Below are 40,608 nucleotides of genomic sequence, written 5' to 3'. Positions count from 1 at the left end.
TTAATTACCGAGTGCCTATCCCTGTTGGGGAGACTAAGAGGGAGTTTCATTATCCATTAATTAACTGTTGACCTCTTATGTAATTAATAATTAATAATTAATAATTAATAATTAATTACCGAGTGCCTATCCCTGTTGGGGAGACTAAGAGGGAGTTTCATTATCCATTAATTAACTGTTGACCTCTTTCGTAAATTGCTCGGGCGTAGTCCGTCCACATTCCCTGTCCCCAATAGCGAAAACAACTCGTTTGTAATAGTAGGTTATATAATAACGCTTGCTGATAGTCTGGTTGGCGGGTTGTGGTCGGGTCTTGGTTAACTAGGGGGTCATATTTGCGGTGAAAATCAGCACTAAGTTGGTTCATGGGTTCCAATACGTTTTCATATCCTTTTACCCAGCTTAGATGATTAGTCCACGATGCACCATCTATATGAAATTGGGGGTCTGTTTCCTGTAAATGAGCGATCGCATTTTGCACAGCTTCCGGCGTAACAGAGTCTACCTTTTCCCAAATTCGATGCTGTTGTATCGCCTGACAAGTCGGGTAGTCTTCTGGCTTCACTCCCGCCGCTTCTAACAATTCTAAATATTCCGTACCATTTAAACCTACAACCCCAGGAGTTCCCCGACCATGATTTTTAATCTGAGACCAGAGAGGGATAAAATCCCTAGGGTATTCATTCATCATCACCCCGCCATTTTCCCCGTCAGCAATTTGAGTCACACAACTGGGAACCATGTATTCCCCTAATTTTTGTAATCCCCGACCCTTGGCTTCATGATAGGGTTGCATTTGCGCGACTAATTTAGTATCAGAACCCTGGGTTTTAATTAAGGCAATTATACTAACTGTTTCTCCCTGAGAATTGCGGGCGATTAAACGATTGGGAATATATTTATCATCATGATGCAGTGGGGAACCGTCTAGGCGTTCTACGGAATGTTCCTGCACCATTAACCATTGATAACCACATTCTTTGAGGGATTTAATATATTCATAGAGTGTATCAGGATGGTTGGGTAGGTGCATTTCTGGGGGTGAAAAACCTTTGACTCTGGCTAAAGCATCCTTGCCAAAAATAGCGGCAAAATGATGTTGCCAAGCCTGAATATGTAATTTGATATCACGAATTGGAGTGGAGGGAATGACTGCATGACTCCACATAGTACCCAACCATTCCACATTCACCCAGTATTGGGGGTTACAGGTAATATTTTTGAGGGTGTCTAGGATATCATTTCGCCCGATTTGTTGCAGTCCCCATAGCAAGTTACCGGAATAGTCTAACATAATCCGAGGATGACAGCCATTGGCTACTAATTCCGGGATAAATTCCCCCATACGTTTATAACACCAGGCGAAGGGTTCGGCGTTATGATTATCGCCTTGGTGGGGGTGTTCAAACATATATTGCAGGTTGCTAATTAATGCGCCATTTTCGCCCGCTGGAATGGTGGGTTGGTGCATATGGAGGGCGCAAGCAAATCCGGCGGTAATTTGGTCTAGGTTGAGGTGGCTAAGGGGTTGAAAAAGGCGATCGCTATGATTCACTACGGCGGTGATATCTGCTTCCCAACCGCAAATATTAGGTAATCCATATCGGATGGCTTCTAAAGTGGGGAAATGATTAGGCTGGGAGGGCGACTGGGGGGTAGTGGTCATATTGGGTCTATCCTAATTTCGCCAATTTACTGTTAAAATTATAACTCAGTTTAGGATTATTTTGCAAGTCATCATGAGCGAATCTTTGATTTATTCATTAGGGGAACTTTATGAAGGGGTGTTAATTAAGCGCTATAAACGACTTATAGCAGATATTAAGTTAAATTCTGGGGAGGTGATTGTCGCCCATTGTCCCAATACTGGCCCGATGACGGGGGTTTGTATTCCCGAAAATCCGGTGATGGTGTCGAAGAGTGATAACCCTAATCGCAAATTAGCCTACACTTGGGAATTAATCCAAGTGGGAGATCATCAACCTACTTGGGTGGGAATTAATACGAGTCTTCCTAATCGAATTGTGGCGATCGCTTTGCAAAAACGCTTATTTTCTCAGTTGGGGGGATATACAAAGGTGAGGCGAGAAGTTAAATATGGCGTGGGGGGGAAAAGTCGGGTTGATTTTCTGTTAGAAGGAGACGACCAACTGATTTATCTGGAGGTGAAAAATACTACCTGGTGTCAGGGGGATGTGGCTTTATTTCCTGATACGGTAACTGAGAGAGGACAAAAACATTTAAGGGAGTTAATTGATACTGTGAAGGGTGGCGATCGGGCGGTAATGTTGTATTTTATTAATCGTGGAGATTGTCCGAAATTCGCGCCCGGAGATGCAGGAGACCCGGTTTATGGGAGTTTATTTAAGGAGGCGATCGCGGCGGGAGTCGAAATTCTGCCCTGTCGTTTTGATGTGACTCCCCAAGGGTTTAAATATTTGGGATTAGCGGAGTTATTGACCGCTAATTAAAGGGGATAATTATCAGGGGTTTTGATGTATAATCACCCCTGATAAGGCTATTTAACGGGCGGTTAAGTTAACATCCCGGAGACGCTGGCTGAGAAATTTACAGATTTCCCAAAGGATTTGGGGGCGCTGGGTTACTAGACTGACAAAACGGGTTTTTTCTAAGGTGAGTAAAACACAATGTTCAGCAGCGATCGCATTAGCGGATCGCAAAAAGTCTTCAAACAAAGAAATCTCGCCAAAATGTTGACCTTCCTCTAATAGGGCTAACTGTTTTTCCTCCCCTTCAACTTCTCGGACAATGCGGACTTTTCCCTTGACGATAATATAAAAACGTTCCCCCATAGTCCCCTCAGAAAAGATAATTTCTCCGGGTAAATATTCGGCGGACTCCAAAGCATTATCAATCAGCAAAATTTCATCTAAGGACAAGGTTTGAAATAGGGAAACATTTTTGAGTAACAGTAAGCGGTCAATCATAAAATTCTCCGAAATTGATAACTGCTGGGGTTGGAAGACTAAAGATTGGGCAATTTTACGGATAATGGGGTCAGGGTCAGATTTAGCGATCGCCCCAGGAATACCCGCAAAAGCCATCAAAGCCCCCATTTTTAACCAATGATTTGGGGTGTCTAAAACCTCCAACAAAACCGAGTATTTTTTTATCTCAGAACTCCCATTATAAGCCTTAACATTTTCTCCGGTTGCCATAGTTTCTAACAGTGGCATTAAAGGACGAATAAACCGCCCTTGCCTCAAAGAACCCAAAGTTTCGACGGCATGAGAACGCGCCCTTTTATCGGAACTTGATAACAAGACTTTAGCGGCATTTACAGTGGATTCTTGCCCCAAACTAGAGAGGATATAAAAGACTCTTTCAATCATAGAATTTTGGTAGTCTATGATAGCGACTTGCAACATTTCAAAGAGGGGGTCATCAGCATCAAAATGTAGTTGCCATATCCGGGTACGACTAATCAATTTTAAGTCCGGCTGGATAAAATTATAAAGAATATTCTCAGCGGTTTTTGTCCGCACCCAACCAATAGCTACAATCGCCGATCGCACTACTTCAGGACGGGAGGAAAACAGGTAATCCTGCGATACTGCTAATCCTTGATCACCATAAAAACTGAGAGTTTTAGCCGCCTGTTGTCTGACGGCGATATCCTCATCTTCCAAGGCACGAGAAACTTGGATCAACCATTGTTGATCATGAATTTGTTGGATAACCTGTAAAGCTGCTATTCTGACGGTAGGGCGATCGTGATTAAGTTCAGAGGCGGCAATTTGTCCGCATTTAATAGGTTCATAATCGCACAATTCCACCAAAGCCAATAAACCCTTACGCTTAATATCTGGGGGTGCATTTTTCAGGACTTCTGTTAACAGAGGAATTAGTTGAGGGTTACGACTTTCCCCCGCCGCCCTTAATAATGCTCTCCGGGTGGTAATATCGGGTTGAGTCGGACAAACTTGGTGATAAAGTTCTTGAATTGAGCCATCAATTTCGGTCTGAGAAATAGCGACACAAGCTAAGGCGCGCACTTCGGGACTTTCATCATGTAATAAGGTTTGTAGGCGACTCGCAGACAGAGGGGAACCTGTGGCGATATACAATTCTAAAGCCATGCTGCGGACTTTAGGCTTAGGGGAAGATAGGAGGCTTTTAAATTCCAGGTTATTACCCATATTTTTAGTAGTAAATAACCGAATGACAGCCCGACGCACTTGGTCATCAGCATTGACCCAAATATTTTCAATATCAGATGAAAAATCCCTAGGGTTTTCGAGATAAGGGAGTAACTCCAATCCTAATACTTGATTTTGCGGGTTCTTATCCTGAAGAAGCTGGCGCACTTCTGGGCGATATTTACTGGAGAGATACAAGCCATCTCCCACCCTACTTAGGTTAACTGACCCTGACCGTAACATTCCCAAAAGTGATTGGACATAGCTTTTTCCGGTGAAGTAACCAATAACTACTAAGAAACCACTGAGAATTACTCCTACCCACACGACTTGATAGGGGTTAATCCATCCCAAAAATACCATTAAAATTATGCCAGCTATAGATTGCCCTAATGGGGAAAATAAACCCTCTCCCCACACGCGCAACCTACCGCCAAACCTAGCCGGAACAGCATTATAATTAAGGTTGGTTAGAGGTAGGAATATACTATAAAATAAGGCTCTATAGGTAAGCTGCATTCCCATGGCTGCGGTGAGATTATAGCTAAATAATAGTCCCATAAAACTGCCTAATAACATGACAGGATAGACTAAGTTAGTCCGAGGAACTCCTAATTTTTTAATCAGGGGAGTTGTCCCTACAGAAATAATCAGAAATTGAATGGCGGTTAGGGCGGCGGTAATATATCCGAGAAAGGTGGCGAGTTCCTGTTTATCGGGGAATTCTTGTCTATAAATAGTGGAATATTGAAACTCCCCAATCCCTCGGACTAGGGCGGTTCCAAATACGTTAGCAATGAGAAAGATAATAATAGGATAGTGGCGGGATAGTTTGGTTAAGGTCTGCCAGGTTTCTGATAAATTAGACTTCTGGGTTTTGGGTTTTTGATACTCGGTAGGTAGGGGAGTTTGATGGGCTTCTAAATAATAGATTTGCCCGATGGATATCCCATAACAAATAGGGAGCAATAATAGCTGATTCTCTAAGGTAACAAAATCAGATATGAGGGCTACCAAAATACTGCCCAATAAATATCCGGCGGTGGTTCCCAGGTAGATAATTGCTGTGTATTCTTTGAGTTCTAAGTTAGTGAAATAGTCTGATAAAAGTGTCCAAAACTCGATGCGGAATTGCAGGATATAGATTAACCAAATGACAATATAGAGGGTGAAATAAATGGGGATTAAATCGAGGTTTATAAATAGCCGAATACCGATGATTAAGACAGCAGCAACCGCTAAGACAATGCGAAACAGTCGCGGACGGTTGAAGCGGTCTATAATGGCGGTAAAACCACCGGAGACTACCATTAAAATTAATGGCATGATGATGAAAAATAAAGGCAGACTTTCCGCGCCTGCTTTGGCTAAAAATAGCGATCGCCCTAAAGTCATACCAATGGCTTGGGCGACCATTATGGTAAATCCTAACAGGACAAAATGGATTAGCAATTTGGTCTGAGATCCTGACTTTCTCAGCCTCAGCTTTTGTCTAATTAATCTAATTAGCCTCATATATGACCCGAAGTAGATGCCGATCGCATTTTAGCCTACCCGATTAGTTAATCTGGTTAAATTTAACACAAAATTAAGTCGGCTACCCAACCCTCTCCCAGACAGAGAGGGAGTCCGAGGGAGTTTGATTATCAATTATCAGTTGGTTTCGCCTTGTCTGGTTTCAGGAGAAAACTCGCTACTATGATTCCGATAACGGCTAATATTCCCATGGGATAAAAGGCATAAGTATAGCTACCAAACCAGTCCCGAATACTACCCGCAACCAAAGTTCCTAATAAAGCACCTACACCGTAGGCGGTGAAGACAATACCGTAATTTTGGGCGTAGTCATCAGGGTTAAATAATCGCAGGGTGGTAGTCGGCGCAAGGGCTAACCAACCTCCTAAGCAAAACCAAAATAGACAGAAAGCAATTAAATAGGTCGCTATCTGTCCTGACTCAGCATTAATCATTAAAATGCAGGCGATTAAAATCAGGGTATAAGAAGCGATCGCTACATACCGAGGAGGAAAGCGATCGCTTAACCAGCCAAACAGGGGACGACTCACCCCATTAAACAAGGCAAAAAGGGAAACACTACCAGCAGCAAATCTTGGGTCAATTTCAATAATTTCTTCTCCCACGGGGCTAGAAATGCCAATAGCACTTAACCCGACAAAAGTGCCAATAACATAGCATATCCATAGCCCATAAAAAGAAGGACTTTTTAGCATCTTAGGCGGGTAGACAACGGGGGTAGGAATAACTGATGTTGTGGAGATTTTTTGGGTAGGTTGCCAATCTTGGGGGGGCAATTTCATAATATTAGAAATCGCCACAATAATCACCATAAAAGTGATACCCAAAACCAGCAAGGTTGGTCGCACGGTATAACTATCAATCAAGGCTTTAGCGAGGGGGGCGGTGATTAAGGGAGACAAGCCAAAACCAATAATTGTTAACCCGACGGCTAATCCTTTTTTATCAGGAAACCAGCGGGCGGAAACGACCATGGGAACGCCGTAAGTAATACCTACACCAGTCCCCGCAATGACCCCATAGGCGATCGTCATGGTGATAATATTGTCAGCAAAACTAGACAGAATATAGCCCAAACCCACAATAAACCCACCAACTGCTGTAGTGGCGCGAGTCCCAAATTTAGGTATATAAAAACCTGTAATTGGCATCATCAGCGCATAAAAAACCAGCGCCACGGTATAGGGTAACAGGCTTTGGGTGGCGGTGAGATCTAAATCTTTTTCTAGAGGAGTCCTAAAAATACTCCAAGAGTAAACAGTCCCCAAACACAGTAAAACGGTTATACCCAAAGGAATGAGTAGCCATCTTCCTTGGTCTGGTGGTAGTCCTAAAACCCGCAATTCTGAATGATTTTGATGGTCAGCTTTCATAATTTTCTCCCCAGCCCAGCTAAATTTTCGCTAAAATTTGGCGATCGCAATCATAAACCCTATCTTGATCAGCATCAACTGACAAAACGATACGGGACATAAAACTATTGCCGCTTTTCAGGGATATGGTAATAATACGACCATCAATGAGTCGAGTTTGACTGGGGGGCTGTCCGGTCCCTGGATTGACAGGATAAGCGGGAAAACAAGCCCCACTTAAACTTAAACGAATTTGGTGGGATTGAGGAATGCAAATGCAGGTAGGCTGTAAATCAATTCGGATCGGGGTGGTTGGCTGATTAACTCTGATATAACCTTGAGTAAAATTCCAGACACTCCCATCCGATCGCACTTCTGACAAAATAGCACACAAGTCAAAACTAGGACTATCAGCCTCTCCGTAAACCTCAACAAATACATTTCCGGCTAAATGTAAATCCTCATCCAAAGCATCAGAAGTGTAAGTCAGGACATCAGCGCGACAGTCCAAAGCGCGACGGTCAAAAGATCCAGGAGTTAAAGTAGCATGACCCCCAAGGGCTGGGACGGGACGGAAAGGATCATGAACCAACACATCCACGGTATCGGGTAAAATGTGTTCGTCTGGGTCTTGGTCCTCCTCTTCGTCCTCGACGGCTATTATATCCTCTGGTAAAAGCAAACCAGAATCTGATCGAATTGCTGCCAGACCTGTACTGGTGAGAAAATAAGATTGACTAGATCCTTGCGGCCATTGGTCAAACTCTCGCCAGCAATTATCCCCCATAGAAAACAGAGTTACAGGTTTTTCTTCCAAAAGTCCGGTATCAATACCTTTAAGAAAATGGTCAAACCAGCGGATCTGTAATTCATCAATGGGACTAACAGCCTCTGGACCATAATCAATACCACCTACCTGTCGGCCCCAGGGCAAATGTCCCCACGGTCCAATAATCAAATACTGGGGAGATGAACTACGATTAGCCATATCCTGATAGAAATGAACTGTCCCCCGCAGATAGGTGTCAAACCATCCGCCAATGTGCAGCATGGGTAAATCGAGATTATCTCTGGAGGGGGAAAGATGTTGCCAATAGTCCCCCGGCTGATCATGCTGTAGCCAATCATGATAGAAAGAATCAGCAGCCAGGTTTTTAAAGGTTTCAGGAGAGGCAGGAATTTCGCCGTATAAGGGCAGATGCCGGGAAAGATTATATAAACCCCTATAGCTGAGTTCATCCCCCCGCAAGCGCGCGGTTTCGGTGGCTAATTGAATTCCCCAAGCTAGGTTAACCTGCCAGCAAAAAGCCCCCCCTTCGTAAGCCCAATCCTGATACAGGTCACAGGCGACCATGGCGGGACAGAGGGTTTTTAGCGCCTGTGGGTAGCCACTGGCAGCATAAATTTGAGTCATCCCCTGATAGGAAAACCCATACATCCCCACATAGCCATTGCTATGGGGTAAATTAGCAGCCCAGTTGACGGTATCAAGGCCATCTTCTAATTCATGGGCGAATAGTTGAAACACTCCCTCAGAGGTTCCCCTTCCGCGCACATCTTGAATCACTACGATATAACCCTGTTGGGCATACCATTGGGGATGGGCGTAAACTACGGTAGATGCGATCGCCCTTCCATAGGGTTGTCGCATTAATAATACCGGAAATTTCCCCGGCCCAGAAGGGCGATAAATATCAGCATCCAAGCGGACTCCATCTCTGGTGAGCATGGATGCTGTTTCTTGAACTATCATAGATCACAAGAACTCCATGGCAGAACCTGTGGGGTGAGGATGCCCAACACAATATGATTCACCACTTCACCAGGTGAGCAATCCTAAATCCCCACATTATCAAAATTTAATGAGTCCTTGTTGAATTTTCCACTACCTCGAATCAGAACCCGTCGCGATCGCATTCCGTCGAGTTAAAATAGTGGAAAAGGTTGCCAACTGTAGGCATTATAGAGGAGCCCACAGCGGTGGACTAATGTTGATTCCTAGCTAGGTTTTGATCGCCATCTATCTGGTAGGCGATCAACATAGGGCATCCTTGCAGAACCGAGGGCGGTAAACACTGATGCCAACCGCATTTTACTCTCGCCGCATCGTTGGGATTCAGCCACTCCAGAAACACCCAAGCGCCCATAGACAACCTGAGTAATGCTTCACTGGTGATCAAGACAGATGAGCCTGATATTTACTTATTCTTCGTCATCTTCATCAACCATACCCTTGGGTTCAACTTGAATCAGGTGAATATGTTTAGATCCCAGGCGAATCTCAAATTGATCACCAGGTTTCAAACCCATTTCCTGGGTATAGTTAGCACCAATCACCAATGAGCCATTTTTATGAACGCAAGCGCGGTAACTAGCTTCCCGACCTCGTCCATCTTTAGAACGACCCGGATCTAAGGCAATTCCTTTAGCCGCCAGCAGTGCATCATAAAACTCGGTCATGTTCGCACGAGTTTGGTTATCTTTTGTGCGGGTGTAATAGCCACACTGCTTGGCAGTCTCACGACGAGAGTAGTTGGGTCCGAGTGATTTGACTTTATGCAATAAAGTCTTTCCGGTCATCGGTTCTTCTGGAAGTTTTTCTGCTGTAGTTTTTGGCATTGATGTACTCCATTTCTAATTTAGTCAATCCTAACATATTTGTTGGATATTTTATAGATCATATAACTTAAATGTCGCGGCGGGGTAATTTTTTTTATGGCAACTCCTGACATCGACTTGGTCAAACAGTTCAAATCAGAACCAGTGGACTGAAAATCCCCTAAAAATGGACAAAGCAAATTCCCAAATCTTTCCTTTTCCCTGGGGAAGCCATCCATAACAGAATCTAGGTAGATTTGACTGCTAAGATCCCGCCACAAAATAAATATTGTCCCACAAATCAAGGCAGAATATATTACTTTGAAATAATACAGTTACCGTGGATATGATCAGAGTACGGAGAAGGCATCTGTGGTCTCTAGGAACTCCACTTGACAAGATTTGACATAAACTAGACCAAAACCCAGGATCAAAATGCCATATCCGGTGGTTGTGAGCATTCCCGACTCCCACAATTAAGCGATCGCCAATGGGGGTATGATGAACCAAACCTAATAGCGGAAAACAGCCATTTCAGGCGACAGGCTATCAGAGTATCATAGACAGCCTGACAGGAGCAATACCTTTGACTGTTTTCCGGTCGGGAAATGCTATAGCTTAAAAAGCGATCGCACCTGCCAGCAAATCACTCTGATCTAATCTGATTGAGTAATTGATAAAACGGTTCCCAATCATCAGCGGCCGCAATGGGTTCCCAAACCGCCTCAATAGCTGTTCTGAGCAAAACGGTAGTGGGGTTATATTGTTGGAGGGTCTGTTTCATCTGTTCCATTTCGGCCCCAGACAAAGACTGCAAATGGTGACAGTACAGATGTCGCCAGGGGACTAGGTGTTTGAGATCTCCTATATTCTTGAGAATCTCAGTTTCATCATCTCGCCAGAGGGGAGTAAAGCCTTCCCTGAGTTGGGAGAAGAAGTCATGATATCCCACTGTATTGTCTTTGAGCAAATCAATAGTCAACTTAATCAATTCTTCCGGTTCAGAGACCTGTCCTTCTGCAAAGCCCAATTTTTTTAAGATCAATTCCTGGTAAGCCTGACGATAGTAGTCAAAGAAATTGTCTAAAGCCTGTTTGAGGCTATCTGAGTCTGCCACCATAGATAGAGGTCTTTGCAGCAATTCCAGATTACCCCGACAAATCAAAGGCTGATTACCATAGCAGTAAAGCCTACCATAGTCAAAATAGGCAGCGGTGAAAGTCCGATCATAAGTCGGCATAAATGCGTAAGGACCATAATCAAAACTTTCCCCTGTAATCGACATATTATCGGTATTTAAGACACCATGACAAAACCCAGCAGCCATCCACTGAGCGGCTAAAGTGGCTACCCGTTGCACCAATTCCCGATAAAAGGCGACGAAGCGATCGCCAGAGTCTAATAAATGGGGGTAATAAATCTCAACCACATGATCTAAGAGTTTTTTGATCAGATCTGCGCGACCAAAATAGTGCAATCGCTCAAAAGTTCCGAACCGAATATGCGATCGACTCATTCGCACCATTACCGAAGACCGGGTAGGGGAAGGTTCATCCCCCCGCCATAACTTTTCTCCGGTTTCAATTAAACTTAAACATCGAGAAGTCCTCACCCCTTGTCTGTGGAGTGCTTCTGCTGCTAATACTTCCCGGACTCCCCCCTTTAAAGTCAGTCGGCCATCGGCATGGCGAGAGTAAGGAGTTGTACCAGATCCTTTAGTACCAAAATCATACAATTCCCCATCTATGCCGCGCATCTGTCCATACAGAAACCCACGACCATCTCCTAAACCAGGATTATATTCTCCAAACTGATAGCCGTGGTAACGCATCGCCAAAAACTGCGTCACACTTTCAAATTTACCAAAGGCCTCTATAAAATCCTGATCCTGAGTTGGTTGTGGGTCAATTCCCAATTTGAGCAGCAATTCATCATTACGGAAACGCAAAATATGCAGCGGGAAGGAGGCGGCCGCTACGACATCATAATAATCATCCCCCAAGCTCTCAAAAGCGGGTTCATATTCGAGAAACAGAAAAGGATTGGACATGAAGGCTAAAATTCCAATTCTCGATTATTTTATAGGTAAAAATTGGAATTGACAACCCCCTTAATCCGATCGCATAATCGCGATCGCCAATTTTCCAGCCTGATGGCTATTTGGGGATTAATCAGTGATTCTAGGGGGTAAGACCGGGTAAGGAATGCCTAACTCCCCAAAAGTCTTTTTAGCGCGGCGAATTAGGTCAGTTTTAAAAATAAACTCATCCCTAACATCCATGGGATAGCATCTCAGCTTGACCAAAGTTCCCCAAGGCTTCTCATTTACCACAACCAGAATGGGGAGGTTAAGTTGTGTATATTTGCTGGTCTGAGCCACTCTATATAGTATAAGGATAATGCGATCGATATCGGCATCATGGGCAAAATAAAAATCAACGGCGGTCTGTGCTTCTACTTCACCCTTATTAGCATTGATGATCGGCTCTGTCCACATTTTATTATGGGGAATGGTGACAATATCATCATCAGGGGTTTGCAGTTGGATCGCACGCAGTCCATAGCTGATGATTTCCCCATACTGACCATCAATAGTGACGCGATCGCCGACTTGATAAGGTCTTTCAAATAAAGCAATCATCCCAGAGATCACAGAACTGGCATAATCTTTAAAGGCAAAACCTACCGCCACAGCAGCAGTCCCAGTTATCGCCAACAGATTAGTGGAGGATAAGTCCAGAAACAAATTAATCAAGATCACCCCCGCTAACCCAAAAATAAAGGCTCGCCAGAAGGGTACAGACTGTTTAAACGCCAAACGAAACCGCAGCGGGACCTGTTCGGAAAGCCAGTAAAGAGACTTTTCGGTAAGTATAATACCGCCATAGGTCAGCAGAACAATCACGACCCCCCAGATAATTTTCCCAAAGGTGATATCGGCCAAAATTTGATTAGGGTTAGTGGCGGCTTCGCCGTTAGTTTCGGCCAATAACTGATATAGCCAAATGTCGATTAACATTTATACTCCCCACCCACCAGAAATTTATTGTTATCGAGATCTCGCTTGAGACGAGGGTAGTAAATACCATTGATCGCAAACCGTGGCGCAGCGCCACTGTTTCCCGGACGGCGGATAATTAAGCCATCACGGATGAGTTTCTGAACCTGAGTTTGAGTTGCACTCTCTCCCTCCCCTAAAGTCAGACACAAGTTAGGCAAAGAGATGGAACCATGTAATATTAAGGAAAACAGCAAAAAGCGATCGCTTTTAGTCAAACTGGGCAATTCTGGTATGCTAGGGCGATCGACCAACCAAGGTTGATCAGGATTTTCTCGCGTCTGGTTTTCCCCTTCTTCCTCCTCTTCCTCTTCTGGCGGCGGGGAAATACCCAAAGAATTTAGCCAAGCCTCAGCAGCGATCGCACGATTACCCTCAGACACATCTTCTAGCTGCTCAAAATATCGTTTTTCCTCACTACAACACCAGTTTTCCTGGGGTTCTTCTTCCTCACCCTCGGATTTTTCACGCCATTGTATATCTACCGTTTCCCATACGGGAGTTAACCATTCCTTGAGTTCGATCGCACTGAGAGGCGGAATTGATGTTTTCACACCGACCAAATTTCCCAGTTGACAAACTCGATCTAAATATAGCCAAGTCCAATGGTTACAACCAATCAGCCAAAACCTTGAGCGATCGCTAAAAATCGCATCTCCTAGCCTTTCAATTCCCTGCAAACCATCCACACAACGCAAAAAACACCAACTCAAATCAGGAATTACCACCAGCGATCGCTCACCCTGACTTGGCTGCAAAATACTCTCTTCTAGTTGTGATATAATAGTATAATTCTTAGCTCGCTCTGACCAAGGCAGCCATTGGCGAGTCAAACCCTCAATCGGTTCTGAGGAACTCAAAGTATCCCAAAACACGGTCGATATAGCTTCTACTGGACTCGCCAAAACCACCATAGCATTATCACATTCTGCCCCCTCCGACCAGGAATTAATCGCTTTTGACAATTGTGCGCGCAATAACTCCTGGTGAGGTAATGGTGTCTTCAACTCAGCCACAGCTTGTTTGAGGCGTAATAAATTGGTAGGTGGAATTGGGTCAAGTTCTATTCCCTTCAATTTGTCCCCCAACTCGTCAGCCTGCGCTTTAATTTTTTGATGTGCGCTGGGAAACCAAGCCCCAAACTGTTTAAAAATTTGAGCGATCGCCATTAGGAGTAGTTTAGTAAATCGGGAACAGACTAATAGACAAGGAAAAGACAATTGACAATCATCAATCATCAATTGTCCCTCCCGAATTTTCCATCAACTCCTAACGCATTTGCATAACGATCACCGATCGCGCTTCAGTTAGGATAGGTTGATTACCAGAGTAATAGGGTCCTTCTGGCAGCAATAAAGATTCTTTGGTATCAATAATAACTTGCCAATGTCGAGCCTGTAAACCTTCTGGTAACAAAAATTCGATTTCCTCATAGTGAGCATTAAATAATAGTATAAAGCTATCATCCATCACCCGTTCACCCTGGGGACCACGGGCGGGAATTTCCTCACCATTAAGAAAAACAGCGATCGCCTTAGCATATCCAGCATTCCATTGTTCCTCAGTCATTTCGCCGCCGTCTGGATTAAACCAGCCCAGATCATTAACCCCAGATCCGTGAATAGCTTGTCCTTGAAACCACTTACGGCGGCGGAAAATAGGATGTTGGCGACGGAAATAAATCAACTGGCGGGTAAAATCCAAAAGAGTCGCATTAGACTTAGGTAGATCCCAATCTAGCCAAGAAATCTCATTATCTTGACAGTAGGCATTATTATTCCCTTTTTGAGTGCGTCCCAACTCATCACCACTCACCATCATGGGCACTCCTTGGGATAACATTAATGTCACCAAGAAATTACGGCGTTGGCGGTTTCGCAACTCCAAAATATCAGGATCATCTGTTTCGCCTTCTTCCCCACAATTCCAAGATCGGTTATGGCTTTCCCCGTCGTTGTTATCCTCCCCATTCTCTTCGTTGTGTTTTTCGTTGTAACTCACCAAGTCATTGAGAGTAAATCCATCATGGGCGGTAACAAAATTAATACTAGCGTGGGGTTGTCGTCCATTATCCTCGTACAGGTCAGAACTCCCAGTTAACCGATAAGCAAATTCCGCCAAAGAACTATCCTCACCGCGCCAGAAGTCCCTGACTGTATCCCTATATTTGCCATTCCATTCAGACCATAACAGGGGGAATTTACCCACCTGATAGCCACCTTCTCCCACGTCCCAAGGTTCGGCGATCAACTTCACATTAGAAAGCACCGGATCTTGGTGGATAATATCAAAAAAGGCGGCGAGACTATTGACCTCATAGAGTTCTCGCGCCAAAGCGGAGGCCAAGTCAAAGCGGAAGCCATCAACGTGCATTTCCAAAACCCAATAGCGGAGGCTATCCATAATCAGTTTCAGAACTTGGGGGTGGCTAACATTGAGGGAATTACCGCAGCCAGTAAAGTCCATATAATAGCGGCGATCGTCTTCCACTAACCGATAATAACTAGCATTATCAATCCCCCGCAGGGATAGAGTAGGACCGCAATGGTTGCCTTCTCCGGTGTGGTTATAGACAACATCTAAGATGACCTCGATACCCCCAGCATGGAGGGCTTTTACCATTTCCTTAAATTCCCGGACTTGGTTGCCAGGGGTGGGGTCAGCACTATAGTTATACTGTGGCGCAAAATAGCCAATTGAGTCATAACCCCAATAATTTCTTAACCCCTTATCTACCAAGTGTCCCGGTTGAGATAGGAAATGATGAACAGGCATCAATTCGACTGCTGTAATTCCTAGGGATTGTAAATAGGCGATCGCCGCCGGATGTCCCAAACCCGCATAAGTTCCCCGTAACTCTTCCGGGATATCCGGGTGTAGTTTGGTAAATCCCCGCACGTGCATTTCATAAATAATTGTCTCATGTTGGGGAATATCCAGGGGCTGATCATCTTCCCAGTCGAAGGACTCATCTACAACCACTGCTTTCGGCACTAAATGAGCATCATCCAATTCCGAATAGCCTAAATCTAATTCGGGATCTTCCCATCGATAGCCAAAAATCTCCTCACCATAACCAATTTCACCATCCAAGGCTTTGGCATAGGGATCAATCAGCAGTTTATGAGGATTAAAACGATGCCCTTCATTCGGTGCAAAAGGACCATGCACCCGGAAACCATATCGTTGACCGGGGGCTATTCCCGGTACATAACCATGCCAGACAAAGTTTTCTACTTCGGTTAGGGGAATGCGAGTCTCTTGGTCTTTACTATCAAATAAGCACAGTTCAACTGCTGTGGCATTTTCACTGAATAATGCAAAGTTAGTCCCTTTACCGTCCCAGGTAGCACCATTAGTCTTAGCATTACCCGGCCAAATAGGTATATACATCGTGAAAAATTCCTGTTGTGAATGATTAATTAGCTTCATCACCCACTTGGGGCGGAAATTTTAACCAGATCCATTCTCCCTCAACTTGAGCGATCGCACCACCAGGAAAAGGATCACTTTGCGATCGGTTTGGGGCAGAAATTAAGCGGGTCAGCTTTTCAATTTGTTCAAAGTTAGTCCCTTTTCTCAGTACCTCCTCTAAAAGCCTTCTCATCACCCGACGTTGCAGGGCTAAGGGGGCTGATTTTAATTGGTGGCGATTTACTCTATAGCCATTATTACACGGTGCAGATGCTATAGCCACCCTATATAATTCATCCGCTTGTTGTTCCAAATATTCTACATCAGCCCGCAATAATTCCGCCGTTTGGGCTAGGGCTTGTTCAACCTTGGGGTTAAACTTATTTTCCAACTCTGGTATCAGTTGATGTCGAATACGGTTTCTAGCATAACTTACATCTGTATTAGTGCTATCTTCCCAAATTGGCAAATCTCGCTGTTGACAAAATTCTCCCGTTTCCTTACGAGTTATCTCTAGTAAAGGACGCACTAATATTGGCTTTGTTTCTGTCTCCCTCCCGAATATAGGACGACTCCACACCAAAGAACTTAATCCATCGGCACCACTACCACGAATTAGATTATATAATAACGTCTCCGCCCGATCGCTTTTCGTATGACCTGTTACTACATAACCATAATTATCAGTTTGGGCAATTTCCCCCAACACTTGATAACGCCACTCCCGCGCCGCCGCTTCTGTTTTTGGGATCTGTGGGGCTGTTAATCGGTAACAGGGGACTTGCCAAATTTTCCCCAACTGTTCTATATAATCAGCATTAGCTACCGAGTCGCGCCGCCACTGATGATCACAATGAGCGATCGCAATTCGCCAATTCCATTTCTCTTGCAAGTCTAATAATAGTCTGATTAAACACATCGAATCTTGACCCCCAGACACAGCCACCAACAGGCCCTCTCCAGACGGTAAAAGATTTCTGCTTCTCAGAGATATATGTACCTTAGCATGAACATCAGTCCAGGGTGTTTGACTAGCCATCAACCGAACCACGAACCCGCACCAATTGGTTTACTCCCCTGTCAACTATACCCCGAATGTTGTAGGATTTCTAGGAATTGCTAAACGCTCATATATACCCAATGGATATTTTACCAGGAAAATCTGGCAGCGTCAGGGTTGATGATAGGTCAGACCAGCACACCAGCTTCACCGTTTCCGTAGTCGTACCTGTTTATAACGAATTGGAAAGTTTACCGACTATCATCAGTTCTATTCACCAGAGTTTCACCGATGCGGCGATCGCCTATGAATTAATTTGCATCGATGATGGTTCTACAGACGGTTCCGCCGAATTACTCAAACAACAGGTTTTAACCAATCCTCACCTACGGGTAATTATCCTCCGTCGCAACTACGGTCAAACTCCCGCTATGTCTGCCGGTTTTAACCACGCCAAAGGTCAAGTCATTGTCACCCTAGACGGAGACCTACAAAATGATCCCGCTGATATCCCCCATTTATTAACAGAATTATCTAAGGGTTACGACGTAGTAAGTGGCTGGCGCAAACATCGTCAAGATGACTTCTTAACTCGCCTACTTCCCTCCAAAATTGCCAACTGGTTAATCGGTAAAATTACCGGAGTCCAACTTCATGATTATGGCTGTTCTCTCAAAGCCTATCGTTCCGAAGTCGTCCATGATCTGAAACTCTATGGAGAATTACACCGCTTTTTACCCGTTTTGGCTTTTATCGAAGGCGCGCGAGTCACTGAATTACCTGTGCGACATCATCCTCGCCGCTATGGTCGCAGTAAGTACGGTTTAGGTCGCACCTTTCGCGTATTAATGGATTTATTTACCATTGCTTTCATCAAAACCTTTCTCACCCGACCTATGCACGTTTTTGGGCTGCTGGGTTTTGTGCTTTTACTATTTGGTATCACCGCCGGAGGGTATCTCAGTTTCCTTCGCTTAGTATTGGGCGCTAGTATCGGACACAGACCTCTATTAATGTTGGCTGTTTTGCTCACATTAACTGGTATTCAATTATTGTGTTTTGGACTATTGGCTGAGTTACTTATGCGGACCTATCATGAGTCTCAGGATCGCCCTATTTATCGAGTACGAGAGTTAATTGAGTCCCCTGATAGTCCTACTTTGGGTCGGCCTGACCTATAACACCATCATAGCCCCTATCCTTGCCAAAACCTCTATACACAAAAAGTGGATTTTGTCAATACCAGGCTGCGGGGCTAGGGTTAATTTACCCCAAAACCCGTGCATCGGCTAACTCCAATTTACCCCAAAAACTTACCCAAAATCACGAGATAATCATGGTTCTAGCCGATATTTTGCGAATTTTGCATAATAACCCCTGGATTATTATTCCCCTAAAACTACCAGAACCCCCATTCTCTCGTCAAGTATTGAGAATAATTTGTCATAAATTTTGCAACAATTATTAACAATTTTTTGAATATCAAAATTATTCGGGGAAAAATATTTGTATCACTTATCTAAATCGGGGAATTTTCGAGAATTTTTCAGCAGCCAGTTGACAGATTTAACCAAAACCTGATAAGCTGATGCTATGATGGTTCCTTTTCTTAATGCCAAAATTGATGATTTGGCTATAGCCGGAGGGCGGGTTGATTAATACTCTCACCCCCAGACCTAGTTAATACTGAAACCCTGGGTTAAGGGCGGGTTGATTAATACTCTCACCCCCAGATGCAGTTAACGGTGGAACCCGCCCCTACATGACCTCCCTATTAACTATTAATAAAGACGGGGAAAATTTTACACATCATGTATTGTGGGTGAGTGTGGGGAGAGCGATCGCAGTTAACTTCTGTGGTAGGTTGATCGCTAATATCTTGTGGGGGATGAATGCAAATAGCAACTTGTCCGACACCTCCCATGAGGTCAGCCACACGGTCGATAATAGTATCAATTTGATGGAGAAGTCGATCGCCAATTAACACAGAGGGAGCAATAATAAAAAAGGTTTTGACTCCCGTTGGACTCGGAGCCATACCTAAGCGACATTCGGTTAAAATATCCTGAATTGACTGGTGTAGAGAGTTAGGGAAGCGTTGAATCAGAGTTTGATAAAAGGACTGACTGAGAGAGCGATCGTCAAATATGGGTTGAGATAACATATTAGATTCTTCGATATCAACTTCAATAAATGAACTTTGACTAGCTTAACATTTACTTACGGACTGCCGAAATGTATTTCAGACAAAAAGGGAGGCTGGGGATTTGTCCCCAGCCCTCTCCCATGGAAACTAGCCCTTTAAACACTAACAACAGATTGGCGATCGCCCACCTGATTAGCGTTGGGTTCTAGGGAAGATTGTAGGCGGTTGAGAGCATTAATGTAGGCCTGAGCAGAAGCTACGATAATATCCGTATTAGCAGCATGACCAGAAAAGACTCGTCCTTGATAGCGTAAGCGAATAGTAACCTCTCCGATCGCATCAATTCCCGCAGTTACTGACTGTACAGAAAACTCAATCAACTCATTAGGAACATTAACCACGCGGTTAATAGCTTTATAAACCGCATCCACCGGACCAGTTCCCGTAGCCGCGTCAGTCAACTCTTGGCCTTGAGGAGTTCTGAGGGTAACAGTCGCAGTCGGACGAGCATTATTTCCACAGGATACCTGTACTAACTCCAGGCGGAACAATTCCGGGGTTTGTTGAATTTCATCATTAACGATCGCTTCAATATCCCAGTTAGTGACTTCTTTTTTCTTGTCAGCCACATCTTTAAATCGGACAAAAGCCTTATTAATCTCATCATCAGACAGGTCAAAACCCAACTCCTGTAGACGATTTTGGAAGGCATGGCGGCCGGAATGTTTACCTAAGACAATCAGGTTATCATTCAATCCAATGGATTGAGCATCCATGATTTCATAGGTTAGCTTATTTTTGAGAACCCCATCTTGGTGAATTCCCGACTCGTGAGCGAAGGCATTAGCACCGACAATGGCCTTATTAGGTTGTACTAACATCCCCGTTAGGTTAGATACCAAACGGGAAGTTTTGTAAATCTCACGGGTATTAATATTGGTGATGGGAGCTTCTGAGTCAGCCGGACGACCAAAGAAGGGGTTAAAGAATTGTCGGCGCACATGGAGGGCCATAACTAGCTCTTCTAGGGCTGCATTTCCGGCGCGTTCTCCGATACCATTAATGGTGCATTCGAGTTGTCGTGCGCCATTTTTAACGGCTTCTAGGAAGTTGGCCACCGCCAACCCTAGGTCGTTGTGACCGTGGACGGAAATGATGGCTTGATCAATATTGGGGACGTTTTCCTTAATTCCGCGAATTAAACCTCCAAATTCTGAGGGGGTGGTGTAGCCAACGGTATCGGGAATATTAACTGTTGTCGCACCAGCCGCGATCGCTCTTTCTAAAACTTGATAGAGAAATTCGGGGTCAGACCGTCCAGCGTCCTCTGGAGAAAATTCGATATCCTGACATAACGATTTAGCATAGGCTACCATCTCGCTGGTGATGTCTAGGACTTCCTGGCGAGTTTTTTTGAGTTTGTATTTCAGGTGAATATCAGAGGTAGCAATAAAAGTATGAATGCGGGGATGAGCCGCCGGTTTCAGAGCCTTAGCCGCCGCTTCAATATCAGCTTTGACAGACCGAGCGAGACTACATATAATCGGACCGTTTTCGGTTCCTACGGTTTCCGCAATGCGTTGTACAGCTTCAAAGTCTCCGCTACTGGCGATCGCAAACCCGGCTTCAATAACATCTACCCCTAAACGCGCTAGTTGTCGAGCGATTACTAGCTTTTCATCAACGTTTAAGGTGGCTCCTGGGCATTGTTCTCCGTCCCGTAGGGTAGTATCAAAAATAATTACCCGATCTGGGTGAGGTTGAATGGTCATTGGTGTAAATCCTCCCATAGTCAACAGTTTAACTTAATAGTCGATTTTCTCAATCTGGTCTCGGATGTCGTTAAGATCTATATAGCGATCGGTAGCGTTGCGTAGTTCCCTCGCAATCATTCCTTCTGTGGAAACTACGGTGATATGAGTATTTTTAGAACGTAGCAACTCAATAGCTCGCTCAAAATCACCATCTCCGCTAAACAACACTACGCGATCGTATTGATCTACCGTATTAAACATATCGACCACAATTTCAATGTCCAGATTTGCCTTTTGAGAATACCTACCTGAACTATCATCATAGTATTCTTTTAAGATTTTGGTGCGGACTGTATATCCTAGGCTAATCAAGGCATCCCGAAACCCCCTTTGGTCTTGAGGGTCTTTGAGTCCCGTGTACCAGAAAGCATTAATAAAAATCAGATCGGCTTGTTCATGTTTAAAATAGTCCAAAACCCTTCGGGGATCAAAAAACCAGCCGTTTTTTTGTTGAGCGTAGAACATATTGTTACCGTCCACAAAAATAGATAGACGGTTTCTCAAGTTAGGCATACAAACTAAAGACCTAATATTTGTAGTAAAGAATTTAAACTAGATACTTTATCTTAGCACGTGAATACTCACTAAGTTTAACCCGAATTTATGACAAAATTGATATGTCATATCAGAGCCTATAATCCAACCTATGCCTAGGTTTTACTATCCTCCAATAGGCTAACAAAACCCTAATTTTCGAGTTGTCAGAACCATATAAAAATATCATATTGGCTGTTCAATATCCTAATTTCACGATAGTTTCACCTGAGTTTCACCTTTGATTATATTAGCTGCAATTGAAATCACTACTAGCCGATCTTACCCTCCTTTCAATGGCGGTTATGATCTTCAGGAGTTTAGTTAAAGCCAGACCAACAGCGAGCCACAGTAGTATCTTACTGCTAAAGTTAGTCAGCGAGCCATCAAGGTCTAAGATATAGCCAGTGCGACCGAGTGATTTCTGTGGTAGGTAATAATGCCATACTGGACTGATGACTGGACACCACAAACGCCACTAACTGACGAAATACCTAACTGGTACATTCGTAGCATGGGCGGCGCTTTGGCTGAAACTGACTAATAGTAGTGTTTTCTGGTCTCAATTTAAAATATAGAAGTCCGATTATGACCCTCATAATAGTATACAGTGTTGTGTGCTTTCCTGGCGCGGGCGATCGCCCTACTAAGCAGAAAACCCCTAAATTTCTTGACTCTCCAAAGCCCAGCGAGCTAGTTGGGTGCGGTTATGAAGTCCAGTTTTACCTAACATATTACTGATATGGCTTTCAATAGTCCGCTGGCTGACTTCCATAATTTTGGAGATTTCCCGGTTTCCCTTCCCCTTGGCTACCAACTCAACCACCTTTAACTCAGTTGGGGTCAACTCCACCCCCTCGCGAACTCTAATTTTTTGCGAGGCTTCGATTACGGATTTACGATATCGGGTCAGGCGTTCAGTTTGTCGCAGAGATGACTCTACCTGAGCCATTAGTTCTTCTGGATCAAAAGGCTTGACCATATACACATCAGCCCCGGTATTGAGGCCTTTAACCCGGTCTTCGCTTTGTCCTTTCGCAGATAGGAAAATTACCGAAATCCAACCAAATTGGGCATTTTCCCGGATTAGCTTGACTAGGGTATAGCCATCCATCTCCGGCATCATAATGTCACAAATTATTAATTCTGGCACTTCCTCTTCCAGTTTTTCGAGGGCTTTTTGACCATTTTCGGCAATGGTGACTTGATATCCTCGCAATTCCAGATAATCGCTGATCAAAATCACGAGGTTAGGATCATCGTCTACTAGCATAAGTCGCCTTGGTTCCGGTGCGACAGTATTTTCGTTCATCTGACTGTTCCGTTGGAGATCTGATCTGATTGGGGTACTGTTAACAATTTCGTAAAAGTTACTAGGTGCAGCAGTTGATAGGTGTTTTTGTCTATCATATCCGAAAATTAAACGACTATAGTTAGAATGGGACTCCTGACCCGATAATCATGATCAAGTTGATGCTCAACTTTGATTTTCTAATTCCGATAAACTTAATGGGTGGGTGAGAAAGGCGTACTCCTCTACAACAGTAGACCCGATTAGGTGTTCTTGAATAATTCGTTCAATCACTTCGGGAGTGGCGGATCTGTACCAAACACCATCTGGATATACTACTAAAATTGGCCCTTGACAACACACCCGCAAACAATTGGCTTTGGTTCTAAATATACAACCGGGATGGTCCGCTGTGGGACGGTCTAGGTTTAGTTCTTTGAGCCGATTTTTGAGATAATTCCAAGATTCGATACTGGCTGGCTTCGAGCAGCATTTCGGGTTGGTTTGGTCAGCGCATAGGAATATGTGACGTTGAATTTGCGATAAACCTAGGTTCTTAACCGTGACTGCTAGAGACCCTCCCTCGCAATACTCGGGGTTGTTAGTTTCCGGTTCTGGGTTTTGGGGATGTTCAATCATAAAGTTACGGATAATATGCTTGGATAATGATACCTGAGACCCAATCATCCATTATACCGAAGACACGGGAAACATTGGCAAGTTCACACTCACCCATAAGTTTTTGGCTATTTTCACTTTTCACTACCGGATCGGTTCGGAAACCCGTACAGTTGATGCTGTTGCGATCGCCTTACTCGATTAGGTAAATTAGCACTCAGAGGTTGAGAGTGCTAAAAACATCAGATGGACATCCGACCGAGATGGGCAAACTTGAGACAGTTTCCCTAAGTGGGGTCTAAATGCTGTTAACTCTCAGCACAGTGTTTGAAAATAGGAGGTAATTGAATGGCTGCTGTCTCTCTTAGTGTTTCTACGGTTAAACCCCTTGGCGAGCGTGTGTTCGTTAAGGTCAGTGCTTCAGAAGAAAAAACTGCAGGCGGAATTCTGCTGCCGGACACCGCTAAAGAAAAACCCCAGGTTGGCGAAATCGTAGCCGCTGGACCGGGACGACGCAATGATGATGGCTCCCGCTGCGAAATGGAAGTCAAAGTCGGCGACAAAGTTCTGTATTCCAAATACGCCGGAACTGATATCAAACTCGGCGGCGATGAATACGTCCTGTTGGCTGAAAAAGACATCCTGGCGATCGTCAACTAAACCGATAACTAATCATTATCCCACATTTTGACTCTTCTGTGGGTCGCTAGCGTGTCAAAACTGATTGACAGTCCTTTGTAGTATCCGAATAGCAACTGAAATAGGAACCTATGGCAAAACGTATTATATACAACGAAAATGCTCGTCGCGCCCTCGAACGTGGTATGGACATCTTGGCTGAGTCCGTAGCCGTTACTCTCGGACCCAAAGGCCGTAACGTAGTCCTAGAAAAGAAATTTGGCGCACCCCAAATCGTTAACGACGGGGTGACGATCGCCAAAGAAATCGAACTCGAAGATAACATTGAGAATACTGGTGTAGCCCTAATTCGTCAAGCGGCTTCTAAAACCAATGATGCGGCGGGAGATGGAACCACCACTGCAACGGTTCTAGCTCATGCCATGGTTAAAGAAGGACTGCGGAACGTAGCAGCCGGAGCTAACCCCATTGAACTGAAACGGGGAATTGATAAGGCGACAGCTTTCTTGGTAGACAGAATTGCTGAACACGCTCGCCCTGTGGAAGATTCTAAAGCGATCGCTCAAGTTGGTACCATCTCTGCTGGTAACGACGAAGAAGTTGGTCAGATGATCGCTGAAGCCATGGACAAAGTGGGTAAAGAGGGTGTGATTTCCCTCGAAGAAGGTAAGTCCATGACTACCGAACTGGAAATCACCGAAGGTATGCGCTTTGATAAGGGCTATATCTCCCCTTACTTCGCTACCGATACCGAGCGCATGGAAGCTATCCTCGATGAGCCTTATATCCTGCTCACCGATAAGAAAATTACCTTGGTTCAGGATTTAGTTCCGGTTCTCGAACAAGTAGCGCGCGCTAGTCGTCCTCTGTTAATTATTGCTGAGGATATCGAAAAAGAAGCTCTGGCTACCCTGGTGGTTAACCGCCTGCGGGGTGTGCTGAATGTGGCTGCTGTTAAGGCTCCTGGTTTTGGCGATCGCCGCAAAGCCATGTTAGAAGATATTGCAGTTCTCACCGGTGGTCAAGTCATCACTGAGGATGCTGGTCTGAAACTGGAAAGCACCAAGATTGATATGCTTGGTAAAGCTCGCCGCATCACCATCACCAAAGACAACACCACCATTGTCGCTGAAGGTAACGAAGCTGGTGTTAAAGCTCGTTGTGAGCAGCTACGCCGTCAAATGGAAGAAACCGAGTCTTCCTATGACAAAGAGAAACTACAAGAGCGTCTCGCTAAATTGGCTGGTGGCGTAGCAGTTATCAAAGTTGGTGCTGCTACTGAAACCGAAATGAAGGATCGCAAACTGCGCCTGGAAGATGCCATCAACGCCACCAAAGCTGCTGTTGAGGAAGGAATTGTTCCCGGCGGTGGTACAACTCTCGCTCACTTGGCTCCCCAGGTCGAAGAGTGGGCAAGTAGCAATCAATTGACTGGTGAGGCTCTCACTGGTGCTATGATTGTGGCTCGCGCTCTGTTGTCTCCCCTGAAACGGATCGCTGAAAATGCCGGCGAAAATGGCGCTGTGGTTGCTGAACGGGTGAAAGAAAAATCCTTTGATGTGGGCTACAATGCAGCTAATGGCGAATATGTCAATATGTTCGAGGCTGGTATTGTTGACCCCGCTAAAGTGACTCGTTCTGCTCTCCAAAATGCCGCTTCTATCGCTGGCATGGTGTTAACTACCGAGTGTATCGTCGCTGACAAGCCAGAACCCAAAGACAACGCGGCTCCCGCAGGCGCTGGCATGGGTGGCGACTTCGACTACTAAGATTTAAGTTAGGATATAGGTTAAGGTTTCGGGCTGCCTTTGGGTTGGCCCCCCTTAATCAAAAACCAGGGACTCCGATACTATCGGGGTCTTTTTTTGTCTCTGGCCACCTTAATTGATAATTAATACTTTTAGTTATTCACCATATTATTGATTATTGATAATAAATTTAAGCCAATATCTAAGGTTATTTGGCTAAAAGTCCTGATATATATGGCTTATAGCTATTCGTAACAAAACTTAACTTGCATTTTATTGAAAGTTATTTACAATAAGGCTTAACAGCTTATTGAGATACTTATGCAATAAGCTGGGAAGATGTATAACGTTGTAGCACTATGCAGACTTACGAAAATCCAACCGTAAAATATGACTGGTGGGCGGGTAATGCGCGCTTTGCTAACCTGTCTGGGCTATTTATTGCCGCCCACGTTGCTCAATCAGCCTTAATTGCATTTTGGGCTGGAGCCTTTACCCTGTTTGAGGTTTCCTGGTTCGACCCCACCCTACCCATGGGAGAACAAGGGCTAATTCTGCTACCTCACCTAGCCACCCTGGGATTAGGTGTCGGGGATGGTGGACAAGTGGTAGATACTTACCCTTTCTTTGTGGTGGGAGCCGTTCATTTAATCTCCTCAGCGGTATTAGGTGCGGGAGCGCTATTTCACACCTTCAAAGCACCCGAAGATTTAAAAACCGCCCAGGGTCAAGCCCAGAAATTTCATTTTGACTGGGAAGACCCAAAACAGTTGGGCTTAATTTTAGGGCATCACTTACTGTTTTTAGGTATGGGAGCCTTATTGCTAGTCGCCAAAGCTATGTATTTTGGCGGACTGTATGATGCAGCCACTCAAACCGTCCGTCTGGTAACAGAACCTACCCTTAACCCCGCAACTATCTATGGCTATCAAACCCATTTTGCCACTATCGATAATCTTGAAGATTTGGTTGGGGGTCATATTTATGTAGGGGTGATGCTCATCGCTGGCGGTGTTTGGCATATCTTAGTTCCCCCCCTCAAATGGGCGAAAAAAGTCCTGATTTTTTCAGGAGAAGCTATCCTGTCTTATTCCTTGGGTGGCATTGCTTTAGCGGGTTTTGTGGCGGCTTATTTCTGCGCGGTCAATACTTTGGCTTATCCTGTGGAGTTCTACGGTCCGCCTCTGGATATTAAACTCGGAATTGCGCCTTACTTTGCAGATACAACAGTCCTACCAATGGGCGCTCATACCCCCCGCTGTTGGTTAGCTAATGCTCATTTCTTCTTAGCATTCTTCTTCCTCCAAGGACATCTTTGGCACGCTCTGAGAGCCTTGGGATTTGATTTTCGTCGGGTTGAACGAGCTTTAAACTCTATCGAAGTTTAAGTCTGAGCAAGTCCCCCTAGACGGGTGGGTGGGTCAGTTTCATCTCTGGATATCTATTGACTCATCCACTACTCGATTAGAGATTATTTCCCCCCCCTGGTATCATATCCTTTCGCCAATGGAAATAGGTTAAATGAATTGTCCTTGTTGTTCGGGAGAATTACTGCTACATTGTAGCCATCATGGCTTATATTGGCAATGCCAAAATTGTCGCCTGACTTTGCCAGCTTCAGAAACTCTTGACCGACTCTTATTTGAGGCTAGTTATTCGGAAAAGCACTCCCCGACCTGCCCTCATTAATCGATACAATTGCCCGGAAATATCATTAGGAGAAATTCATGGCTGTCTTACATGATGCAGTGTGGTTAAATGTCAGTCCTGCTTTCCAAGAGTTTAACCAACCCTGCTTAAATTTTTTGTCTCAATCTGCTTATCTTAGCCAATATAAGTATTATCTGAGTCTGGATGAACCGCTGTCATTTAATACGCCATTAATTTGGCTCCATAACTATCTCAAAAATTGTGATTATCCTGTGCATTTAATTGGACATGGTATGAGTGGATTGTTGGGGTTATTATATGCTCGTCAACATCCAGAAATGGTGCGATCGCTTACTTTAATTTCTGTGGGGTTTTATCCGTCTGTTGATTGGCAGGCTCATTATTATGTACAACGACAACTTCTCAATTGTAGTCAACAAAAACTGTTAACTCAAACAGTTTATAACCTCTTTGGTTTTCAATGTCCTCCCATTACTAAAAAATTGATTGGTATTTTGAAAGAGGATATGATTAGTTCCCTGTCTCCCCATACTTTATATAAACGGGTCAGTTTTTCTCCTGGTGGTGTCCAGGTTCCTTTGCTGGTATGTAGAGGCGAACATGATGTGGTTATTGACCAGAATTTATGGCAGGGGTGGTCAAGGGTTTTTAAACCATGCGATCGCCTTTGGCAATGTCCAAATGGTCGCTATTTTTGCCATTATTTTGACCCCCAAAAAGTCGGTGAGACTATTGTTAATTTTTGGGATAATCTCCTGAAATCTTCAGATGTTATCTGCCCCGCCGATTCTCTTATTTATGACTGAATAACATAATCGACTAATTTTCCTTAGAATGCCTGAACTGATTACAGTTACAGCAAAGATTGTGCTGACACAATTCACCTCAATTTTACCCAGGAGATAATCATGACTGAACCCGCATTAACACCAATTAACTATTTGCCCATTAATCCCATATTTCCATTGTTTATATTCATGACATTGATGGGATTTATTTACTCGTGTATTGTCGCGATAAAAGATGGATTAAAAAATGTAAAAAAACTCCATGATATTCCCTGTAGTCGCTGCGCTTTTTTTACGGGAGACTATCGCTTAAAATGTACCGTTCATCCCTGTAAAGCCTTATCAGAAGAAGCAATTAATTGTAGAGATTTTGAATTAAACACCGGTCCGGCGCGGAACCGACCACCTTTAGAAAAATAACATACCAGCATAGTCGGGTGTTGAGGATTTTTGGCGATCGCCCCTGACTTGACTCTAACTCTAGGGAAATGGGCATTGAGCCTCAATTCCCTTTTTTGCTGTCATAACGGCAGCTTGGGGAATTTTTGAGGAAATCTTAAAACTGTGGTATCGTCCCGAATTATTAAGGATTGTAAATTTTGAGTGCTGACAATGCCAGTGAAGGCATATAATTAACCCTTGGCGAAAAATCAGAGACCGGGAGAAATAGGTTAAACCAAAATCTAATTATCCATACTTTACATGATCAGGGATAACTACCACCTAAATACAAGTTCGTTTATTGTATTAGATACGGAAGGAAAAAACAGCTTAACCGAAGTGGCGATGGTGGATAATCAGGGAGCAATTTGCTATCAAGCATTTGTTGCCAAAAACCATCCAGAACCGACATTTAGGCTGAACATTGCCACACTGCTAGATATAGTTAAACAAGTCGATAATCTGTGCCATAATCAAGTAATAATCTGCCATCATGCTGAACATGATCAAAGGATATTAGAGCGCAGTTTTGAACAAGTAGCAATTCCCTATCCTAATTATCAATTTATCTGTACCTGTAAGTTAGCCAAACAGCAGTTACCAAACCTTCCCGACTATGGATTAAGTTATTTATGTAAAACCTTAGACCTGCGATTAAATGGCGATCGCTTTGATGATCGCTATGCTCACCGTGCTAGTTATGATGCACAATTTACTTACAAACTTTATCGTTATTTAAACCCATTAAAATCACCCAAAATGTCTGAAAATATTGCCCAACTATACCAGAATACCCCTAATCCTTTCAGCAGTATCCGAGTTAATACACCCTTTGAATATCACCCGGACTATGCTGATATTTACAGCCATCAATTTGACACACTGAAAGCCGTAATTCATGAAATCAAAGAATCCCCCAACCATCAAAGCCAAGGAGCCATAGTTTTGGGAGGACCGGGTTCTGGTAAAACCCATTTAATGATGCGACTGGCTCAACAAGTCCTGAAGACAAACCGCCTATTTTTTATCCGCCACCCGACTAATGCTGAGGCGGTGAACTACCATACATATACGAGAATCCTAGAATCATTTTCGGAAGAAATTACCCAGAAGAAGCTGACGCAACTCGAACAGTTTTTTGCGAAAAGTTTTGTCAATATCCTGAGCCAAACTGACTGGGTAAATAGCGAAAAAGGTAGACTAATGATCGCTAAACTACAGGATGATAACCTATCGCTATATGAACGGGTAGGACAACCGGGAACAGACCGCTATCGCAAAAATTGGGATGCGATAGAAAATAAAATTTTAGGGTGGTGGCGGGCTAAATATGGACTCTCCACGGACTACAGTTCCCAAGTCTTAATAGGGATTATACGGTTCTGTAGGTATACGGAAGTTAACCGAAAAAACCTAGTGCGCTATTGGTTATCTGGGAATGGAGATGCTGACTTCTCGGAAGAATTAAACCAGGTGGGATTAAAACCCTGGGGGGAAGATTTTAACCGGGAAGAATTTGCCCTAGAAGCTATCAAAACCCTAGGTCAACTGTCCCTATTAGATGAACCGCTGATTTTAATTTTTGACCAACTGGAGTCCCTATTTGAAGCACGTCACCAATCAACCTTAGAAAGTTTCGGTTCGACGGTGAAGGAAATTTTAACCCACGTTCCGAATAGCTTAATTATTCTGAATTTCTTTCCTGACCGTTGGGAGCGTTTTCAAGAACAATTTGATGGTTCAGTGATAGACCGTGTTTCTCAGTCTGTGGTGACATTGGGAAGACCATCTAAAGCACAACTGCATCAATTACTCAAAACTCTCTGTCAACTGAAAATTGAAACTAATTCCCCCCACGCTACGGTTGATATTGAAGTGCTGTTTACGAAAAAGGAACTCACAGAAATTGTCAATCAACCCTCAATTCGCGCAGTTATCAAACGTGCTTCTGACTACTTCCGCCATAAGGTGCAGGGTGTTCCCCTACCGCCAATTATTGCACCCCGGAAGGCTATCACAGTGGAGGCGGTGCAGTTTAAACAGCAATTACAAGGACTTTATCAAGCGGTACAAGAGGTGATTAAAACCTTCGATAATCTGACTCTATCTCCCCCGGAACAGCAACTACCGGAAACGGAGGAACTGGAATTAGATTTGGAGGATTTGCCTGAAGAAGAGAGACAGGAAAAGGCGACGGAAGGGCGACCTATAGAGCCGGAAATTGCCATAAAAGCTGATGCGGAATCGGAAAAATTGGTCGATTTGCAATTAGATGAATATTGGCAGAACCTGTTAAACCAATGGGAAAAGGACTATGATAAACCTCGCGTTATTAGTGATACGGATGATGTGGGTAAACTAATGGCGATTGTTTCGGCATTTAATAACCGATATCCGCTGAAGGTTGAACAACTGTCATTTGGACAGCGAAAAATACCAGAGCATTTGTGTATTAAAACAGGTCAACAAACTTATGTGCTGGCATTTTTGCATGGTTCAGGGAGTGCGTTTACTGGGAGAATTAAAAATTTTAATCGATTGGCTCTTGCTCATAAAAAAATGCGGTTTCGGTTAATGCGGGATGCTGTGGAACCGCCGATAAGGGGAGATGTTGGTCTGCGAGAAATTCAGATACTTGATGCGGTTAACCATGGGGAATATGTGATTATGGATAGGAGCGATCGCATTTGTTTTGAGTGTATATATCAAGCGATTATTGATTGGGAAAATCGCGAGTTTGCTGTAGGGATAACTCTGGAAGATATAGTTGATTTTTTGTCGATGAAACTGCCAGATTATTGGTTGATTAAGTGCCTGAGTTAATGGTAGAATGGGGGAAGCGATCGCCCCACTTCCTGAAAAAATGGTCGGACCAGTGGCGCGGCGGGGGGTGGGTATCAATGACAAACAGCAAGGGGTCTGAATTAGCACGCTATGCGATCGCCCCAATATGAGACAATAGAAAACGGTATACCGGAAACTAGAGAAACAATTGTGAGTCCAACAGCCGTCACAACTGATACAGCCAAAATATCCCAAACCAGCCGTCGCGCCGTTTTTCCCTTTACGGCGATCGTTGGTCAAGAAGAAATGAAATTAGCCCTGCTGCTGAACGTGATTGACCCCAAGATCGGCGGCGTAATGATTATGGGCGATCGAGGTACAGGTAAATCGACCACCATTCGCGCCCTAGCTGACCTGCTACCAGAAATAGAGGTCATAGCCGACGACCCCTTTAACAGTCACCCCAGCGATCCTGAACTGATGAGTGATGGGGTCCGAGAACGCATGAGTTTATCCGAAGCCATCCCGGTGACCCGTCGCAAGGTACAAATGATCGACCTACCCCTAGGGGCGACAGAAGATCGGGTTTGTGGAACCATTGACATTGAAAAAGCGTTGGCTGAAGGGGTAAAAGCCTTTGAACCGGGACTATTAGCCAAAGCCAATAGGGGTATCCTCTACGTTGACGAGGTAAACCTTCTCGACGATCACCTAGTCGATGTCCTACTAGACTCCGCCGCCAGTGGTTGGAATACGGTGGAAAGAGAAGGCATTTCTATCCGCCACCCGGCGCGTTTTGTCCTGGTGGGTTCAGGAAACCCAGAAGAAGGGGAATTGCGACCCCAATTATTAGACCGTTTTGGAATGCACGCGGAAATTCGCACGGTGAAAGAACCTAGTCTGCGAGTCAAAATTGTGGAACAGCGGACAGCCTTTGACCAAAACCCGCCGGAGTTCTTAGGAGAGTATCAACTATCCCAGGAAGAACTACAACGGCGCATAGTAGAAGCCCAAGAGAGACTATCGGGGATTAATATTGATTATGATCTGCGGGTGAAAATCTCTCAGGTCTGCTCAGAATTAGATGTAGATGGACTGCGGGGAGATATTGTCACTAACAGGGCGGCGAAGGCTTTAGCTGCGTTTGAAGGGGCTACAGAGGTCACTGTTGACCATATTGGTCGGGTGATTACTTTGTGTCTGCGCCACCGACTACGGAAAGATCCATTGGAGTCTATTGATTCTGGAAACAAAGTCCAGAAGGTGTTTCGCCAAGTGTTTGGATTACCCGAACCGGATCAAAATTAGTTAACAACATCACAGGCAACTTTGCCTGTGTTACCGTATCGGGTTATGGTGGTTCGGATTATGGGGTTGGACCCCGGTCTAGCAACTTTGGGGTTTGGGATTATTGAATGTCACACTTGCGAAGAAGCTAGGGGAGGGTCTTTGTTCTCGGTGATGGACTTTGGGGCGATTCAAACTGAGGCTAATCAACCCCTGGGCGATCGCCTACAAACTATTTATGCTGACCTCCATACCCTACTCGAACAATGGCAACCGGATCTTGTCGGTGTCGAAAAATTGTTTTTTTACCGCATGGGAAATACGATCGCAGTTGCTCAAGCTAGGGGGGTTTTGCTGTTGGTTTTGGCTCAACGACACCTTCCTATATTTGAGTTTACCCCGGCTCAGATTAAACAGGCATTAACCGGATATGGTAATGCTAAGAAATATCAGGTGCAAGAGGCAGTAGCCAGGGAGTTAAACTTACAGGCGATACCTCAACCGGATGATGCGGCGGATGCTTTGGCGATCGCTTTGGCGACTTGGTTTGATCATGATCGGGTTTCCGATTCAATTTTAAGCTGATTGATAATCTATGTCTAATCTCATTCTGACTTCTCAAGAAATTGCTCAATTTCGTTCCCAATTGGCTGAATATTCCTCGGCATTACAAGCCTTAGATATGATTGAAGACTGCGAGGGTGATATCGAAGATGCCGCGATTTCTATGGCGATTAATGTCGGTCAATCTCCCACTACATCGGAAAATTGGCTTGATGGTTTAGCCAAGCGCCACCGAGTTACTATCTGTGAACCTAGCTATCAAGAGGATTTATTACAGTCCAATATAGCCCCGATAGTCGCTCATTTAATTTACCAAAATCAATGCCCGCCACTACTGGTCACTCCCGTGGTTATTTATGTGTTAAAAACTGGGGTTGAACAATTTTGTGAGCCTTTAAAATACAAAAAAATTTAACTGATAAATACTGACCGTAGAGCCTTAACCCTACGGTCTTTTGGCGTGTTGGTCTACTGATTGGCGCGGGCATCTTGAACCGCTGCCCAAAATAGTAGCACTGATAGGGGTATACTCAAGGCTAGAATCACCCCTGTGATTAATCCCCCTAATTCCGGTTCCCCAGAGGAAAGTTCAAAAATTGAACCAACGGCGGCGATCGCTGTAATACACGATCCGGCTAATAATAAACCACTTTTTGGCGTTCCAACCATGATCAGTTTTGACCCCACATTATTTAACTTGTTGAGTGTAATCGTGCTATTTAACCGGCTTGACTGCTTTCGGAGAAAACTTATATTTAGCCAATTCCTCATTCAGGGCTAATTGATTGTCAACGCGATCGACAAATAACACCCCCTGTAGGTGATCGATTTCATGTTGAATGGCTCGACAAAGTAACTCCGTAGCCAATATGCTCCGAGGACGGCCGTTTTCATCCTTAAAGGTAACTTCTACCTCTTCTGGGCGGACTACATCCATATAAACCCCTGGAATACTTAAACATCCTTCCTGGAAAGGTGATAACTCGCGGCTTGACTTTTTGATGGTGGGGTTAATCAACACTAGGGGGGGAGTCGCTGCATTATCAGGTTCGCAGTCAATCACGATTACCTGTTTGTGTACCCCTACTTGGGGAGCGGCTAAACCAATACCATCGGCACTATACATGGTTTGTAACATCTCCCGCACCAGTTGCCGAATTTCATCGTCAATGCGCGAAACCCGTTTGGCTGGCTGTCGCAAAACGCGATCGCCCAAATAGTGAATATCCAGGGGGGGTTTTTCTAACTTTTGCTTTTCCACCAGAACTTGAGACGTCATGAAATCCTTACTCGCTTTCGTTAACACTTATTCATATTTGATTTTAGATCGCAATCGGGGTTTGGGAGAGCGATCGCTACATATTGGATCTCAGTATCCTGGCTAAGATTCTCAATCACCCCCAATAATTAAATTTTTGCTAAGTTTTCCTGTATTTGAGCCAAATCGGTTTACGTTTAAGTCTTTTATGGCGATAATTGACTCTGGATCAAAAAATCCACCAGCTTGCGGCTGATGGATAACTCACCTATTCGTAGCATCTCAGTTGTTAATGTATCAGTTCCCGACTATTTTGACATCACCTGACCGGGTGATATTCGGTAACTAGATATCCTCAAAACAGGGGGGATATTCTTGCTCCACCATTTGCTAGGGGGTTTCACAGTGTACCTCCTCCTGTTTTTAGCCTCGTGGGTGAACTTTCACAGCTTGACCTAGAGAGTAGACAATTCAGATTCTGGCTGGAGTCCCCATTGACTGCATCTCTGTAATTCTCCATCCTAGGTAATAAGCTAAAAATCTTCCTCAACTCATTCTCAGGAGATTAAGACATGGCATCTCTCACCTATTTTGCTCACCTAAGACAAAAAAGCGATCTAATCAACAGCCCCACCTGTGCATACCCCAACAACCCATCACCCGTTGAACATAAGCAGCAAAACTCCCTTAACTACGTCCCTAGTAGCCAAGAACTTAAACGGTTTATTGGTTGTAAAGCTGGCGAGGTGATCAAGCAGATGAGGGTTTGGGGTTATCACCAAGTTACCCTCAACATTCCCAAAAACTTGATATCAGTTAAGACAGACCAAGGTTCGATCAATTTCCAGCTTTTGTCCTATGACACGATTATTGCTAATGTCAATTGCGATCGATACTAATTATTTCGAGGACATCTGACGCGCCATATCCCTAAACATATTCATGTTGGGACCGGGACGACGACGGGTCGCTGTGGACTTGGGAAGTAAGTAGTCTGTAGCAAATGTCATACCCTCCGGGGTTTTGTTCATACCACCATTTAGGGGCGCAGACGATGGGGCTACCTTAGCCACAGCAGCCGGGGCTGGGGTGGCAGGTACATCCGCTTTTGCTGCTTCTGGGGATTTCTTCGCTACAGATTTCTTCGTTTTTTCTGGCTTGTCAGCTTTGGGGGCTTCAGCTTTGGGGGCTTCAGCTTTGGGGGCTTCTACTTTGGGGGCTTCAGCTTTGGGGGCGACAGTTGGACTCGGTTCTGCGGTGGTTCCCTTAGCCTCATCAAACTCTAAAAAATAATCAGATTTTTGACCACGCCCAAACAGTTTACCAATGGCTAACATTAAACCTACTCCGTTCAGTTTTTATAAAATTGACACTCATTGCCTAACAAGTTAAATTTCAGATTAAAATTATCTGCAAGGTTTGTCCACAATTGTTTACAAAATTTTACAAAAATCCCATCAAGTGAGGGTAATTTGTGACAATAAGAGGCAAAATTGAGATAATTGTTTACACTTATTCACAAATTCTCATAATTTCCACATGAAGAACAATCAAGCCCTTAATCCGGTTTTACTGATTCATGGTATTTTCGACACGATCGCCATTTTCCAAGTGATGTCTAGGCATCTGAGACAAAAAGGCTGGGAGGTTCATAGCTTCAACCTGTGTCCCAATTACGGATTAAGTGGCATAGAATGCCTAGCAGAGCAAATTGTCGAATATGCTGATCAAAACTTTGCCCCCAATCAACCCTTTGACCTGGTAGGTTTTAGTATGGGGGGAATTGTCAGTCGCTACTATGTACAGAAGCTAGGGGGAATTGAACGAGTCCAAAGATTAATTACCATTTCGTCCCCCCATAACGGAACGATGACAGCTAACCTCTATCCAACCCAAGCGGCGGCGCAAATGCGCGCCAACAGCCCCCTACTGTTAGATTTGAATAACAATATAGGAATGCTCGATCGCCTCAATTTTACCTCAATCTGGACTAGATTTGATCTGATGATTGTTCCGGCGAACAGTTCACACCTAAATTTGGGCGAGGAAATTATCCTTGATGTGCCACTACACGCTTGGATGGTTAAAGATCCCAATTGTATCGCAGCAGTGGAGAAGGCTTTGAGAACTGCTCTAAAATTCCAACAAGGCAAAGTGATTTAAAATCTTATGTATCCACAGCTATCATTATTATCGAATCCAGCGGTAGCAGCGATCGCTATTAATACCCTACTATTGGGAATTGTCGCCCTACTACCCAAAAAACTCTTAACCCCCTCTGGTATTGTACACGCTTGGATTTTAGGCGTGTTAGTCTGGGTAAGTCTCCAAGGACCCGGATATATGGTGGTGGGGTTTTATTTCGTGATCGGATCAGCAGTGACCCGCATTGGGATGGCTGAAAAAGAGGCGGCGGGTATAGCCGAAAAGCGATCGGGTGCTAGGGGACCGGAAAATGTCTGGGGATCTGCCTTAACTGCGGCGCTTTGTGCTTTGGGAATTTGGGGGTTAAGGGGGCTGATGGTTGATAGTCCCATAACTGCGATCGCCACACCTTTACTGATGTTGGGATATGTTGCCAGTTTCAGCACTAAACTCTCTGATACCTGTGCCTCAGAGGTCGGTAAAGCCTATGGAAAACGAACTTTCTTAATTACTACCATGCAGCCAGTGCCGCGCGGTACAGAGGGCGCTATCAGCCTAGAAGGAACTGTGGCTGGTGTGGTAGCATCCCTAGCCATGGCTATGGTGGGCTGGTCAGTGGGTTTAATTGATGCCATGGGGCTGTTATGGTGTATAATAGCAGCGTTTGTCGCTACTAACCTAGAAAGCCTGATCGGAGCCACTTGGCAAAATCAGGTGGGGTGGCTCACCAATGAAGTCGTCAATTTTATCAATACCCTAATCGGGGCGATCGTTGCTATCGTGTTAGCAGTTGTCTATTTTCAACTCCCGATTCACTTTTAAACCCCCAGATTAGCTCAGTATTAGCATACCCAAATCCCAGATCATTGCTATATTAGGGGTAGACCTCATCTGGGGTGTATACTCCAGTTAGATTAACAACCACGTTCAAATTACTTTTACCTATGTCTCAACCATTTTTGACCATTAATGATAACGACTCTCTTACCCTGAGTCAATCATTACAATATCTCCAAAATTCCGGCAAGTTGCAGGATTTTCTGGCTAATATTCTCAGGCAATATGTAATTGATAAAGAACTGCAATCTCGGGATGAAGTTAACTCCAATGCAGCCGCCATTGAGCAAGCCGTGATTAATTTCCGCCTGGAACGTAATCTCAGCGACCCCCAAGCCTTCCAAACTTGGCTCGATGAAAACCGCTTGACCTATAAAAGTTTTCATGACCAGGTTTCTAATGGGTTTAAACGAGAAACTCTCAAACTCGCAGTAGTTAAAGAGAATTTGGAGGAATATTTCCAAGAACGCAAACCGTTTTTAGATTCCGTAGTCCTGTCACGAATTGTGGTTGATGACTATGAAATGGCTGAAAGTTTAAAAAGCAAAATTGCCTCGGGAGAAGGAAGTTTTGAAGCCTTAGCGCGGGAATATTCTCTCACCACAGAACGCCGGGTTAATGGCATGATGGGAGCCGTAAGTAAAGCCACATTACCAGATACCTTAAAATCTACCATTGAAGGGGCTAAGGTGGGTCAAATTATCGGACCTTTTGAAGTCGAAGGGCGCTGGTGTTTGTTCAGAATTGAAGAATTTATCGACGTGACTTTGGAAACCAAAGGCATTAAAAAACAGTTGCAGGATGAATTGTTCGATCGCTGGATGAATGAACAACTAAAAACCCTGACTGTGAAAATGCAAATTGGTGATTAATTTAGGGCTGTGGGAAAGCCCTTTGCAGTTGTTCAGGAGTCAACTCCTCCAAAATGGTCATCTGAAACAGGCTGGAACCTATAGTATTTAGATAAGCGTCATTTAAGTAATTGCGGTTATCTAACTCTCGGCGAATATGTAGGTTAAAAAACGTCAGGCTGAGTGCTTTTAAATAGGGATAAGCGAAGTTGGGGTCAGGACCAATAATTTCTGGGGGGATGGGTAATTGTCCCCCCTCTTCTTGTAAAAAGGAGAAGTGAGTCCCTCCCTCAAATAACACTAGGATGTTGTCAGAGTTGGTTAACCAGGTGAAAGGCTCAATTTGTTCTGCAATGGCTGGGGTAATATAATCATTGGTTCCTGATACGATCGCCACTGGGATATTAATAGCAGCCATTCCCCTTTCACCAAAAACTAAGCTGCTAAAGGGATTAATAGCGATCGCTGCTTTAATTCTAGGGTCCCGAAAGTTCTGACGTTCTAAAGCCACTTCCAAAGCTCGACATTGGAGGATAATTGATAAATTGAGGGTAATGCGCCGATTGGGAAGATCAGGACAATACTGGCTCAGTATCTGGGGGTTCAATTTCGCTCCCGCTAAGGCTAACACCGTATACCCCCCAAAAGATTGACCAACTACGCCAACATTTTGCAAATCTAGCCTTTCTCGCCAAAATGGGTCAGAAGCTGATTTTTGTTCCAGTAAGTCTAGTAAATAACTAATATCTGTGGGGCGCGCGGCAAATTCTGAAGGGTTAGGAGGTTCCTCGAAACCTTGTAAAAATCCTTCAAAACGATTAGCACTGGTGGCGATATGTTCGGGAATGGCTACCGCAAAACCATGGGAGGCGAGATGTTCGGCTAAATAGCTAAAGGTTTTTGGGTCTGACCCTAACCCGTGGGAAATAATAATTAGGGGGGCGGGTCTGTCTATATTTTCCGGTAAGTATAAAAACAGTGGCGAAGGGCGATCGCGATTAGGATTGAAAAATACTACCTCTGCTTCTGTCCAGCTATAGGGTCCCATAGTCCGGGGGTTAGGAATGGTGAATCTTTGTTGCGGTCTCCGGTTAGCACTATTTTCCGCCGACCTCTGCTGTGAGATTTGCTCGATAATTGTCTGATCTCTAAATAACACCTGAGTTGTTTCGTTGATCAAATCGATACTAAAATCTAAATCAATGCGAATTTGAGGGTCAGGAAACTCCTGGAGAATACCCATAATCGTTAGACCTTCTGGACGTTTAGAGGCTTGAGCGATCGCTGTTTTTAGAGCCATATAACCATTTTCGCCGTCTCCAGTATTCACCACTCTACCCATGCGCCGCAAAATGGTTTCTCCTGTTGGCGAATTTAAAAACCGATCTATACTCCAAGGACTCGCTTCAAAAGGGGATTTTAAACCTCTTCTTAATCCTTCCGGGTCTTCGATATTCAGTAAATAACCATACACAAATAAAAGCGGTGTACTCTCCCCAGACTCGACAAATTTTTCCAGTTCAGCTATGGAAATTGAGGTGTTTGCTATACCATAGGATATGATCATCTCCTCCGCGCTGTGAGCGGGGCTTACTGATGCGATCGCACTCAAAATTGCAGAAGATAAACCCACCCCAAATATTTGCCATACAGACGAAAACCATTTACCAGCCACAGCCATAAATTCCAATTAATCCATAATCTAATAACTTTCGCTAATATATCAACCCGAATCGATTTAAATTTTAAAGTATTGTTAAGAATTGATACATTTTTATTGATAATGCCTCGCAAATAGTTGACGAGATTATGGGGGTTGTGGTATCCTCCAATAAATCGTTACCAAGGGCTTATTGTGTCCTTATCCGAAAATAAAGCCTACAACCCTGATTCTATCATAATCCAGAATATTACAGCCTGTTCAGAAATCATCTGATCACCTCTCAAAGTCCCTCTCCCTTTCTGGGAGAGAGGTGTAGGGTGAGGGCAATGTATTACAAAGTCCCTCTCCCTTTCTGGGAGAGAGGTGTAGGGTGAGGGCAATGTATTACAAAGTCCCTCTCCCTTTCTGGGA

36 protein-coding genes are annotated in these 40,608 nt (G+C 44.2%); 17 read left to right on the top strand and 19 right to left on the bottom strand.

Annotated features, from left to right (window positions below):
• Positions 1-160: 160 nt before the first annotated feature.
• A complete protein-coding gene (locus tag ACTIE0_RS04625) occupies positions 161-1,666 on the bottom strand; it encodes a hypothetical protein (protein WP_006670740.1) in 1,506 nt (501 codons plus the stop codon).
• Between the two features lie 73 nt (positions 1,667-1,739).
• Here ACTIE0_RS04625 and sfsA point away from each other — a divergent pair, with 73 nt between their 5' ends.
• The gene (gene sfsA / locus ACTIE0_RS04620) at positions 1,740-2,471 is read left to right on the top strand and encodes a DNA/RNA nuclease SfsA (protein WP_006622385.1); all 732 of its coding nucleotides are present in this window, start codon (positions 1,740-1,742) and stop codon (positions 2,469-2,471) included.
• A 51-nt stretch (positions 2,472-2,522) separates the two neighbouring features.
• Here the strand turns inward: sfsA and ACTIE0_RS04615 are convergent, their stop codons facing one another.
• The 9 genes from ACTIE0_RS04615 to tilS all read right to left on the bottom strand — a co-directional run bounded on the left by ACTIE0_RS04615 (position 2,523) and on the right by tilS (position 17,157).
• Entirely contained in the window at positions 2,523-5,675 is a 3,153-nt protein-coding gene (locus ACTIE0_RS04615) for a HEAT repeat domain-containing protein (RefSeq protein ID WP_439516846.1), read from the bottom strand.
• Between the two features lie 131 nt (positions 5,676-5,806).
• The gene (locus ACTIE0_RS04610) at positions 5,807-7,069 is read right to left on the bottom strand and encodes an L-lactate MFS transporter (protein WP_006622388.1); all 1,263 of its coding nucleotides are present in this window, start codon (positions 7,067-7,069) and stop codon (positions 5,807-5,809) included.
• Positions 7,070-7,088: 19 nt separating this feature from the next.
• Complete coding sequence (locus ACTIE0_RS04605) at positions 7,089-8,801, bottom strand: CocE/NonD family hydrolase (RefSeq protein WP_006618565.1); 1,713 nt, start codon at positions 8,799-8,801, stop codon at positions 7,089-7,091.
• Positions 8,802-9,250: 449 nt separating this feature from the next.
• Positions 9,251-9,667: an AbrB family transcriptional regulator gene (locus tag ACTIE0_RS04600; RefSeq protein ID WP_006618564.1), complete on the bottom strand. Its 417-nt coding sequence runs from the start codon at positions 9,665-9,667 to the stop codon at positions 9,251-9,253.
• Between the two features lie 625 nt (positions 9,668-10,292).
• The gene (locus ACTIE0_RS04595; RefSeq protein WP_006618563.1) at positions 10,293-11,696 is read right to left on the bottom strand and encodes a protein adenylyltransferase SelO; all 1,404 of its coding nucleotides are present in this window, start codon (positions 11,694-11,696) and stop codon (positions 10,293-10,295) included.
• Between the two features lie 117 nt (positions 11,697-11,813).
• On the bottom strand, positions 11,814-12,665 hold the full coding sequence (locus tag ACTIE0_RS04590) for a mechanosensitive ion channel family protein (RefSeq protein ID WP_006622391.1): 852 nt from the start codon (positions 12,663-12,665) through the stop codon (positions 11,814-11,816).
• Positions 12,659-13,942, bottom strand: coding sequence for a MarR family transcriptional regulator (locus ACTIE0_RS04585; protein WP_006622392.1), 1,284 nt, complete (start codon positions 13,940-13,942; stop codon positions 12,659-12,661). The genes ACTIE0_RS04590 and ACTIE0_RS04585 overlap by 7 nt, the downstream gene beginning before the upstream one ends.
• A gap of 31 nt (positions 13,943-13,973) precedes the next feature.
• Entirely contained in the window at positions 13,974-16,097 is a 2,124-nt protein-coding gene (gene glgX, locus ACTIE0_RS04580) for a glycogen debranching protein GlgX (protein ID WP_008056456.1), read from the bottom strand.
• 25 nt (positions 16,098-16,122) lie between these two features.
• A complete protein-coding gene (gene tilS / locus ACTIE0_RS04575) occupies positions 16,123-17,157 on the bottom strand; it encodes a tRNA lysidine(34) synthetase TilS (RefSeq protein ID WP_006670896.1) in 1,035 nt (344 codons plus the stop codon).
• A gap of 101 nt (positions 17,158-17,258) precedes the next feature.
• Between tilS and ACTIE0_RS04570 the strand changes: the two genes are divergently transcribed.
• Positions 17,259-18,299, top strand: coding sequence for a glycosyltransferase family 2 protein (locus tag ACTIE0_RS04570; RefSeq protein WP_006622395.1), 1,041 nt, complete (start codon positions 17,259-17,261; stop codon positions 18,297-18,299).
• A gap of 593 nt (positions 18,300-18,892) precedes the next feature.
• On the opposite strand, the gene ACTIE0_RS04565 is transcribed toward ACTIE0_RS04570, so the two are convergent.
• From ACTIE0_RS04565 to ACTIE0_RS04545, 5 genes are all read right to left on the bottom strand, one after another.
• A complete protein-coding gene (locus ACTIE0_RS04565) occupies positions 18,893-19,282 on the bottom strand; it encodes a hypothetical protein (protein ID WP_006622398.1) in 390 nt (129 codons plus the stop codon).
• A gap of 137 nt (positions 19,283-19,419) precedes the next feature.
• Complete coding sequence (locus ACTIE0_RS04560) at positions 19,420-21,036, bottom strand: 2-isopropylmalate synthase (RefSeq protein WP_006622399.1); 1,617 nt, start codon at positions 21,034-21,036, stop codon at positions 19,420-19,422.
• 33 nt (positions 21,037-21,069) lie between these two features.
• Positions 21,070-21,591 (bottom strand): LabA-like NYN domain-containing protein, encoded by a 522-nt coding sequence (locus ACTIE0_RS04555; RefSeq protein ID WP_006618367.1) that lies wholly within the window; start codon positions 21,589-21,591, stop codon positions 21,070-21,072.
• A 682-nt stretch (positions 21,592-22,273) separates the two neighbouring features.
• Positions 22,274-22,924 carry a response regulator transcription factor gene (locus ACTIE0_RS04550; RefSeq protein WP_046319061.1) on the bottom strand — a complete coding sequence of 217 codons (651 nt, stop codon included), beginning with the start codon at positions 22,922-22,924 and terminating at the stop codon, positions 22,274-22,276.
• A 165-nt stretch (positions 22,925-23,089) separates the two neighbouring features.
• Positions 23,090-23,542 carry a (2Fe-2S) ferredoxin domain-containing protein gene (locus tag ACTIE0_RS04545; RefSeq protein ID WP_035759984.1) on the bottom strand — a complete coding sequence of 151 codons (453 nt, stop codon included), beginning with the start codon at positions 23,540-23,542 and terminating at the stop codon, positions 23,090-23,092.
• Between the two features lie 327 nt (positions 23,543-23,869).
• Between ACTIE0_RS04545 and groES the strand changes: the two genes are divergently transcribed.
• From groES to ACTIE0_RS04490, 11 genes are all read left to right on the top strand, one after another.
• A complete protein-coding gene (groES, locus tag ACTIE0_RS04540; protein WP_006618364.1) occupies positions 23,870-24,181 on the top strand; it encodes a co-chaperone GroES in 312 nt (103 codons plus the stop codon).
• Positions 24,182-24,291: 110 nt separating this feature from the next.
• Positions 24,292-25,929: a chaperonin GroEL gene (gene groL, locus ACTIE0_RS04535; protein ID WP_006622402.1), complete on the top strand. Its 1,638-nt coding sequence runs from the start codon at positions 24,292-24,294 to the stop codon at positions 25,927-25,929.
• A gap of 338 nt (positions 25,930-26,267) precedes the next feature.
• Positions 26,268-27,296, top strand: coding sequence for a chlorophyll a/b binding light-harvesting protein (locus ACTIE0_RS04530; protein ID WP_006622403.1), 1,029 nt, complete (start codon positions 26,268-26,270; stop codon positions 27,294-27,296).
• Positions 27,297-27,429: 133 nt separating this feature from the next.
• The gene (locus ACTIE0_RS04525) at positions 27,430-27,597 is read left to right on the top strand and encodes a hypothetical protein (protein ID WP_164468737.1); all 168 of its coding nucleotides are present in this window, start codon (positions 27,430-27,432) and stop codon (positions 27,595-27,597) included.
• A 38-nt stretch (positions 27,598-27,635) separates the two neighbouring features.
• Entirely contained in the window at positions 27,636-28,385 is a 750-nt protein-coding gene (locus ACTIE0_RS04520) for an alpha/beta fold hydrolase (protein WP_006670061.1), read from the top strand.
• A gap of 102 nt (positions 28,386-28,487) precedes the next feature.
• Positions 28,488-28,787 (top strand): hypothetical protein, encoded by a 300-nt coding sequence (locus ACTIE0_RS04515; protein WP_006670060.1) that lies wholly within the window; start codon positions 28,488-28,490, stop codon positions 28,785-28,787.
• 282 nt (positions 28,788-29,069) lie between these two features.
• A complete protein-coding gene (locus ACTIE0_RS04510; protein ID WP_006670059.1) occupies positions 29,070-31,631 on the top strand; it encodes an exonuclease domain-containing protein in 2,562 nt (853 codons plus the stop codon).
• A complete protein-coding gene (locus ACTIE0_RS04505) occupies positions 31,631-31,762 on the top strand; it encodes a hypothetical protein (RefSeq protein WP_369299234.1) in 132 nt (43 codons plus the stop codon). The genes ACTIE0_RS04510 and ACTIE0_RS04505 overlap by 1 nt, the downstream gene beginning before the upstream one ends.
• Positions 31,743-32,900 (top strand): magnesium chelatase ATPase subunit I, encoded by a 1,158-nt coding sequence (gene bchI, locus ACTIE0_RS04500; protein WP_006670057.1) that lies wholly within the window; start codon positions 31,743-31,745, stop codon positions 32,898-32,900. The genes ACTIE0_RS04505 and bchI overlap by 20 nt, the downstream gene beginning before the upstream one ends.
• Before the next feature lie 45 nt (positions 32,901-32,945).
• On the top strand, positions 32,946-33,464 hold the full coding sequence (gene ruvC / locus ACTIE0_RS04495) for a crossover junction endodeoxyribonuclease RuvC (protein ID WP_006622409.1): 519 nt from the start codon (positions 32,946-32,948) through the stop codon (positions 33,462-33,464).
• Between the two features lie 10 nt (positions 33,465-33,474).
• Entirely contained in the window at positions 33,475-33,858 is a 384-nt protein-coding gene (locus ACTIE0_RS04490) for a hypothetical protein (RefSeq protein ID WP_006622410.1), read from the top strand.
• Positions 33,859-33,911: 53 nt separating this feature from the next.
• On the opposite strand, the gene ACTIE0_RS04485 is transcribed toward ACTIE0_RS04490, so the two are convergent.
• Positions 33,912-34,112, bottom strand: a complete 201-nt coding sequence (locus tag ACTIE0_RS04485; RefSeq protein ID WP_006622411.1) for a hypothetical protein — start codon at positions 34,110-34,112, stop codon at positions 33,912-33,914.
• A 46-nt stretch (positions 34,113-34,158) separates the two neighbouring features.
• Positions 34,159-34,722: a peptide deformylase gene (gene def / locus ACTIE0_RS04480; protein ID WP_006670056.1), complete on the bottom strand. Its 564-nt coding sequence runs from the start codon at positions 34,720-34,722 to the stop codon at positions 34,159-34,161.
• A gap of 551 nt (positions 34,723-35,273) precedes the next feature.
• Here def and ACTIE0_RS04475 point away from each other — a divergent pair.
• Complete coding sequence (locus ACTIE0_RS04475) at positions 35,274-35,600, top strand: hypothetical protein (protein ID WP_006622414.1); 327 nt, start codon at positions 35,274-35,276, stop codon at positions 35,598-35,600.
• Here ACTIE0_RS04475 and ACTIE0_RS04470 read toward each other — a convergent pair whose 3' ends face one another.
• Positions 35,601-36,038, bottom strand: coding sequence for a hypothetical protein (locus ACTIE0_RS04470; RefSeq protein ID WP_006622415.1), 438 nt, complete (start codon positions 36,036-36,038; stop codon positions 35,601-35,603).
• Positions 36,039-36,240: 202 nt separating this feature from the next.
• Between ACTIE0_RS04470 and ACTIE0_RS04465 the strand changes: the two genes are divergently transcribed.
• The 3 genes from ACTIE0_RS04465 to ACTIE0_RS04455 all read left to right on the top strand — a co-directional run bounded on the left by ACTIE0_RS04465 (position 36,241) and on the right by ACTIE0_RS04455 (position 38,555).
• Positions 36,241-36,864, top strand: coding sequence for an esterase/lipase family protein (locus tag ACTIE0_RS04465; RefSeq protein ID WP_006670055.1), 624 nt, complete (start codon positions 36,241-36,243; stop codon positions 36,862-36,864).
• Positions 36,865-36,870: 6 nt separating this feature from the next.
• A complete protein-coding gene (locus ACTIE0_RS04460) occupies positions 36,871-37,668 on the top strand; it encodes a TIGR00297 family protein (RefSeq protein WP_006622418.1) in 798 nt (265 codons plus the stop codon).
• Positions 37,669-37,790: 122 nt separating this feature from the next.
• Positions 37,791-38,555 (top strand): peptidylprolyl isomerase, encoded by a 765-nt coding sequence (locus ACTIE0_RS04455; RefSeq protein WP_006622419.1) that lies wholly within the window; start codon positions 37,791-37,793, stop codon positions 38,553-38,555.
• A gap of 1 nt (position 38,556) precedes the next feature.
• Here ACTIE0_RS04455 and ACTIE0_RS04450 read toward each other — a convergent pair whose 3' ends face one another.
• Positions 38,557-40,215 carry an alpha/beta hydrolase gene (locus ACTIE0_RS04450; protein WP_006670054.1) on the bottom strand — a complete coding sequence of 553 codons (1,659 nt, stop codon included), beginning with the start codon at positions 40,213-40,215 and terminating at the stop codon, positions 38,557-38,559.
• Between the last annotated feature and the right edge of the window lie 393 nt (positions 40,216-40,608).

The sequence above is a fragment of the Limnospira sp. genome, assembly GCF_051859755.1.
Taxonomy (GTDB): domain Bacteria; phylum Cyanobacteriota; class Cyanobacteriia; order Cyanobacteriales; family Microcoleaceae; genus Limnospira; species Limnospira fusiformis.
Note: the sequence above shows the minus strand (reverse complement) of the source record. Positions and strands in the feature narration are given on the sequence as shown.

What these genes read in the sequence shown, in the direction of transcription:
- ACTIE0_RS04460 (WP_006622418.1), top strand. Translation starts at nt 36,871, where the DNA reads ATGTATCCACAGCTATCATTATTATCGAATCCAGCGGTAGCAGCGATC.
- ACTIE0_RS04570 (WP_006622395.1), top strand. Translation starts at nt 17,259, where the DNA reads ATGGATATTTTACCAGGAAAATCTGGCAGCGTCAGGGTTGATGATAGG.
- ACTIE0_RS04515 (WP_006670060.1), top strand. Translation starts at nt 28,488, where the DNA reads ATGACTGAACCCGCATTAACACCAATTAACTATTTGCCCATTAATCCC.
- ACTIE0_RS04545 (WP_035759984.1), bottom strand. Translation starts at nt 23,542, where the DNA reads ATGATTGAACATCCCCAAAACCCAGAACCGGAAACTAACAACCCCGAG.
- ACTIE0_RS04525 (WP_164468737.1), top strand. Translation starts at nt 27,430, where the DNA reads ATGAATTGTCCTTGTTGTTCGGGAGAATTACTGCTACATTGTAGCCAT.
- ACTIE0_RS04605 (WP_006618565.1), bottom strand. Translation starts at nt 8,801, where the DNA reads ATGATAGTTCAAGAAACAGCATCCATGCTCACCAGAGATGGAGTCCGC.
- sfsA (WP_006622385.1), top strand. Translation starts at nt 1,740, where the DNA reads ATGAGCGAATCTTTGATTTATTCATTAGGGGAACTTTATGAAGGGGTG.
- ACTIE0_RS04560 (WP_006622399.1), bottom strand. Translation starts at nt 21,036, where the DNA reads ATGACCATTCAACCTCACCCAGATCGGGTAATTATTTTTGATACTACC.
- glgX (WP_008056456.1), bottom strand. Translation starts at nt 16,097, where the DNA reads ATGTATATACCTATTTGGCCGGGTAATGCTAAGACTAATGGTGCTACC.
- ACTIE0_RS04505 (WP_369299234.1), top strand. Translation starts at nt 31,631, where the DNA reads ATGGTAGAATGGGGGAAGCGATCGCCCCACTTCCTGAAAAAATGGTCG.
- ACTIE0_RS04520 (WP_006670061.1), top strand. Translation starts at nt 27,636, where the DNA reads ATGGCTGTCTTACATGATGCAGTGTGGTTAAATGTCAGTCCTGCTTTC.
- ACTIE0_RS04475 (WP_006622414.1), top strand. Translation starts at nt 35,274, where the DNA reads ATGGCATCTCTCACCTATTTTGCTCACCTAAGACAAAAAAGCGATCTA.
- ACTIE0_RS04595 (WP_006618563.1), bottom strand. Translation starts at nt 11,696, where the DNA reads ATGTCCAATCCTTTTCTGTTTCTCGAATATGAACCCGCTTTTGAGAGC.
- ACTIE0_RS04615 (WP_439516846.1), bottom strand. Translation starts at nt 5,675, where the DNA reads ATGAGGCTAATTAGATTAATTAGACAAAAGCTGAGGCTGAGAAAGTCA.
- ACTIE0_RS04455 (WP_006622419.1), top strand. Translation starts at nt 37,791, where the DNA reads ATGTCTCAACCATTTTTGACCATTAATGATAACGACTCTCTTACCCTG.
- tilS (WP_006670896.1), bottom strand. Translation starts at nt 17,157, where the DNA reads ATGGCTAGTCAAACACCCTGGACTGATGTTCATGCTAAGGTACATATA.
- ACTIE0_RS04565 (WP_006622398.1), bottom strand. Translation starts at nt 19,282, where the DNA reads ATGTTATCTCAACCCATATTTGACGATCGCTCTCTCAGTCAGTCCTTT.
- ACTIE0_RS04610 (WP_006622388.1), bottom strand. Translation starts at nt 7,069, where the DNA reads ATGAAAGCTGACCATCAAAATCATTCAGAATTGCGGGTTTTAGGACTA.
- ACTIE0_RS04600 (WP_006618564.1), bottom strand. Translation starts at nt 9,667, where the DNA reads ATGCCAAAAACTACAGCAGAAAAACTTCCAGAAGAACCGATGACCGGA.
- ACTIE0_RS04450 (WP_006670054.1), bottom strand. Translation starts at nt 40,215, where the DNA reads ATGGCTGTGGCTGGTAAATGGTTTTCGTCTGTATGGCAAATATTTGGG.
- ACTIE0_RS04465 (WP_006670055.1), top strand. Translation starts at nt 36,241, where the DNA reads ATGAAGAACAATCAAGCCCTTAATCCGGTTTTACTGATTCATGGTATT.
- groL (WP_006622402.1), top strand. Translation starts at nt 24,292, where the DNA reads ATGGCAAAACGTATTATATACAACGAAAATGCTCGTCGCGCCCTCGAA.
- ACTIE0_RS04585 (WP_006622392.1), bottom strand. Translation starts at nt 13,942, where the DNA reads ATGATTGATGATTGTCAATTGTCTTTTCCTTGTCTATTAGTCTGTTCC.
- ACTIE0_RS04555 (WP_006618367.1), bottom strand. Translation starts at nt 21,591, where the DNA reads ATGCCTAACTTGAGAAACCGTCTATCTATTTTTGTGGACGGTAACAAT.
- ACTIE0_RS04590 (WP_006622391.1), bottom strand. Translation starts at nt 12,665, where the DNA reads ATGTTAATCGACATTTGGCTATATCAGTTATTGGCCGAAACTAACGGC.
- groES (WP_006618364.1), top strand. Translation starts at nt 23,870, where the DNA reads ATGGCTGCTGTCTCTCTTAGTGTTTCTACGGTTAAACCCCTTGGCGAG.
- bchI (WP_006670057.1), top strand. Translation starts at nt 31,743, where the DNA reads ATGCGATCGCCCCAATATGAGACAATAGAAAACGGTATACCGGAAACT.
- ACTIE0_RS04530 (WP_006622403.1), top strand. Translation starts at nt 26,268, where the DNA reads ATGCAGACTTACGAAAATCCAACCGTAAAATATGACTGGTGGGCGGGT.
- ACTIE0_RS04550 (WP_046319061.1), bottom strand. Translation starts at nt 22,924, where the DNA reads ATGAACGAAAATACTGTCGCACCGGAACCAAGGCGACTTATGCTAGTA.
- def (WP_006670056.1), bottom strand. Translation starts at nt 34,722, where the DNA reads ATGACGTCTCAAGTTCTGGTGGAAAAGCAAAAGTTAGAAAAACCCCCC.
- ACTIE0_RS04485 (WP_006622411.1), bottom strand. Translation starts at nt 34,112, where the DNA reads ATGGTTGGAACGCCAAAAAGTGGTTTATTATTAGCCGGATCGTGTATT.
- ACTIE0_RS04490 (WP_006622410.1), top strand. Translation starts at nt 33,475, where the DNA reads ATGTCTAATCTCATTCTGACTTCTCAAGAAATTGCTCAATTTCGTTCC.
- ACTIE0_RS04625 (WP_006670740.1), bottom strand. Translation starts at nt 1,666, where the DNA reads ATGACCACTACCCCCCAGTCGCCCTCCCAGCCTAATCATTTCCCCACT.
- ACTIE0_RS04510 (WP_006670059.1), top strand. Translation starts at nt 29,070, where the DNA reads ATGATCAGGGATAACTACCACCTAAATACAAGTTCGTTTATTGTATTA.
- ruvC (WP_006622409.1), top strand. Translation starts at nt 32,946, where the DNA reads ATGGTGGTTCGGATTATGGGGTTGGACCCCGGTCTAGCAACTTTGGGG.
- ACTIE0_RS04470 (WP_006622415.1), bottom strand. Translation starts at nt 36,038, where the DNA reads ATGTTAGCCATTGGTAAACTGTTTGGGCGTGGTCAAAAATCTGATTAT.